At 62.0% G+C, this 57,671-nt stretch carries 53 protein-coding genes and 2 tRNA genes (1 of these 55 only partly in view); 23 read left to right on the plus strand and 32 right to left on the minus strand.

The features are described from left to right. Window positions 1-212 precede the first annotated feature (212 nt). Window positions 213-926, plus strand: a complete 714-nt coding sequence (locus KF757_14245) for a phosphopantothenoylcysteine decarboxylase (GenBank protein ID MBX3324136.1) — start codon at window positions 213-215, stop codon at window positions 924-926. After that, window positions 916-2,514, plus strand: a complete 1,599-nt coding sequence (locus tag KF757_14250) for a methyltransferase domain-containing protein (protein ID MBX3324137.1) — start codon at window positions 916-918, stop codon at window positions 2,512-2,514. Before KF757_14245 ends, KF757_14250 begins: the two co-directional genes overlap by 11 nt. On the opposite strand, the gene KF757_14255 is transcribed toward KF757_14250, so the two are convergent. Then, a complete protein-coding gene (locus KF757_14255; GenBank protein ID MBX3324138.1) occupies window positions 2,475-3,176 on the minus strand; it encodes an SDR family oxidoreductase in 702 nt (233 codons plus the stop codon). The genes KF757_14250 and KF757_14255 overlap by 40 nt on opposite strands. A gap of 70 nt (window positions 3,177-3,246) precedes the next feature. Between KF757_14255 and KF757_14260 the strand changes: the two genes are divergently transcribed. Beyond that, the gene (locus tag KF757_14260; protein MBX3324139.1) at window positions 3,247-4,950 is read left to right on the plus strand and encodes an extracellular solute-binding protein; all 1,704 of its coding nucleotides are present in this window, start codon (window positions 3,247-3,249) and stop codon (window positions 4,948-4,950) included. A 24-nt stretch (window positions 4,951-4,974) separates the two neighbouring features. Further along, complete coding sequence (gene pyk, locus KF757_14265; protein ID MBX3324140.1) at window positions 4,975-6,540, plus strand: pyruvate kinase; 1,566 nt, start codon at window positions 4,975-4,977, stop codon at window positions 6,538-6,540. 11 nt (window positions 6,541-6,551) lie between these two features. On the opposite strand, the gene KF757_14270 is transcribed toward pyk, so the two are convergent. The 3 genes from KF757_14270 to KF757_14280 all read right to left on the minus strand — a co-directional run bounded on the left by KF757_14270 (window position 6,552) and on the right by KF757_14280 (window position 11,020). After that, entirely contained in the window at window positions 6,552-9,029 is a 2,478-nt protein-coding gene (locus tag KF757_14270) for a hypothetical protein (GenBank protein ID MBX3324141.1), read from the minus strand. Between the two features lie 132 nt (window positions 9,030-9,161). After that, window positions 9,162-10,103, minus strand: coding sequence for a mechanosensitive ion channel (locus KF757_14275; protein ID MBX3324142.1), 942 nt, complete (start codon window positions 10,101-10,103; stop codon window positions 9,162-9,164). 26 nt (window positions 10,104-10,129) lie between these two features. Then, window positions 10,130-11,020: a DUF481 domain-containing protein gene (locus KF757_14280; protein MBX3324143.1), complete on the minus strand. Its 891-nt coding sequence runs from the start codon at window positions 11,018-11,020 to the stop codon at window positions 10,130-10,132. Between the two features lie 128 nt (window positions 11,021-11,148). On the opposite strand from KF757_14280, the gene KF757_14285 reads away from it, so the two are divergent. Then, on the plus strand, window positions 11,149-11,913 hold the full coding sequence (locus tag KF757_14285; protein ID MBX3324144.1) for an N-acetylmuramoyl-L-alanine amidase: 765 nt from the start codon (window positions 11,149-11,151) through the stop codon (window positions 11,911-11,913). Window positions 11,914-11,931: 18 nt separating this feature from the next. Here KF757_14285 and KF757_14290 read toward each other — a convergent pair whose 3' ends face one another. From KF757_14290 to acpP, 3 genes are all read right to left on the minus strand, one after another. Continuing rightward, window positions 11,932-12,246 carry a FliM/FliN family flagellar motor switch protein gene (locus KF757_14290; protein ID MBX3324145.1) on the minus strand — a complete coding sequence of 105 codons (315 nt, stop codon included), beginning with the start codon at window positions 12,244-12,246 and terminating at the stop codon, window positions 11,932-11,934. 76 nt (window positions 12,247-12,322) lie between these two features. Beyond that, entirely contained in the window at window positions 12,323-13,555 is a 1,233-nt protein-coding gene (fabF, locus tag KF757_14295) for a beta-ketoacyl-ACP synthase II (GenBank protein MBX3324146.1), read from the minus strand. Window positions 13,556-13,678: 123 nt separating this feature from the next. Further along, window positions 13,679-13,927 (minus strand): acyl carrier protein, encoded by a 249-nt coding sequence (acpP, locus tag KF757_14300; protein ID MBX3324147.1) that lies wholly within the window; start codon window positions 13,925-13,927, stop codon window positions 13,679-13,681. 351 nt (window positions 13,928-14,278) lie between these two features. Here acpP and KF757_14305 point away from each other — a divergent pair, with 351 nt between their 5' ends. Then, window positions 14,279-15,079, plus strand: coding sequence for a DUF1444 family protein (locus KF757_14305; GenBank protein MBX3324148.1), 801 nt, complete (start codon window positions 14,279-14,281; stop codon window positions 15,077-15,079). A 136-nt stretch (window positions 15,080-15,215) separates the two neighbouring features. Then, on the plus strand, window positions 15,216-15,860 hold the full coding sequence (locus KF757_14310; protein MBX3324149.1) for an aminodeoxychorismate/anthranilate synthase component II: 645 nt from the start codon (window positions 15,216-15,218) through the stop codon (window positions 15,858-15,860). A gap of 322 nt (window positions 15,861-16,182) precedes the next feature. On the opposite strand, the gene KF757_14315 is transcribed toward KF757_14310, so the two are convergent. From KF757_14315 to KF757_14325, 3 genes are all read right to left on the minus strand, one after another. Continuing rightward, window positions 16,183-17,394 carry a hypothetical protein gene (locus tag KF757_14315; GenBank protein MBX3324150.1) on the minus strand — a complete coding sequence of 404 codons (1,212 nt, stop codon included), beginning with the start codon at window positions 17,392-17,394 and terminating at the stop codon, window positions 16,183-16,185. 73 nt (window positions 17,395-17,467) lie between these two features. Next, window positions 17,468-17,749, minus strand: coding sequence for a hypothetical protein (locus KF757_14320; protein MBX3324151.1), 282 nt, complete (start codon window positions 17,747-17,749; stop codon window positions 17,468-17,470). 12 nt (window positions 17,750-17,761) lie between these two features. Beyond that, entirely contained in the window at window positions 17,762-18,769 is a 1,008-nt protein-coding gene (locus tag KF757_14325) for a prepilin-type N-terminal cleavage/methylation domain-containing protein (GenBank protein MBX3324152.1), read from the minus strand. 348 nt (window positions 18,770-19,117) lie between these two features. Here KF757_14325 and KF757_14330 point away from each other — a divergent pair, with 348 nt between their 5' ends. Next, window positions 19,118-21,121 carry a glycoside hydrolase family 15 protein gene (locus tag KF757_14330; protein MBX3324153.1) on the plus strand — a complete coding sequence of 668 codons (2,004 nt, stop codon included), beginning with the start codon at window positions 19,118-19,120 and terminating at the stop codon, window positions 21,119-21,121. On the opposite strand, the gene KF757_14335 is transcribed toward KF757_14330, so the two are convergent. From KF757_14335 to KF757_14345, 3 genes are all read right to left on the minus strand, one after another. After that, entirely contained in the window at window positions 21,118-22,419 is a 1,302-nt protein-coding gene (locus KF757_14335; GenBank protein MBX3324154.1) for a hypothetical protein, read from the minus strand. The two genes, KF757_14330 and KF757_14335, sit on opposite strands and share 4 nt — an antisense overlap. A gap of 184 nt (window positions 22,420-22,603) precedes the next feature. After that, a tRNA-Gly gene (locus KF757_14340) sits at window positions 22,604-22,675 on the minus strand. Between the two features lie 84 nt (window positions 22,676-22,759). Continuing rightward, on the minus strand, window positions 22,760-24,709 hold the full coding sequence (locus KF757_14345) for a thioredoxin family protein (protein ID MBX3324155.1): 1,950 nt from the start codon (window positions 24,707-24,709) through the stop codon (window positions 22,760-22,762). 174 nt (window positions 24,710-24,883) lie between these two features. On the opposite strand from KF757_14345, the gene KF757_14350 reads away from it, so the two are divergent. From KF757_14350 to KF757_14395, 10 genes are all read left to right on the plus strand, one after another. Then, window positions 24,884-25,864, plus strand: a complete 981-nt coding sequence (locus KF757_14350) for an N-acetylmuramic acid 6-phosphate etherase (protein MBX3324156.1) — start codon at window positions 24,884-24,886, stop codon at window positions 25,862-25,864. A 39-nt stretch (window positions 25,865-25,903) separates the two neighbouring features. Then, entirely contained in the window at window positions 25,904-27,970 is a 2,067-nt protein-coding gene (thrS, locus tag KF757_14355; GenBank protein ID MBX3324157.1) for a threonine--tRNA ligase, read from the plus strand. Further along, entirely contained in the window at window positions 27,967-29,130 is a 1,164-nt protein-coding gene (locus KF757_14360) for a hypothetical protein (protein ID MBX3324158.1), read from the plus strand. The genes thrS and KF757_14360 overlap by 4 nt, the downstream gene beginning before the upstream one ends. 562 nt (window positions 29,131-29,692) lie before the next feature. After that, window positions 29,693-31,141 (plus strand): hypothetical protein, encoded by a 1,449-nt coding sequence (locus tag KF757_14365; protein ID MBX3324159.1) that lies wholly within the window; start codon window positions 29,693-29,695, stop codon window positions 31,139-31,141. Between the two features lie 335 nt (window positions 31,142-31,476). Beyond that, complete coding sequence (locus KF757_14370; protein ID MBX3324160.1) at window positions 31,477-31,740, plus strand: DUF5076 domain-containing protein; 264 nt, start codon at window positions 31,477-31,479, stop codon at window positions 31,738-31,740. A 27-nt stretch (window positions 31,741-31,767) separates the two neighbouring features. After that, entirely contained in the window at window positions 31,768-31,938 is a 171-nt protein-coding gene (locus KF757_14375) for a hypothetical protein (protein ID MBX3324161.1), read from the plus strand. A gap of 36 nt (window positions 31,939-31,974) precedes the next feature. Then, window positions 31,975-33,828 (plus strand): hypothetical protein, encoded by a 1,854-nt coding sequence (locus KF757_14380; GenBank protein MBX3324162.1) that lies wholly within the window; start codon window positions 31,975-31,977, stop codon window positions 33,826-33,828. 208 nt (window positions 33,829-34,036) lie between these two features. Continuing rightward, window positions 34,037-35,389 carry an MFS transporter gene (locus KF757_14385; protein ID MBX3324163.1) on the plus strand — a complete coding sequence of 451 codons (1,353 nt, stop codon included), beginning with the start codon at window positions 34,037-34,039 and terminating at the stop codon, window positions 35,387-35,389. Between the two features lie 212 nt (window positions 35,390-35,601). Further along, a complete protein-coding gene (locus tag KF757_14390) occupies window positions 35,602-38,661 on the plus strand; it encodes a S8 family serine peptidase (protein ID MBX3324164.1) in 3,060 nt (1,019 codons plus the stop codon). A gap of 126 nt (window positions 38,662-38,787) precedes the next feature. Next, complete coding sequence (locus KF757_14395) at window positions 38,788-39,696, plus strand: NAD(P)H-hydrate dehydratase (GenBank protein ID MBX3324165.1); 909 nt, start codon at window positions 38,788-38,790, stop codon at window positions 39,694-39,696. Window positions 39,697-39,719: 23 nt separating this feature from the next. Here KF757_14395 and KF757_14400 read toward each other — a convergent pair whose 3' ends face one another. Then, window positions 39,720-39,893, minus strand: a complete 174-nt coding sequence (locus KF757_14400) for a YqaE/Pmp3 family membrane protein (GenBank protein MBX3324166.1) — start codon at window positions 39,891-39,893, stop codon at window positions 39,720-39,722. 110 nt (window positions 39,894-40,003) lie between these two features. On the opposite strand from KF757_14400, the gene KF757_14405 reads away from it, so the two are divergent. Further along, window positions 40,004-40,837 (plus strand): hypothetical protein, encoded by an 834-nt coding sequence (locus KF757_14405; GenBank protein ID MBX3324167.1) that lies wholly within the window; start codon window positions 40,004-40,006, stop codon window positions 40,835-40,837. Between the two features lie 25 nt (window positions 40,838-40,862). On the opposite strand, the gene KF757_14410 is transcribed toward KF757_14405, so the two are convergent. Together KF757_14410 and hflX are read right to left on the minus strand one after the other, a co-directional pair. Next, window positions 40,863-40,935, minus strand: a tRNA-Thr gene (locus KF757_14410). A 37-nt stretch (window positions 40,936-40,972) separates the two neighbouring features. After that, window positions 40,973-42,430 (minus strand): GTPase HflX, encoded by a 1,458-nt coding sequence (hflX, locus tag KF757_14415; GenBank protein ID MBX3324168.1) that lies wholly within the window; start codon window positions 42,428-42,430, stop codon window positions 40,973-40,975. Between the two features lie 97 nt (window positions 42,431-42,527). On the opposite strand from hflX, the gene KF757_14420 reads away from it, so the two are divergent. From KF757_14420 to KF757_14430, 3 genes are all read left to right on the plus strand, one after another. Next, entirely contained in the window at window positions 42,528-44,174 is a 1,647-nt protein-coding gene (locus tag KF757_14420) for a S41 family peptidase (protein MBX3324169.1), read from the plus strand. 1 nt (window position 44,175) lies between these two features. Further along, the gene (gene tsaD, locus KF757_14425; GenBank protein ID MBX3324170.1) at window positions 44,176-45,249 is read left to right on the plus strand and encodes a tRNA (adenosine(37)-N6)-threonylcarbamoyltransferase complex transferase subunit TsaD; all 1,074 of its coding nucleotides are present in this window, start codon (window positions 44,176-44,178) and stop codon (window positions 45,247-45,249) included. A 262-nt stretch (window positions 45,250-45,511) separates the two neighbouring features. Further along, the gene (locus KF757_14430) at window positions 45,512-45,757 is read left to right on the plus strand and encodes a hypothetical protein (protein ID MBX3324171.1); all 246 of its coding nucleotides are present in this window, start codon (window positions 45,512-45,514) and stop codon (window positions 45,755-45,757) included. A 10-nt stretch (window positions 45,758-45,767) separates the two neighbouring features. Here the strand turns inward: KF757_14430 and xth are convergent, their stop codons facing one another. Both xth and KF757_14440 read right to left on the minus strand, forming a co-directional pair. Beyond that, entirely contained in the window at window positions 45,768-46,565 is a 798-nt protein-coding gene (gene xth, locus KF757_14435; GenBank protein ID MBX3324172.1) for an exodeoxyribonuclease III, read from the minus strand. A gap of 106 nt (window positions 46,566-46,671) precedes the next feature. Continuing rightward, window positions 46,672-47,631, minus strand: coding sequence for a prepilin-type N-terminal cleavage/methylation domain-containing protein (locus tag KF757_14440; protein MBX3324173.1), 960 nt, complete (start codon window positions 47,629-47,631; stop codon window positions 46,672-46,674). Between the two features lie 451 nt (window positions 47,632-48,082). Between KF757_14440 and KF757_14445 the strand changes: the two genes are divergently transcribed. After that, on the plus strand, window positions 48,083-48,556 hold the full coding sequence (locus KF757_14445; protein ID MBX3324174.1) for a RidA family protein: 474 nt from the start codon (window positions 48,083-48,085) through the stop codon (window positions 48,554-48,556). A gap of 212 nt (window positions 48,557-48,768) precedes the next feature. On the opposite strand, the gene KF757_14450 is transcribed toward KF757_14445, so the two are convergent. From KF757_14450 to rplE, 14 genes are all read right to left on the minus strand, one after another. Further along, complete coding sequence (locus tag KF757_14450; GenBank protein MBX3324175.1) at window positions 48,769-49,638, minus strand: choice-of-anchor A family protein; 870 nt, start codon at window positions 49,636-49,638, stop codon at window positions 48,769-48,771. Between the two features lie 380 nt (window positions 49,639-50,018). Next, complete coding sequence (rplQ, locus tag KF757_14455) at window positions 50,019-50,651, minus strand: 50S ribosomal protein L17 (GenBank protein MBX3324176.1); 633 nt, start codon at window positions 50,649-50,651, stop codon at window positions 50,019-50,021. 59 nt (window positions 50,652-50,710) lie between these two features. Then, entirely contained in the window at window positions 50,711-51,718 is a 1,008-nt protein-coding gene (locus KF757_14460) for a DNA-directed RNA polymerase subunit alpha (GenBank protein ID MBX3324177.1), read from the minus strand. 199 nt (window positions 51,719-51,917) lie between these two features. Next, window positions 51,918-52,295, minus strand: coding sequence for a 30S ribosomal protein S11 (rpsK, locus tag KF757_14465; GenBank protein MBX3324178.1), 378 nt, complete (start codon window positions 52,293-52,295; stop codon window positions 51,918-51,920). Window positions 52,296-52,316: 21 nt separating this feature from the next. Continuing rightward, window positions 52,317-52,694: a 30S ribosomal protein S13 gene (gene rpsM / locus KF757_14470; GenBank protein ID MBX3324179.1), complete on the minus strand. Its 378-nt coding sequence runs from the start codon at window positions 52,692-52,694 to the stop codon at window positions 52,317-52,319. A gap of 12 nt (window positions 52,695-52,706) precedes the next feature. Beyond that, complete coding sequence (gene ykgO / locus KF757_14475; protein ID MBX3324180.1) at window positions 52,707-52,823, minus strand: type B 50S ribosomal protein L36; 117 nt, start codon at window positions 52,821-52,823, stop codon at window positions 52,707-52,709. 126 nt (window positions 52,824-52,949) lie between these two features. Beyond that, window positions 52,950-54,356: a preprotein translocase subunit SecY gene (gene secY / locus KF757_14480; protein ID MBX3324181.1), complete on the minus strand. Its 1,407-nt coding sequence runs from the start codon at window positions 54,354-54,356 to the stop codon at window positions 52,950-52,952. Window positions 54,357-54,412: 56 nt separating this feature from the next. After that, window positions 54,413-55,021 carry a 50S ribosomal protein L15 gene (rplO, locus tag KF757_14485; protein MBX3324182.1) on the minus strand — a complete coding sequence of 203 codons (609 nt, stop codon included), beginning with the start codon at window positions 55,019-55,021 and terminating at the stop codon, window positions 54,413-54,415. A 32-nt stretch (window positions 55,022-55,053) separates the two neighbouring features. Then, window positions 55,054-55,749, minus strand: coding sequence for a 30S ribosomal protein S5 (gene rpsE, locus KF757_14490; protein MBX3324183.1), 696 nt, complete (start codon window positions 55,747-55,749; stop codon window positions 55,054-55,056). 25 nt (window positions 55,750-55,774) lie between these two features. Then, window positions 55,775-56,146 (minus strand): 50S ribosomal protein L18, encoded by a 372-nt coding sequence (rplR, locus tag KF757_14495; GenBank protein ID MBX3324184.1) that lies wholly within the window; start codon window positions 56,144-56,146, stop codon window positions 55,775-55,777. Between the two features lie 30 nt (window positions 56,147-56,176). Further along, window positions 56,177-56,728 (minus strand): 50S ribosomal protein L6, encoded by a 552-nt coding sequence (gene rplF, locus KF757_14500; protein MBX3324185.1) that lies wholly within the window; start codon window positions 56,726-56,728, stop codon window positions 56,177-56,179. A gap of 70 nt (window positions 56,729-56,798) precedes the next feature. Next, on the minus strand, window positions 56,799-57,197 hold the full coding sequence (gene rpsH / locus KF757_14505) for a 30S ribosomal protein S8 (protein ID MBX3324186.1): 399 nt from the start codon (window positions 57,195-57,197) through the stop codon (window positions 56,799-56,801). Window positions 57,198-57,229: 32 nt separating this feature from the next. Next, complete coding sequence (locus tag KF757_14510; GenBank protein ID MBX3324187.1) at window positions 57,230-57,415, minus strand: type Z 30S ribosomal protein S14; 186 nt, start codon at window positions 57,413-57,415, stop codon at window positions 57,230-57,232. A 52-nt stretch (window positions 57,416-57,467) separates the two neighbouring features. After that, on the minus strand, window positions 57,468-57,671 hold the 3' portion of the coding sequence (gene rplE, locus KF757_14515; protein ID MBX3324188.1) for a 50S ribosomal protein L5. The gene runs 447 nt beyond the window's last position; 204 of the gene's 651 nt are visible here — the last part of the coding sequence; its start codon lies beyond the right edge, outside the window; its stop codon occupies window positions 57,468-57,470.

Below are 57,671 nucleotides of genomic sequence, written 5' to 3' on the forward strand. Positions count from 1 at the left end.
GGTGGTATCCCCTGCAAGCGCCGACAAGATCGGGCCACTGCATCGGCCCGAATGCAAAGCACAGCCGCATCCGCTCTGAATCCATCACGAGGGACGCGCTCCGACACTGTAGCGCCAAACCCCACCTCAAGGAGCGGGCCCCCAGTGTTGTGCCTTCCGCTCAGACTCGGCGCGCGGTTCCAAGTCTGCCTCGCCCTACCATCCTTCTAAACATGGCCGCAAACCCCTCGTACAGACATACGCCCCGCCTCCTCATCACCTCAGGCCCGACCTACGAGCCGATCGATGCCGTGCGCTTTATCGGGAACCGTTCTTCTGGCCGCCTTGGCGCGGCACTCGCCGACGCCGCCGACTCCCGCGACTGGCCCGTCACCGCACTGATCGGGTGTCAATCCCAAAAGCCCGCCCGATCCGGGGTCCGGGTTTGCCCATTCCGCACCACTGCCGACCTTGGTGAACTGCTGCTTCAGGAAGTCCCCAGCACCGACATCCTCATCATGGCGGCCGCAGTAGCAGACTTTCGCCCCAGACTCGCGCCAGGACAACTCGAATCCAAGATCCGCCGCAGTTCCGCAGGTCTCTCGCTTGAACTTGAACCCACGCCCGACCTGCTGGCCTCATGCGCTCCGCTGCGCCGCCCGAACCATCTCTTCGTGGGCTTTGCGCTCGAACCCAAGGCCGACCTCATCGCCTCGGCCCAAAGCAAACTCCAACGTAAAAAAATCGACCTCGTCGTCGCCAACCCTCTTGAAACCATGGACGCGCTGACGATTGAAGCGTTCCTCGTCGGACGCCCAGACTCCCCATTCGCTCAGCCCATCGCGACGCCGGGCCCCATGACCAAACCCGACTTTGCCGAGTGGCTGCTCGATCACCTCCAGACCATGCACGCCTCGATCGTTGCGGAGAGCACTCATGCCCGATGATCGCAGGCCCGACGGGCCAAACTCAAGAGTCCGCCGCACACGTCTGGGAGCACGCCCCAGTTCGCCCGATCGCGCTCCGCCCGGGCCGCGTATGCCCCGAGGCCCGCGCCCGCCAGGTCCGAGGCGCGAATCACGAGAGCCACGCGAGCCTCGAACGCTTCCCATTCTTCATCAGGACAAGTGGCTCGTCGCCATCAACAAGCCCGTCGGTCTGCCCGTGATCGGCCACGACGAAGAAGCAAGCGTTCTTTCGATCATCCGCCAGCAGATCCGTGTCCGCCGCCGCGATCAGGGGCCATGGACTTTGCATCAACTCGACCAATACGCCAGCGGCATCACGCTCCTGGCGCTCACTCCAACAGCACGCGAAAACATCATGCGCTCGCGCCGCTTCGAGCGGTTTTATCTCGTCCTGGTCGAAGGGCCGCCCGCTGCTGATTCAGCACCCGAAAACGGCACCGTCAGCACCGAGCAGAAGGGACGCGACACCGGCGTCGTCCGCCAACTCGTCACGCACTATCAGCGCCTCGCGGTGCGCGATGGACGCGCACTCCTCCGCCTGCGACCACGCACCGACGCGCCAGGGCAGATCGAGCGACACCTGCGACAGATCGGGGCTGTACCTGTCATCGGCCCAAAGGGGTTCGTAGGCCTGCATCTGGCCGAAATCACATTCTCCCATCCTGATTCATCTGAGCGCATGCGCCTTTCATGCCCCGCGCCCGCGTGGATGTACGACGCTGTCGGGCTCCCCGCGCCACAATCCGACACACCCGAAACTACCGAAGGCTGGGACGAAGTCGCGGACTGGTACGCCGGCATGCTCGGCTCTTCACGAAGCGACCTTCACACCGACCTCGTCCATCCCGGCGTCGATCGTTTGCTCTCGCTCACACCGGGCCAGCGCCTGCTCGATGTGGCTTGCGGCGAAGGAACGCTTGCAGCACGCTTTGATTCCCGAGAGGTTGCTGTCGTCGGTGTTGACGCCAGCCCAAGACTCATCGAACTCGCACAACAGCGCCATCTGAAACACGCGCGTTTTGAGCTCGGCGACGCCCGCACCATCGACCGCCTCTCGCTCGAACCCTTTGATGCTGCGTCATGCGTGCTGGCGCTCATGAATATCAATCCGCTCGAACCGGTTATGCGCGGCATCGCTGGCGCGCTCAAGCCCGGCGGGCGCTTCGTCGCTGTTGTGCTCCACCCCGCCTTTCGCACGCCCCGGCGCAGCAGCTGGGTCTGGATCGGTGCTACGCCTGAGACGCAGCAGCAACACCGCCGTGTCGATGCGTACCTCTCGATCGAGCCCATTGAGATTGTGATGAACCCCGGCGCGGTAGCCGCTGGCGAACCTCCGGTCACAACCGTCACCTACGCCCGCCCGCTTCAGTCCTACATACGCGCCATCACTTCGGCCGGCCTTCTCATCGACTCGATTGAGGAATGGTCCAGCCCGCGTCAGAGCGAACCCGGACCGCGCGCTCAAGAAGAAAACCGCGCACGCCGCGAGTTCCCGATGTTTCTTGCCATTCGTGCCATCAAACCCGCTCAGGGGCTTGGCATCGCGATCACCGATCCTGCGTCCTGATCGCGCTGGCCGATCGCGCACGCCACAATCACCCTCGCCACATCCGCCGGTGCGAGCGTCTTGTTCGTGGGCAATGCCGAACTCGGCACGATCGACCGCAGCATCTCCGTTTCTACCGCGCCTGGAGCAACGGTAAAACCGAGCACCCCACGCCCTTCATTCACGATCGCTCTGGCAAACAGGTTCAGCCCCGCCTTCGCAGCCGAGTACACACCAAGGCCCGCGAACGGATCGATCGTCGAATAACTCGACACATTCACAACCCGCCCCTTCGCATCAGCAAGGTTCCGCCACGCTTCGCGCGTCAGGCGGATCGCGCCAAGCACGTTGACCTCGAACACCCCTTGAATTTCGCTGTCGCTGAACTGATGAAACGGCTTCATCGGCGCATGCCCTGCGTTGTTCACCAGCGCATCAACGCGCCCGAACCGCTGTGTTGCCGCCGCGACGATCCTGCCCGCAGCCGCAGGCTCGCCCACATCCGCAGCGATGCACAACGTTCGTTCGCCCGAATCGATCTCGCGTGCAACCGCTTCGAGCTTGCCAAGCGTTCGCCCCACGAGCGCTACGCGCCAGCCCACGCCAGCCAGTTGCAGTGACACTTCGCGCCCGATCCCGCTCCCCGCGCCTGTCACAATCGCGACCCTGTTCACTTCAGCCATGCTTCGTTCTCCCATTCGCCTGCGCCCCGATACTCCACGCTGGCCACATTCACATCGTACACTTCAGCGCATGGCTGCACGCATCATCATCGTCACGCTTCTCGCGATCATCATCGGCGTCCCCTTCGCCATGAGCCTCTCGGCCCGTGATGAACGCCCCGACCCGAGCGCGCCCCTCCTCCTCATCGTCACGCCCCACGTCCCGCAGATTCGCCAGGAGTTCGCCGAAGCCTTTACCGCGTGGCACCTGCGCGAGTTCGGCTCACCTGTGCGTGTCGATATGCGCACACCCGGCGGTACCAGCGACATCTGGGCACAACTCGATGCCCAGTTCCGCAGCGAAATCAAAAAAGGAAACGTCACGCTTGCGCCCGACGGCCGCATCGTGCTCGCTCACGGTGCAAGCGCCTACGACCTCATGTTCGGAGGCGGCAGTTACGACCACGGCCGACTCAAGACCGGGATCCTGGTCGATCAGCCACTTTTTTCACGCACTCCACTCAACGCCGCACTCGGTCTGGCCGACATAACCCCCGCCAGTCTCCATGGCCACACCATCGACAATGCTTCCGTCGAACGCGTCCTCGGACGTCCCCTTCCCAAAGGCGTCCGCATCACTTCCAATCCCGACGGCTCACCCACGCTCACTGTTTCCGTGTCTCTCTCGGCTCCCGCAGGCTTCGATCCGGCGGAACTCCAGACCCTCTTCGGCGAGAACCGCATCGGCATCCAGCAACTCTACGACCCCGATCAATACTGGATCGGTACCGCGCTCTCGAGCTTTGGCATCGTCTTCAACCGCGATCTCTGCACCGAACTCGGTGTCGGCGAACCCACTTCATTCAAAACCCTCACCGACCCACGCCTGCGCAATCAGATCGCTCTCGCCGACCCCCGCCAATCCGGCTCCGTTACCACAACCTTCGACTCGATCCTCGGGTACTACGGCTGGGACGAAGGCTGGCGCATTCTCCGCGAAATGTCTGCCAACACTCGCTACTTCACCAACTCCTCCACCAAGCCCCCGATGGACGTCGCACAAGGCGAAGCCGCAATGGGACTCGCCATCGACTTCTATGGCCGCGGACAGGCCAACGCCGTCGGCGATGATCGTGTCGGATACACCGATCCCGTCGGCTCGGTCTACGTCGATGCCGATCCCGTCTCGCTTCTGAGCGGTTCAGCCAATCCCGAACTTGCCCGCCGCTTCATCGCCTTCACACTCACCGAAGAGGGCCAGGCGTTGTGGCAGTTCCGCGCCACCTCACGCAACGGCGCATCAAACCCGCCCGGGCCCGCAGGCCAGCCCATGGGGCCACGCCAATACGAACTCCGCCGCATGCCCGTCCGCCGCATCATGGCTGAAAAATACTTCGATCACTTCGCCGATCAGGTCGATCCCTTCGCCATCGCCTCCAACACCGCCAATCCCGGATGGCGTACTGGCGTCCAGATGATGATGGGCGCGTTCGCCATCACCACAGGCCCCGAAATCCGCGAAGCATGGAACGCCATCGCCATGGCCACCGAGACGCCAACCTTCCCCCCCGATGTCATCGCGTACATGCACGAACTTCTCCACGCCTTTCCCGAGCAGACCATGCCCGACGGTTCTGTGTTGGCCTTCAATGAACAGAACTATCGGGCCTTTCGCGATTCCTGGCGCGATCCTGTCGCTGCCAAACGCGCAGAAATTGCCTATGTCCGCTTTTTCCGCCATCAGTACGCCACAATCGTCGATCTCTATCACAAGCACAGACCTGCCTCGCGATAGTCGATGAACTCTGCGGAGATACCCGTGCGCGACCCGATGGCCCAACCTGAACTCGCCAGACCAACACACACCAAAGTCGTCGCCACTCTCGGCCCGGCATCCGAGCCTCCCGAGATGCTCGACAAACTCATCGCCGCAGGCGTCTCCATCTTCCGCCTCAACTTCTCCCACGGCGACCTCGAAGACCACGCAAAACGCCTTGCGAATGTTCGTCAAGCCGCACAGCGCTCAGGCCAACCCGTCGCTGTTCTTGGTGACCTTCAAGGCCCCAAACTCCGCGTCACCGGCGTCCCCGATCTCGCGCCAGATGGCGGCATCATCGTCGAAACCGGAAGTGACATCCTCTTCCGCCGCAACGTCTCCGAAGCCTACATTGACCCTGAAACCCGGCTCCCCGTCTTTGGCTCGACCTTCGACCCACTCTTTCACGATGTCCTCCCAGGCCAGCGCGTCCTTATCAATGATGGCGCAATCCGAATGCTCGCGGTCGACGCAATTCCAGGAATCGAACTCCGCTGCCGCGTCACCGTCGGCGGACGCATCACCTCACGCAAAGGCATCAACCTCCCCGAATCCGATCTTCACGTCCCTTCCATTACCGATCGCGATCTTCAGTGTGTCGAATGGGCCGTACGCCATGGTCTCGATTTCCTCGCTCTCTCCTTCGTGCGCACCGCCGCCGAAGTCATCGACCTCAAGCAACGCATCGCAGGCCTCTGCTCGACCGATCGCGCCATTCACGATCAATCCGCAGGCCTCGAAATCCCCGTCATCGCCAAGATCGAAAAGCCCCAGGCCATCGCCAACATCGAATCCATTGTGCAGGCTGTCGATGCCATCATGGTCGCGCGCGGCGACCTCGGCGTCGAGATGGACGTCGCCTACGTCCCCGTCGCCCAGCGCCTCATTATCAAAACCTGCCGCGAATACGGCAAGCCCGTCATCGTCGCCACGCAGATGCTCGAATCCATGATCGAGAGTGCCTCACCCACACGCGCTGAATCCAACGATGTCGCCGGCGCAGTCTTTCAAGGCGCCGATGCCGTCATGCTCTCGGGCGAGACTGCTGTCGGCAAGCATCCCGCTCTCGTCGTCGAAACCATGCGACGCATCATTGCGGTCACCGAATCGAGCATTGTCGATACCACCAGCGAGTTCGCGCCCGCGCCCAAACTCGAAGAGCTCCCATACCGCTCCGCAGCCCTGGCGCGCGGCGCATGGCACATCGCACGCGAAAGCAAAGCCACCGTCGTCGTTGTCTGGTCGCAGCAGGGCGGCATGGCACGCTATCTCAGCCGCAGCGCCTTCCGCATCCCCATCATCGCTTACTCCAGCAGCACCGTCGCTACGCGACAGATGACGCTCCTGGCCAACGTCAATCCTGTTCAGGCCGTGCCGCCGCCCTCGGGCACACTCGCTGAGTGGACTGAAATGGTCGAGGCCTATCTTCGCGAGCACGGCATCGCCAAAGATGGCGATGTCGCCGTCCTCATCGCCGGCAAGCCCCTGGGCGGCTCGCGCGCACAAGACCTTCTGGCCCTGCTCCGCATCGGTGATCGCAACAGCGGCTTCCGCGCGCACGATCACTGATCAAAACCCACTCAAGGGCATCCGCCCGAAAACGCCCCCAGAAACATCTGCACATCAAAAAAATCCAGCACCCCGTCGCCGTTCAGATCTCCCAGCGGGTCTCCACCCGCGAAGTACGACAGAAAAACCTGCACGTCGAAGAAGTCATACACGCCCCATGGCGCCGCCAGATCCGCAGGGCACGGGTCCGTCGCCGCCTCCAGCAGCAACTTCGACCACACCTTGGCCAGTTGCAGGTTCCCGCGCCGACTCAGGTGCGGCAGGTTCGAGCGATGCCCATCGCCCAACTGCTCCAGACTCGTCCCGATCCCCGGCCGATCAAACGCCACAACACCAACCACGCCTTCCGCTGCTGCGTTGTTCACGATGTACGTCGGCCATGCCAGCAACTGCCCCGATGGATGATCACCTTCGCCCGCCCAGACCACTTCGCATTGAGGCAGGGCAGCGCGAATCTCGGCCGTCCAGTCACGCATGTTCGACGTCACCGAGTTCTGCTGCGCCGGAACCACCAGCCACAAATCCGATTGCGACATCTCCATCCACGCGCGCCGCGCCGTCGCATCACCATACAACAACTGAGGCAGATATCCGTTCCCGCCCCACCCCGACATGCCGAACACAAATCCTCTCACATTCGGCCGCCACGCATTGAACGCAAACACTGCAAACCCATTTCCACCGCTCGCCTCGAGCCGAAGTCCGCGCCAATCGTTTTCGTCCCCAGCCTCTATCGCATCAAACTCGTGCCGCACCGTCTCGAAGCGCCAAGGCCCCACACGCATATCCGACCCCGTGCTCGGTGAACTCAGCATCGGCATCGTGAACTCGACGATCGCGCTGAAAATCCCCTGCGTCACGCGCGACACAATATGCAACTGCCCGGCCCCAGGCCCTGCCACGACGTAGATGGCATCGCCAGCCTCCACCAGCCCTGTCCAATCGCCATCAAGTCGGATCGCGGTCGGATTGATAATGCTGTCGCCCGGCCCCCACAAACGCCCATATCGCTGTGTGTTCAAGTCCAGCACCTGCGGCGGACCTGCTGCAATCCCGACATCGCCCTGCGAGCGACCGCGCGTCGCCTGCCACATCAACGTCGACGCGCCCGGGAACGCTATCACATGCGCTTCAACCACCAGAGGCTTGTCCGCCGTCATCAGACTCCCTGGCTCAGGCTTCGCTCGCATCTCATAGAAACCGCCATTCTCGACAAACAGCCCGGCCCCTGGTCCTTGGCTCGGCCCACGCGCACTTCCCGTCCACATCCGCGAAAAAGCACCGTACTTCCCGAACGTCGCATCGATCAACTGTGCGCGGTGCGATCGCGCCTCCTCCGTGCAATCAAGCCCGAACCAGGGTGCGAGCGACCCACGCGTTGCAGGACGAAAAAACACACCGGCCGTGTGCTCACGCTGTAAGTCAATGAACCCATGCGTGTAGTTTCCCGGCGAGAGATCCGTCCCATCTGATCGCGACACCGCGCGACTGTTCGAACTGATCATCACCCGCATCAGCCGATGAGGCTGCGTCGCTAGCCGACGCGCCAAAGGCGACGGCCCGCCAACACTCTCGAACGTAGCACTGAACGGCCCCGGATCGCGCACAAACCACTCTGACGCCTCGTCGTCGTACACACTCTCGTACACAAACCCGCTGACCTGAGCCGTCCCGCGCACTCGGTTGAACCGCTCGTATTCGCTCAGCCCCGCCACCTGCCGATCGAACACATGCACATTGTGCCGCCCAACGGCCTCTCCAACTACCGCCGCACGCTCGTGCCGCTCTCCGCCCGCATCAACATCCGTCGGCTGTGTCGTCATCGCATGATTCATCATCCACAGCGCGCCCGAAGGACCATTCATTGAGCCCGACGGTGCTGTATGCAGCACATACCCGCCAAAATAGCGCCGGTACTGATACATTGTCAGCACATCCACAGGCCCAACTGTGTGCGATCGCACACACACAAGCCCATACAACCCCACCAGCGCCGGCCGACCATCCGATCCACGACCCAGCCGAGCGCCTCCGCTTGCCGAGTTCATCAACGACGCAGGCAGGCCGAAAGTCGCCGAGTTCTCCCAACCACCCTCATGCGTACGCACATGCAGCGTGATCTCGCGCACGCCACCTCTGTACACCATCGCGATCAGTGTCCATTGGCCGCCTGCCACAACCCCATCCGCAACGACGCCAAACTCTTCCGTCCCGCCCTCTATCAACTTCATCACCGCAGACGCCTCGACACGCCCCTCAGCGTCAGTCCCGATCCGAAAGACCCCCGGCACTTCGAAGATGCTTCGAGCATCCGCAACCGTCTCATCCGCCCGAACCCACAGCAGGACCGAGAAGTCCGTCGGCAAATTCCCCAGCGAAAAGACTCCACCTGCAAGCTCAATGACCGAATCACCCGACGTGCTGCGCACCGCCGCCGGTGCCGACGAGCACATCAGAATCACCGTCAGAATTATCAAAAAATGACGCATCGCCTCCCCCTGGAGCGAACACCAGACTTCGCAGTCGGTCCCCGCTCAACTCATTGTGCGATTCTTTCTCGCCCCGTCAAGCCCATCTGACTCACGGTCAACAAGAAACCGCCCAGAATCCGCACAAACCGACTACTCGCTCTCACGCTGCACATGCACATCCATCTGCGGAAACGGAATCGAAATCGCCGCCTCATCAAGCGCAACCTTGATGCCGCGCGTCAGACGTTCCTTCACTGCCCAGAACTCCGAAGTCGCAGCCCACACACGCACCGACCACTGGATCGAAGAACTCCCCAACTCACTCAAATACACCACAACATCCCGGTCCGGCAGCCTGCCCTCCACGCCTTCCGCCGCACGCACAAGCACTTCGCGCGTCCGATCCAGATTCGCCGCATACGCCGTCCCCACCGCGACATCGACTCGCCTCGTCGCGTGAAACGTCACGTTCTCGATCGTGCTCCCATAGATCGAGCCATTGGGCACAATGATCCGCCGATTGTCAGGTGTATCAAAAACCGTCGTGAACAGCCCGATCTCATCAACCTTCCCCATAACTCCGCCCGCAGACACCACATCCCCGACCTTGAAAGGCCTGAACACCAGCAGCAGCACCCCCGCCGCCACATTGCTCAGCGTCCCCGAAAGCGACAAACCGATCGCAAAACCAACCGCAGCGATCACCGCCGCAAAACTCGTCGTCTTCACCCCGAAGGTATCCAGAATGACCAGCCCACCCAGCACCAGCACGCCATAGCGCACCAGGTTCCCAAAAAACCGCGCCAGCGTAATCTCGATCTTCGCTCGCTTCCCAATCCGTGTGGCAAACCGGCCAAGCCATCTCGCAATCACCAGCACCACCAAAATCAGCACGATCGCCTTGGCCAAAGGCCACCCGATCCCGCTCCACAGCGCCATCAAGTCCGACTGCGACAGATTCCCCTCCGAAATTGACTGAATCAACGAATCCGCTCTCTCCAGAATCGATACTTCTTCGCCATTCCCGGCCGCCGCATCTGCCGCAGGCTCAGCTCCGGTCGCATCAATCTCTTCCTGCATCAAAAGCCACATCTTCAATCACCTCATGTGCACGATACTCAGAACGACCACCCCATCGTGAGGAAGTAATCCAAATCGTTGTGCTTACGCCCCGTCCCAGGCTGACTGTCGTGCCGATGCTCCGCCCCAAGCCTCAGGAACAGATTCGTCTCCGGGTCCACCATCACTTCCCACGTCGCCCGATTGTTCCATCGGAACTCTCCCTGCTCCGAAAGATCCGGGTAATACTCCGTCGCAGCCGTGAGCCGCTGCCGATCCGTCAACTGCCGCGAATACTCCAACCCCGCCAATCCCTCGGGGTTGAACTCTTCGTCCTCGCCTCCGATTTTGTACGAGCCGCCAAGACCCACTCGACCCACCAGCAGCGTCTTCTCGTTCTTGATGAACTCATACGCAACACCAACAAACCCGCTGAGCCTGTGGTCCCAGTCCTGAAACTGATCCGACTCATACTTGCCCTGCGCAAAGATCCTCCACTTCGAATCCTTGAACAGCCAGTCATTGCGCAGATTCAACTCAAGCCGATTTGCACTCTCCTGGCCGTCCGATTTGGCATATTGATACGCCGCCCCGAACGACGTTTCATATCGCTCCGTTGTGCGCTTCGCGTTCACACTCGTCCGAAAACTGATCCGATCAGTATTTCCGCCCGAGCCCGTGAGCCCCGCTTCGACCGAGCCTTTCCACCCCTCAAGCCAACTCGGTGAATACGCAGCCTCAGGCTGAACCGCCGTATCAGTACCCGCCGACGATGCCAACTGCGACTCCGCCTCCGCCAGTGCCGCCTTCTCCGCCTCGATCGCCGCTTCCAAAGCCGCGATGCGATCCCGAGCCGCCTGCGCCCGTGCCGCAGCATCCTCCGCTTGCCCAACACTCATCCCCGCCGCCAACCCGAGCACGCTCAGAACCATGGCCATCCTCGAACGCATGCACAACTCCCCAAAAAAAGTACATTCACATCCCGCCGAAGACTCGCCCAAACACCCGTTTAAGCCGCCTCTTCACCCGCGGACCTTGAACGTAGGGCCACTATTTACACGCCACCACAATCCGCTCAATGAAAATCTCCCGTTCGGCCGATATGATGGACGCCGTGGATAACTTCAATCGTCGCCAATGGATCGCCCACGCCATCGCGTGCGGCACGCTCACCTCTCTCTCCGCCATTCTCGGAGCCTGTGGCTCCACCAACGCACGCAGGGGCACCACCGCCAGCCAGATCGGTAAGCCCATTCCCGCTAATCCCGTCCCCGCTTCAGGGGCCGCAGGCTCGTCCTCCGTCGCGCTCGGTTCGGCCGGATCTATTCCCTCAGGCGTTCTCCCACGCTCACGCTGGACTCGCGTCGGACCCGATCCCCGCCTCGCCGACCCCATGCGAGGCATCTCACACATCACCGTCCATCATGACGGAATGCCCCCGGTCGCACTCAACTCCATGGCGGCCTGCGCAAGTCGCATCGAAACCATCCGCAACGGCCACCGCAGCAAGGGATGGGCAGACATCGGTTATCACTACGTCATCGATCCCGAAGGCCGAGTCTGGGAAGGCCGCACCACCACCCTTCAGGGCGCACACGTCAAGGACCAGAACCCCGGAAATCTCGGCATCCTGGTCCTCGGAAACTTCGAACAGCAGCAACCCACCCCGCGCGCATTGACTGCGCTCGATCAGTTCCTCATCGCCCAATCACGCCAGTATCGGATCCCCGCTTCACGCATCTACACCCATCAGGAACTCGCGCCAACCGCCTGCCCCGGACGCAATCTCCAGCGATACATGGACCAGACCCGCTCTCGCGGCGGCCGTGTCGCGTCCGCTTGATTTCCCTGCGATTCCCACTCACTGCGGCTGCTGCATTGCACCCGCAGCATCCTCCGCGCCTTCTCCCGCTCCCAGTGCATTGATGCGCAGCAGCGAATCGCCGATTTGCGTGACTTCGACGCCGTAGTTCTCACCGACCTTCATCGCAACACCGTGCCCGATCCGCCGGTTATTCACCAGCAGATCAAGATCCTGATCCACCGTCTTGCCCAGTTCAATAATCGACCCGGGCACCAGCGACATCACCTCGCCCATCGCGATCGCTCGCTCGGCAAGCAACACAACGATCGGCACCTCAAGGCGCAGAATCGACGAAAGTTCAGTTCCCATCATTCTCTTGATCGATCCGATAAGGGTCAGACTTCAATCATGCACGCTCAGGCTGCCAACGCAACCCGCGTGCCGACCCTCACCCCTGATAACGCCCGATGATCAGCGTCACGTTGTGCCCGCCGAAACCGAACGTGTTATTCATCGCGTACCGCACCGGCCTCTCCCGCGCATCATGTGCTACCAGATCAATATCAAACCCCTCATCCGGGTGGTCTAAATTGATTGTCGGAGGCACAATACCATCGCGCACCGCGTGCAGACACCCTATCAACTCCACCGCCCCCGACGCTCCCAGGCAATGCCCGTGCATCGACTTGGTCGAACTCATCAGCAGCGTCCCGTCCGCACTCCGCCTCGCATGATTCCCAAACACCGAGAACACCGCAGCAATTTCTGCGCGATCGCCCAGAGGCGTCGATGTTCCGTGCGCATTGATGTAGTCAATCTGCTCGGGCCTAAGCCCCGCATCGTGTAAGGCCCACAACATCGATCGCGCCGCACCACGACCCTCAGGATCCGGAGCCGTGATATGACCCGCGTCCGAACTGTTGGCACACCCCACCAACTCGCCATAGATCCTCGCGCCGCGTGCCAGTGCGTGCTCCAGACTCTCGAGCACGAACACCGCCCCGCCCTCAGCCAGCACAAACCCATCACGCCCCGAGTCAAAAGGCCTGCTCGCCCGCTCCGGATCATCGTTGCGCGTGCTCAACGCCTTCATCGTGCTGAACGCGCTCAGGCACAAGGGCGTAATCGCTGCCTCCGCCCCGCCAGCCAGCATCACGTCCGCCTGACCGCGACGGATATACCACATCGCATCCGAAAAAGCATGCCCCGAACTCGCGCACGCCGTCGCATGTGCCGATGCCGGACCTTGCAGGTTGAAGCGGATCGAGATATTCCCCGTCACCGCGTTGACCATCAGTCGCGGCACCGTAAACGGGCTCACCCGATCCGAGCCGCGCGTACTGAGCGTCTGCATGCCTTCTTCGATCGTCTGAATCCCGCCGATTCCCGACCCCATCACCACGCCGCGGCGGGTCGGGTCGCCCTGCGAGAAATCCATCCCCGAATCGCGCACCGCCTCGATCGCCGACCCGACCCCGATGATCGTGCAACGGTCCAGCCGCCGCGCCTCGCGGGGCTCCATGAACCGGCTGGCGTCAAGATTGCGGATCTGCCCGCCGATCGTGACGTCCCATTCGTTCGGGTACCGCTTGAACTCTTCGCTCTCAATTGCAGCCACCCCGCTGACCCCGGCGCGCATGGCAGCCCAGGTTGACGGCGCGTCAAGACCGAGGTTCGTCATCGCGCCCATCCCGGTCACCACGACCCGGTGGTACCGACGAGACGAGCCAATGGTAAGGTCATTTTCAGCCATGGAGCAACACACAATCGAGCCTACCCGATCATCACCCCCGTGACAACCGGCTCACTCAACCCCGTGGGCCTGCTTGATAAACATGATCGCTTCGCCGACAGTACGGATCTTCTCCGCCTGGTCATCCGGAATCGACGTCTCGAACTCGTCCTCAAACTCCATGACGAGTTCTACCGTGTCCAGACTGTCCGCATTCAAGTCATCCACGAAGCTTGTATCCCGCGTGATGGTCGACTTATCGGCTCCCAGCTGGTTGGCAACGATGTCGATCACCTTCGCTTCGATTTCTTGCTCGGTCACGCTTCAGTCTCCACAACGGTCGGATGAGGCCGAGACCCACGCTGGCCCGGGCGGGGACCACCCCACGCTCACCCCAGTAGCCGCGATTCTAGCAACTCCACCGCCGACCCGCCAAGCATCCCACTTTCCCACCCACATTTCCAGTCCCCCGCGCCGATTTCCATACCGCGCAACCCGGTCCGGTTATGCCGCCCACGCCCACGATTCTCCTCTTTGACCTTCTTCACACCCTCTATCACCCCCTCAATCACGCCGATGCACCAGAGCAACAGGTTCCTGACACCCGCGTCCGGACCCCGTCGCCACAATCCCGTTCGGATCGTGTTCAGAGCAGCACGGAGGTCGATTGACATGGCCCACATGCCCCAGGAACCCGAGGCCTTTGCAGAACAGGTCGCCATCCTTCTCAAACGCCTCCAGCCCGAATACGACGTCGACCTCGTCGGGCCACGCGAACTCATCGTCAATGGCCGACGCCTCGACCTCGAAAACCTCTTCCGCATGGTCGCCCACGAACCGAACCGCGGAACCGAAATCGTCGAGCACTTCCTCGAACAACTCTTCTCCTCCGACGCCCTCTCACTGGCCGACCTCAACTTTGATCTCGCACGCCCGCGCATCATGCCGCGCATTCAACCCGAATCCATCTTCGAACACCTCAGCCGCGACCTGGTCGCCCATGTCCCGTTCGTCAATGGCACCGTCATCGTCTTCGTCCTCGACATGCCACAGATGACCGTCAGCCTCACCACCGAGCAGACCGTCCGCTGGAATGTCAGCATGGAAGACCTCGACACCATCGCACGCGAAAATCTTGAGGCCTACGCACCCGAGTTTGACCTTCAGGTCATCGAAAGCCGCGAGGGTGGCAAAGCCATCATCGTCGCCGAACAGGACGGCTACGACGCCGCACGCCTCCTCATTTCAAGCCTCTACAACAAACTCGCCTCACACCTCGGAGGCGACTTCTACGTCGCAACCCCCGCACGCGACATGTTCCTCGCACTGTCGCTCAAGCCCAAAGAGTTCTGCGACCGACTCCAGGCCCGCGTCGAAGAAGACTACCGACGCCTCCCATACCCCATCTGCAGCGAACTGTTCTACGTCACCCGCGACGGCGTCGCCGGCACCCGCGGCAAACTCGCCGCATAACCAGACCCTTGCATTCGGACGCCGGTTCTTTGGGCGCACTCCTGCTTCCAATCCGCCCATCGCTTCGACGCCCAAAGATCCGGGTCAGAGACTCGCTCGATTCCAACTGCACCAACGCTGCCCTAAACTCGCTCCTGTGATTCTGCTCATCGACAACTACGACAGTTTCACGTGGAATCTCGTCCAGAGACTCGGGGAAATCGACCCCTCGCTCGAGCCCGGACGCGACCTGGTCGTCGTCCGCGCTGACAAACTCGCCCCACAAGACGCCGACGCTCTCGACCACGGGCGCGGCCCCACACACCTTATCATCTCACCCGGACCCTGCACCCCCAAAGAAGCCGGCAACTCACCCGCCATGATCGCCCATTTCGCGGGACGCATCCCCATCCTCGGCGTCTGCCTCGGGCACCAGTGCATGGCCGACCTGAACGGCATGGATGTCGTCCGCCACACCATCCAGATGCACGGCAAGACCAGCCCCATCTCCCACGACGGACGCGGAGTGTTTGCGGGTTTGCCGAATCCATTTATCGCGACTCGATACCACTCTCTCGTCGTCAGGCCCGAGTCGATCGCGCCCGATGGCGACTGGGAAGTTTCAGCCTGGTGCGAGGACACATTGCCCGACGGAAGGCGCGAGCGGGTGGTCATGGGGTTGCGCCGGGTGTGGCAGGATGCGGGCAAGGCGCCGGTCGAGGGGGTGCAGTTTCACCCCGAGAGTTTCCTGACGCTCGATGGGCCACAGTTGCTTACAAATTTCCTGAACATGGGACGCTAAAACTGGACGCCGTAAATCTGGACGCTCTATCTGGACGCCGGAGGTTTGCACCGACAGGTGCACAGCTCCGGGTACGGAAGTGTGCGGGATCACCTGCGGTTTTTGGACGCCGGAGGTTTGCACCGACAGGTGCACACCTCCGGGTACGGAAGTGCGCAGGCGCTCGCGTGCGAATGTCGCGTGACCCGGACCTTTGGGCGAGTACGAGCAAGGTCCATCGGGCGCAAGAGTGTGCCCAAAGATCCGGCGTCCAAAAGTCCGAATTCCAAATCCCGAAGTCCTAAGTCCAGGAAAGATGCGACGACCCGCGCATGATCTACCGTCACTTGCAACCGACGGCGTAAGACGCAAGGAACATCTGGACATCGAAGAAATCAATGACCGTGTCGTAGTTCATATCGGCCTCAATATCCATGTTGGAGTATGCCGCGAGGAATGCCTGCGTATCAAAGTAGTCCACAGTTCCATCACAGTTGAAGTCAGCAGAGCATGGCATTTTGTTGAATAAGTCCAGATCGTCGGCATCGACAATGTTGTCCCGGTTGAAGTCAACGCGAGGATCAAAGCCGGGGTCTCCCAATTCAAGATTGAAAGTGGATCGCATCAACTCGCGGGCTTCCTGACAGCGATACCCAGTTGTCGAAATTACTCCGTCGCGGCGGCCGAGTTCAACGTATCGGACAGTAAGGCCGGCATAACGAGCCCCAGTTGGAATCGAGGACCCCAATTCAGTCGTTCCAGAAAGCTCGAGTCGGTCTTTTTGAGGCTCAAGGGTGAAGTCTTCGCTATCAAAAAAACCGCCGACATTGATGTCGTCGATTCCATCACTGTCGATATAGCCCTGATGTGCCCACTCTCCCAATGATTCACCCAAAGAGTCCTTTGCCCACCCTTCGATGGCGATGAAACTTCCTGACCTTCCCATACCTTGAGGAGTGACCGGCGGGCCGCACGGCACCAAAAACGAGTTTACAAGGCCAGCTTGTGGGACCTCCACTTCAAAAGCGATGGGAACAGACTGTCCAAGGCTGGAGTAGAACTCCCATGTAACTGTCGAGGAAGCCGATACAATTCCCAGATTGAGAGTTAAACAGTCGTACAACTCTTCACACTCAATCGTCAGAATAGTCTGTTTGTAGGCTGCAGATCGAGATGAAACTTGCACTTGTCCAGAAGTCTTCGTGGCATGCGCAGTCGCTCCCACACCGGTCCCGATGCTCGAATCACAGCCAAGACAGCCGGTAACCGCAGCGCTTGCGCCGATTGCCTCTTCCTTGCAAAGATCCGCAGACATCCCGTCCGCATCGGAGTCAAGGGGCGTGCATGCACTGTCACACTCTTTACCCACTTCCAAAGCTGTCATCGCGGCGGAAGTGAGCACGATGCCTGGTGCGATTTCCTTAATGGGAAGTTCTTCCACCTCCCATCGGACCTGAAGATCCATATACCAGCATACCAACTCATTGTTGATTGCTTTGATCTGTGCGGTTGCCATCGTTGAAACGATGGCCAAGAAAAAGATTGCTGCACGCATGTGAATCTCCTTTACACCCTATAACGGAGATTCGGTCGCCGGTTGCACACCTTTTCAAGCAATCGCACCTAAATCAATCCTGAATCGCCTGCCGCGCCGACCCCGCTTCGCCCCGCGGCGGATTGGCTTCTTCTCGAAGTTTCATCAGGTATCGCGCATACTCCTCGTTGGTCATGTCGCCTTGAGGCGGCAGATTCGTGCCCGCAGGCATCTGCACCACCGGCCTCTCAAGCAACTGCTTTTGCCGCTCGGTCAGCTCCGGCGCAGCAGGCCCCATGAGTGTGCGAACGATCATCACTGCCGCAGCCACAAAGAGCACGCCCGCGACAATCCCAAGTATGTGTTGTTTCTTCATGGTGTGCTGTACTCACCGTGCCAGATCGCGTCCCTTGATGCCGTTGCGTGTTGCCCAGAAGTGTGCGGGATAGCTGCCCGGGTTGAGCGAATCGCCGTTTTCGAGGTTGTCCTTATCCATGCCGTAGGGGCGAAGCACCGTGTTGGCGATCGGGTTCCAGACGTCAGTCGGGATGAAATCGCGCGCCCGCACAGGATCGGGATCAGCAGCACGTTCGTAGAGATCGGCCATATCAACACGGCTCACGCTGCCGTCGGCTGTAGTGACCTGAGGCAGGGCAAGCGGGTTGTTCCAGTTCGGGCTGAATGGCTGGCGGGGGAAGGCGAAAGTCTGCGGAAAGCCTGGAATGATGGCCGAAGGAATGCGCGAGCGCTGCGTGGTGTCAAAACGTTCCCAGATGATGACCTTTGCACTCGGGTACGTCACATGGTCGATGCGGTTGCGCCGCACTTTGGATGCTATCGCATCTGCGGGGACATTGTTGCCGCGAGGCGTGGTTGAGTACCGCTCAGGCGCATACCAGGTTGTCGGACTGAGAATGTAGGATGTATCCCAGATCCAGCTGCTGAAGTTGCCGTTGCCATAGACGATGAGATCGAGGTAACGCTGTTTTGGCATCGGGTCAAGAGGAGCGAACTGGATGTCAGACGCCCAGTCATTCTCGCTCAGGTCGGCTGCAACGAGGCTGTACCAGTGAAAGGCGTACATTTCGCTGTACCACACGCCGGGCGAGTTGAAGATATAGGTACCGCCGAAACCGGGCTTACGCACGCGCGCCCACCCGCCAAATCCTCCAGCCGTCGTTTCGTTGAACGGATTGATGAGCGAGCCATTGTTGTCACTTTGATACATCGCGGAGATCTGGCTCAGGCTCCGCAGGTTCATGGAACTGACCAGATTCTGCCCGGCCCGACGTGCCTCGCTCAGCGCTGGCAGCAGAATGCCGATGAGCAGCGCGATGATCGCAATGACAACCAACAACTCGATCAGCGTGAATGCGCGGCGTCCGTATGATCGCATGACTTTCCCCTTCTCAACCGAGGCCCCCCCTCGGATACTGAACATTTCTGGCATCAGGGTGAATTCCCTGATGTGTGGCGACCCCGGAATCGGGCCGATGTGAACAGTCTACCCGAAGATCGTCGGGCGTGCTAGAGATTGTTCGGCGGGTTTGTGGTTACAGATCCCATTTTGGGGGTTTGTGACTTATTTCCGACCTGAGAGGGCGGAAGCGGAGGCCATCGGCGGGTGTTGGGTCGGGCGTTGAATTGACCGATGATCTGGGGGGCCGACGGGCCGTTATGGTCTTGATGATGCTGCGGGCGATGAGGCCCGCGGCCTTGAGCGAAGATATACCCTGGAGAGCCGATGCCTCGCGACTTGCCGGTCGGAAATGGGAGCCTGTTGATCGCTTTTGACAGGCATTATCGCCTGCGCGATTTGTATTACCCGAATGTCGGGCGACACCATCACACAGCCGGGCACCCGCAGAAGTTCGGTGTCTGGGCGGATGGGGAGTTTGCATGGATCGATGAGGCCGGGTGGGAGCGGGAACTGCGGTATCGGACCGACACGCTGGTGACCGAGGTTCGGCTTGTCCACAAGGGACTGGGCCTGGAACTGACGTGCAACGACGCGGTGGATTTTCACGAGGCGGTGTACTTCCGGCGGTGCGTGGTGCGCGACCTCAAGGGAAAACCCCGCGATGTCCGCGTCTTCTACCACATCGACCTGTCGATCAAGGGATCGGCGGTCGGGGACACGGCCAACTACGACCCGCAGACCAACTCGGTGGTGTTGTATAAGGAAGACGCGTACTTCCTGATCAATGCGTGCGACCAGCACAAGTGCGGGATCGACCATTGGGCGATCGGGACCAAGCGCATCGGCGACGCTGAGGGGACGTGGCGCGACGCTGAGGACGGGCAACTGGGGCGCAACGCGATCAGCCAGGGAAGCGTTGACGCGACGGTCGGGTTCAACCTTCAGATTCAGCCCAACGACGAGGCGTATGTGATCAGTTGGATCGCGTGCGGCGAGACGTATGACGATGTGAAGAGACTCAACAAGCGGATCTGGGAGAAAAGCCCGGACAGGCTGGTGGCGCGGACGGAGGCGTATTGGAGGTTGTGGGCGCGGAAGGAGCCGCTGAACACGACGCCGCTGCCCGAGAACATCCGCGATGCGTTCTATAGAAGCCAGTTGATCATGCGGACGCAGATCGACAACGGGGGCGCGATCGTTGCGGCCAACGACAGCGACATCACGCAGTTCGGGGGCGATCATTACAGTTATTGCTGGATGCGCGATGGGGCGTTGGTGGCGTATGCGCTGGTGCTTGCGGGGCAGAGCGAACTGAGCCGGAGTTTTTTCAGGTTTGCAGCCAGGTGTGTGCGTGAGGATGGGTTCTTTCTGCACAAGTACACGCCGCAGGGGAAACTGGCGTCGAGTTGGCATCCGTGGATGCTTGGCGGGCAGCGGGTGCTGCCGATTCAGCAGGATGAGACGGCATTGGTGACGTGGGCACTGCGGCGACACTTCGAGACGTTCCGCGATGTAGAGTTCATCAAGCCGTTGTATACGCCGCTGGTTGCCAAGCCGGCCGAGTGGATGCTGGAATATCGCGATCACAACGGGCTGCCGCAGCCGAGTTGGGATTTGTGGGAAGAACGGCGTGGCGTGCACACGTTCACGGTGGCATCGACGATCGGGGCGCTGGAGGCTGCGAGCCTGTTTGCGGCGGATTTCGGGGAGATGGATCGGGCAGCGAAGTTCAAGGAGGGTGCGGAGCGAATGCGGGCGGCACTGCGCAAGCACCTGTGGCACGAAGGGCACGGGTGCTTTGCGCGCATGGCGGTGCCGCTGGCCGATGGTGGTTATCGGCTTGATCTGACGGCCGACTCGGCGAACTTTTCGCTGTTTGCGTTTGCCGGTCTGGATGCGGACGATCCGATGGTGGTTGCGGAGATGGGACGGATCCGCGAGCGGCTCTGGGTCAAGACAGAGGTCGGGGGCATCGCGCGCTATGAGCACGACTATTACCATCAGGTCGAAGCGAGCGACATCGAGCGTGTGCCGGGAAATCCGTGGGTGATCTGTACGCTGTGGCAGGCGCAGTATGTGATCGCGCGGGCCAGGACGCCGGCGGAGTTGCGGCAGGCGCTGCCGCTCATGGAGTGGGCGGTGTCGCGGGCGTTTGAGTCGGGAGTTCTGGCCGAGCAGTATCACCCGTACACGGGCGCGCCGATGAGCGTGAGCCCGCTGACGTGGAGTCACTCGACGTTCGTTGTGGCGTGCGTCGAGTACCTGCGCAAACACGAGGCACTGGCAGCAGCAGCGCGGGACCGGCAGTGGGAAGATCGGGCGATTTAGGACACTTTGCGCCAACCGCACTCCGCGCAGCCATCACCAAGCCGCCCTCGCAGATCGTGGGCGCAGTGCGGACATTGGCCTCGCAGCATCCGGCGTCGCTGGCGAAAACCTGCGAACATTATCATCAAAAGAAACCAAGCGATCGCAAAGAAAAGTGTGTTGATGAACAATCCCCGCCAAATCGGAAGGTATGGAATTGCTGGATTCTGACCAGTTCCGGTAATGTGTGACGGAAGTGCGAGTACCTCCGGCAAAGGCACGCCGCCTATGAATTGTTCGCCCGGATTGTTGTTTTCCCATCGACAATGCATCGCGAGCATGGGCCAACCCCACGCGCGTTCCTGCATCTGGAATACACCTTCATCACTGAAGGCACGCGACAATTCCGGCTGATTCAGACCCCACTGTGGCTCCTGGAATTCATTCAGCACGCCGGTTGTGAATGAGTTCAACCCAAAACTGAGCCTGCTGTATCTCTGATTCTCTTCCATCGATCTGACTTGGCCACCCCACAGGAGGTGGTGCTGCACAGCAATTGCATTCGACGATGAATTCGTGATTGGAACGCTGATGGATTGCACAAAACGTGATGGCAGCAAAAGACCAGACGTTGCAGCGAAAACCCATGCGGATACAACTGTCGTGAAAGCGCCAAGAGTCAGATATTTTGCAGCAAGTCGTCGAAACTTTGCCCGCGATTCTGACTTGACGAGCAGCGCAAGGTAACCGATCCCCGCGAAAAGACAGGCGAAGAAAAGCGTGTTCAAAAGCACCCCGCTCCAGATCGGAATGAATGGCAGAGCGCCCGGATACTCGACACCTGTGTTTGAAAGTCTTGCAAAAGTCTTTGGCAACCGAACCCCTCCAATGAAGTTCGGCATGCCGCCTTGCTCATCCCATACATACCACAAGGCTTTCTTCGGCCAGCCCCACGCTGATTCCTGTGTTGTGCCTGGGTGCCACAGAGAGAGGGAAATGGTCCAGAGATCTTCGCCGCTGATGCCCCAGGTTGATCCGACCTCAGTTGAAGGCGCAAGGTCCAGGTAGTTTTGAAATTCCTCATGCGACAGTCGTGCAGCCGCATTCCAATGAAAGGATCGCTGTACTGCACCGAGTCGTTCACGCTGACGAATCAATACCGGCCCACTGACAGGGAATGCGTGGATCCGTGATTGCTCTGACCATCCATGCGGCGAAGAAGAAGCCATGGCAGCAAGGCCCCATGCTGACAGCCATGTTGCAACCAAGCCTGCCATGAGGCACCAGAACAGGCGTCGGAGATGGCGGCGATAGTGCATGGAGCGTTCCCGGTGCACAACAGGGAGAGACTGACCAGATCACCGTTCGCACCGTTAGCGTGAGGTGTTCTCAGCATATAGCGTGAGCGCCGGGAATGCTGTGATGCGTTAACCCCCTCTGAGCGCCGACATAACGCTCGGCTGATGCCGAGCATCGGGACGATGTGCGCGCTGAAGGGGAAAAAGCGGGTGATCGGATTCGAACCGACGACTTTCACGTTGGCAACGTGACGCTCTACCGCTGAGCTACACCCGCTTACGGTGCCTCTGCCGGACTGTCTATCGGCTGTCCGGGAGGGGAAATGAAGGTAGGGCGGGTCTGCGACTGAGTCAATTGTAATCAGCGCCCTCGTGCGGCGGCGATGGCCTCCATGACCTGGGCGGGGGTGTAGGCGTTGGCCTGCCAGGGCGAAGCGAGGCCCGGGCCGTCGATGACCAGCAGCGGGATGCCGGTCTGGCCGAGGCTTTCGAGCCGGGCCCAGCCGGGGGCGTTGCGGCTGGTGAGGTCGGCAATCATGGGCACGACGCCGCTGCCCGCCAGTTCGCCCTTGACGGGCTGGCGGTCGAGGACGGTGGCCTTGAGCACCTGGCAGTTGAGGCACCAGTCGGCGGTGAAATCGAGCACGACGACTTCGCCGCGCGCTCGCGCCGCCGCGAGGTTCTCGGGGCTGTACGGGATCCAGATGTCGTCCATGGCCTTGTGCGTGCGGCCGAGGGCGAACTGCACGCTGGTGGCCGCGATGACGAGCCCGACAAGCGAGAACGCCGCGCGGTTGGCGGGTTTTTTCGTGATGGCGAACGTCCGCACCGCCAGCCAGAGCCCGGCGCCCGCGGCCAGGAGCGCGATGACCCACCACGAGGCGACCTTGGCCGCGACCGGCAGAGACGCAGCCCGCACCGGGTCGGCCTTGACCAGGGCCATGACGCCCGCGCCCGCGAAGTAGGCCGCGGCGGCCAGCAGCAGCAGGCCCATGACCTGCTTGACGAGGGTGCTGGCCGGACCGGTTCTCGGGATCTTGGCGACCCACTGCGGCCGAGCCGCGAGCACGAGATAGGGAGCCGCCATGCCCACGCCGATCCCCGCGAAGATCGCGATGATGTCAAAGGCGGGCATGGTCGCCAGCCCGACCAGCAGCGCCCCGGCCACGAACCCGAAACAGGGCAACCCGAGCACGGCGGTCATGATCCCGAAAACGAACGAGCCGCCGAACGAATCGGCCGACGCATTTACGCGGTAGGCGGCTTGGGGCAGGCGGATCTCAAAGAGGCCCATGATGCCCAGCCCCATCGCCGCGATGACCAGCCCGATGCCCAGCGTGACCCACCAGATGCCAAAGAGGGCCGACGGGTCGCCGAACGCCTCGCGAAACAGCGCGACGGGCAGGCCCACGCCGATCCAGAACGCGACGACCCCGGCTGCCATCGCGGCCCCGAGCGACAGGGCTTTGGCGGGCGTGGCGGCGTGTTTGGACAACGCCATGACCTTGAGCGGGATGACGGGCAGGACGCAGGGCGTCAGGTTGAGTACAAAGCCCCCGACGATCGCCAGCAGCACCAGCGCGATCAGCCCGCGGGGCACGGTCAAGCCGAAGAAGGTCGAGCCGCCCGCGGCGGTTTCGCGCGCGTCGGGCTGGTTGGCTCCTTCCCACGAGCGCTCGAAGACGGTGCGATCGAAGGCAGCGAAATCGCCGGTCCATGTTGGCGCTGCCGCAGCGTCTGCATCGCTTTGGTCCGCGATAGGAATGACAATCTCCCGGTCATCGAACACGGGGGCCTCGCACAGGCGATCATCGCACGCCTGGTAGATCAGTTGGAAGGTCAGACGGATTTCGCTCGCCCCCGCTTCGGGCATGAGCGGCACATAGATCGCCGCGCGGCCCTCGTAGACGGGGTAATCCATCGGTCCGTCACCGGTGAAATCGACCTTGATGGTCTTGCTGGCCGGCCACTGGATCGGGCCGACGGCGGCGCCGGTTCCTTTCAGACCGGCCAGTTCGGTGGCGACGGCGGTGAAGCTGGGGATGGGCGGCGGGCGGTGGGTGTGGCTGTGCCAGCCGGGGATGTGGTCGAGGATGACGGCCAGGGCGAAGGGCTCGCCGGGGCGTGCGGCCGGGGCGGCGGAGACAATTTCGACTTCGACGACGGGGCCATAGGCGGCGCCGAAGGGGTCGAACCCGGGCTGGGAATTCGCTGGCGCGGCAGGGAGGCTCAGGGCCAACATGGCCACCAGCAACCCCAGCGCAGCGCGCAGCGGGCGAGACAGGGCAGAGAGCGTGATCGGGCTGTGCATCGGGTCGGGCTCCAGGTTCGGAGGGATGAACGCCTCCGGTGGCGGGATTGTTCGCAGGCCGGATGGTCGGTGCGCGGAGGAGGGTGTTTGCCCCTGATGGCCGGCTGACCTGCCCGCCCAAGCCCACTTGCGGGCCGGATCAGCACTTTTCCTACGGTGCAGGCCCCCGCCGCCGTGACGGCCGCCGCGCCGAATCGCTATTGTAAAGGGATGCATCCCACGCCGCCTGACCGGGGAAAGGTCGCGACGGAATCCCCCAATCCCGCTACCGGGGGGCTGGGGGACATGGATATCGCCGACTGCGTGGCAGCCCTGATGGCCGTCGATGCCGAGATCATCGCTGCGATGGCCGCCGCCCGGCCCGCCCTGACCGCACTGATCGAGCGGGCCGCGCCCGGTTTCGCCGCGGGAGGGAGGGTGATTACCGTAGGGGCGGGGACCAGCGGCCGCCTGGCGGTCCTCGACGCTGCCGAACTGGGGCCCACGTTCTGCCTCGAGCCCGGGCGGTTCATCGCCCTGATCGCCGGGGGCGACGCGGCTCTGCGCACCAGCAGCGAGGGACGCGAAGACGACCCGGCCGAGTTTGCCCCCGCCCTGGGGGCGCTGAACCTGGGTCCGCACGACACCGTCATCGGCCTCAGCGCGGGCGGGACCACGCCTTGCGTGCTCGGGGCGCTCACGCTCGCGCGAGCGGCCGGCGCGGGCACGGGGCTGATCGCGTGCAGCCCGACCGCGGCTGCCAACGCCGCCGACCTGGTCGTCATCATCCCCACCGGCCCCGAAGCCATCGCAGGCTCGACGCGCCTCAAGGCGGGCACCGCGACCAAGATGGCGCTCAACCTCATCAGCACCGCGCTGATGATCGCCGACGGCCGGGTGCATGAGAACCTCATGGTCGATGTCCGTCCCGCCAACGCCAAACTCATCGACCGGGCCGCGCGCATCATCACCCGACTCACGGGCGCTGAGCGCGACGCGGCGCTGGCGCTGCTCGAGCGCGCGGGCGGGAGCGTCAAGGTCGCGGTGCTCATGCACGAGCGGGCGCTCGAGCGCGCCGAGGCCGAGGCCGCGCTGGCCGCCGCCCGCGGCAGGCTGCACGCAGCTCTGACCAGCACGGCCGCGATCGCGCCAGCGCCCCGCACCGGGTCGCTATGATCGAGCCACACGGCGCACAACGCGCCCGAAGGATCGCTCATGCCCCGCATTACTCTGCCCGATGGTTCCGTTCGTGAGTTCGCCGCGCCCGTGACGGCGCGGGCCGTGGCCGAGGCCATCGGCAAGCGCCTGGCCGCCGACGCTGTCGGAGCCGAAGTCGATGGAACCGTCGTCGATCTGTCCGCCGTCATCGCCGATGATGCGCGCGTCGCCATCATCACGCCGAGCACGCGCGACGGCAAGGCCGACCCCCGCGCCCTCATGCTGCTGCGCCACTCGACCGCCCACGTCATGGCCGAAGCCATCCAGAGGCTCGTGCCCGAAGCCATGCTCGTCTACGGCCCGCCGCTCGAGACCGGGTTCTACTACGACATCGCCTTCCCCGAAGGCCGGCCCCTGCGCGAAGGCGACTTCGAGGCGATCGAAGCCGAGATGGGCAAGATCGTCGCCGAGGACCGCGCGTTCACCCGCTACGAGGTGACGCATGACGCGGGCATGACCAAACTCAAGAGCGAGGGAAGCAAGTACAAGATCGACAACGCCCTTCGTGCCCACGAGGCGGGCAGCCCGACGCTGACGTTCTACGCCACCGGCGAACCGGGCAGGAACTGGGAAGACCTGTGCCGCGGCCCGCACATCCCCTCGACCGGACGCATCGGGGCGTTCAAGATCACAAGCCTGGCGTCGAGCTACTGGCACGGCGACGAGAACAGCGACCGCCTCACGCGGGTCTATGGCACCGCGTTCTTTTCCGCAAAGGACCTCGATGAGCACGTCACACGTCTCGATGAGGCCAAGAAGCGCGACCACCGGGTCATCGGCCGCGCCCTGCGGCTGTTTCATATCGACGACATGGTCGGGCAGGGCCTGATCCTGTGGACCCCGGCCGGGGGCGTGGTGCGTGATGAGTTGCAACGGTTCATCTCGGACGAACTCAAGAAGCAAGGCTACCACCAGGTGTTCACGCCGCACATCGGCAAGCTCGATCTGTACCGCACGAGCGGGCACTTTCCGTACTACGCCGACAGCCAGTTCCCGCCGCTGGTCGAACGCGACGAGATGGACAGCCTCATCGCCGAAGGCTGCTCGTGCGCGGACCTGGCCAACCGCATGAAGACCGGCAACATCGAAGGCTTCATGCTCAAGCCGATGAACTGCCCCCACCACATCCGCATCTTCGCCAGCCAGCCGCACTCATACCGCGACCTGCCGGTGCGCCTGGCCGAGTTCGGGACGGTGTACCGCTGGGAGCAGAGCGGCGAACTCAACGGGCTGACGCGGGTGCGCGGCTTCACGCAGGATGACGCCCACCTTTTTTGCACCGAAGACCAGGTGGGGGCCGAAGTGACCGGCTGCCTCGAACTGGTCAAGGTGATCTTCAAAACGCTGGGCATGACGGATTACCGCGTGCGCGTGGGGCTGCGCGACCCCGACAGCGGCAAGTACGTCGGCAAGGCCGAGGTATGGGACAAGGCCGAACGCGCGTGTCGCGAGGCCGCGGCCTCGCTGGGCGTGCCCTTCAGCGAGGAACCGGGAGAGGCGGCGTTTTACGGCCCCAAGATCGACTTCGTCGTCAAGGACGTGATCGGGCGCGAGTGGCAGCTGGGCACGGTGCAGGTCGATTACAACCTGCCCGAACGCTTCGACCTTTCGTACATCGGGCCCGACAACCGGCCCCACCGGCCCGTCATGATCCATCGCGCGCCGTTCGGGTCGATGGAACGCTTCTGCGGCGTGCTCATCGAACACTTCGCCGGGGCCTTCCCGACGTGGCTCGCACCCGAACAGGTCCGCGTGCTGCCCATCAGCGAGAAGAGCGCGGCGTATGGCCAGCGCGTGACGGCGGCGCTGCGGGCGCGCGGCGTGCGCGCCAGCATCGATGACGGCAACGAGCGCGTGCAGGCCAAGATCAAGCACGGCTCGGAGATGAAGATCCCGTACCTGCTGGTCGTCGGACCACGCGATGAAGAGAACGCGACGGTGAGCGTGCGCGCGCTGGGCATCGAGAAGGATCTGGGAGCCATGGGGCTCGAAGCGTTCGTCGAGGCGATTGGAGAGGAGATCGCGGGGCGGGGAGAGAGCACGGTACGGGAGCGACTCCAATGAGCGAAAAAATCTTCGACTTCGACTCTCTTGTCAAGACTCCCGAGGCAAAATCGAAGCCAGCGAAGAAATGGCACAGACTGCCGCTCTGGGCATGGGTCATCGCGCTCCCGTGTTGGCTGATCTTCTTTGTTCTTAAAATGCTCGATAGTGCAACAATCGTGAGTGATGCACCCGACAAGTTCGAGGCCGCACGCGGCGTGGGCATCGTGCTAGGCAGTTTTCTCACGTTGGCAATCTGCTGGGGGATCGCGCTAGGCATCGGTCTGGTCTCAAGGTCCAAACGCACTTCATACGCCAGTGTCTTCGTGGTACTGTCGTGTTTCATAGCGTTCGGACAAGTCTGGGGTCATCTGCAGGAAACACTTCGGCAGTACGGCACGTCACCGCAGGACAAGTCGGTCGCGGAGCTTCAAGCGTACCAGGCCGAGGTTCAGGACCGACGTCGCGCACAGATCGAGAGCGGCGATTACTCGATCGACACCAACACGCTCGATGAAACTGCCGAGCGGCTGAGGGCCGCGGGTGCCGCCAGCGGAACAATGCAGGACAGGGTCATCGCCGAAGTGTCCGCCGCATTGGTCGAGCGTGTGCGCGATGCCTCCGCCGCGTACACCGCCGCGGTCAACGCGCTGGCGGATCCCTCGGCGTTTGATCTGGTTTGGATCGAAGACAGGGAGGACCTCGACGACATTCGGCGGCGCGTGGCGCAGTTCCGTGTCGCGAACGAAGGCCTGCGGTCCGCCACATCCCCCACGCTCGAATATTTTGAAACCGAGTTCGCCAAGCGGGGCATCGCGGATCCCTTTCACGCTGCGGACTTTTTCCAGACCGTGCGCAACCACTCGAAACACGCGATCGTGCTCCAGTTGCGAGACTTGGACGCGGAGTTTTGCGATCTGGGCGACCGGGCGGTGGCGCTGCTCGATAAAAATTGGAAGGAGTGGAGCTTTGATCCCGAGACCGGTGAACTGTTCCTGCACAACGACGAGTTGTTCGAGGGCTGGAACGCGATCACCGACCGGGTGAACGCGATCGCAGCCGAGCAGACGAGACTGATCCACGAGATCGCGGGCCTTGCTCCCGAAGTTGAACCGGAGTCCGAGACAAGTGATAAGCGCCCTACGACGGAAGCACCCACATCGGACGACGACGGAGATTGACGTCGGGTGACTCCGCCTCGGCTTTGCGCGGCGAGGCGGGGTACGCTGTGGACGGAGCTGGGCCATTGATCGTGGCCATGCAGAGCCATGACCACGGCACCCGGCGGTAGCGTCGGCGTCGCCCGAGACGTGGTATGCTCCTGACAGCCGAGCGAATCGCGACCCGCATCACCTTCCACACGCACTCGTCCATGCTTACCTCCTTGTGATCCTGGCAGACCAAGGGGTAAGCATGGCATGCGCACACACTTCATGCAAGTTCGTACGCACTTCGCGAAATCCTCCACGGGTGGAGCGCAACCCGTGAACACATCCTCCCCCTCCTCTCGCCCAGACAGGGGCGAAGGAGTTGCCGCCGGACGCCGTGGCTGGTGCTCGATTCGAGGAAGTTTCCGTGTGGTCTTCTGCGGTCTCGGCTGTACAATTGGACATGACGACGTGCGGATCGGTTCGAAGCCAGATTCGGGTGAGGTGTTCCCGTATCGGTGCAGCGGATCGCGGGTTTGCCTGGAGGGTGGCCGGGCTCGTCGCCCGGTTCGCCTGATGGGAAGGAGGAATCACAATGTGTATTCTGAAACGACCGAAGGTGAACGGTGTTCGAGTCTTGGCGACCGGGCTGAGGTGGGTGGTGTCGGCGTGCGTGCTCGGCGGCTTGCTGGGACCGACCGCGCGGGCGGACGACGATTGCATACCGCTGTGGTCGGCACTGGCCGGTCCGAACGCCGTGGGCTTGAGCGGTGGGAGTTTTGCGAAAGTGGGATCCCTGACGGTGTTCGACGACGGCACGGGCCCGGCCCTCTACGCCGGGGGCTCCTTCATCACCGCCGGGGGTGTGACGGTCAACAACATCGCGCGATGGGACGGCCACGAGTGGTCAGCGCTGGTCAGCCCGGAGCGTGTGGGCATCGACGACGAGGTCGAGGCCCTGACGGTGTTCGACGACGGCTCGGGCCCGGCCCTGTATGTCGGGGGCTGGTTCCTCGTTTACCTCGAGCGATGGGACGGTGAGGAGTGGTCGGTGCCCTCAAACACGCCCTATCTGGCCGTGAACGGCGAGGTGTTTGCCCTCAAGGTGTACGATGATGGTTCCGGCCCGTCCCTGTACGCCGGGGGCTCCTTTTTCGCCGCCGGGGGGAGGGTTGCCAACGGCATCGCGTCTTGGAACGGTTCCGAATGGTCGGTGTTGGCCGGCCCGTCCGGCGTGGGATTGCAGTACCGCTTCGGAGGCCTGGCCGCGGTCTTTGACATGGCGGGGTTCGACGACGGCACCGGTCCAGCCTTGTATGTCGCAGGCGAATTTGAGATCGCCGGCGGCGTGCCGGCCGACGGCATCGCACGCTGGGACGGACACGCGTGGTCGGACTTGGAATCCTCGGGAGTCATGCGCGCGATCGCAATCTATTGCCTGGCCGCGTTTGATGACGGCTCGGGCCCCGCTCTGTATGCCGGCGGCTACTTCAGAACCGCCGGGGGGGTGACCGTCATTGGCGTCGCACGCTGGGACGGCCATGACTGGTCGCTTGTCGGCGGCGAGGTTGGCAGCGTCAGGGCTCTGACGGTATTCGACGACGGCTCGGGCCCGGCCCTGTACGCCGGGGGCTCCTTTTTCACCGCCGGGGGGGTGACCGTCAATGGCGTCGCACGCTGGGACGGCCACGATTGGTCGGCGCTGGCAGGGCCGGACGGGGTGGGCGTGGACGGCCCGACTTTTCCGGGCGTCTACGCCCTGAAGGCGTTCGACGACGGCTCGGGCCCGGCCCTGTACGCCGGGGGGCGTTTCACCACCGCAGGGGGGGTGACGGTCAACAGAATCGCCCGGTGGCAGAGCTGCGCGACGCCGCCGTGCGTCGTGGACTTCAACAACGACGGCGTGCTCGACATCTTCGATGTGCAGATATTCCTCGGACTGTACGCTTCGGGCAGTTACCGCGCCGACTTCACGGAAGATGGCGTGCTGAACTTCTTCGATGTGCAACGCTTCCTGAACCTCTTCGCGACCGGCTGCCCGTAGCCTCGTGCGAGAACCGCTACGACTCGACAACACGATCCCGACCGGCACGAGCGCGAGGATCGACGCGATTTCTCACGCTGAAGATATCGACCTGGGGCCGGGTGCCATGTCCATGGCTTTGCATGGCCATGACGGATGCTCACTGGGCCGAGTCCCGATGCTTCGGCTTTGCGCAGCGAGGCGGGGTACGCTGTGGACGGAGCTGGGCCACTGATCGTGGCCATGCAGAGCCATGGGCACGGCACACCGGCTCGGCAGTCTCCAAATGTGTCAAATAAGAAAGATCCCATCGGCCCAAAGAGGCAGCACCTTCTTGACGATCAGTGAGGCTCAACATGAAAGAACTTCCTATTCCACCAGAAGCAACGGCGGACCCATATGCAAGAGAACTTGTTCGCGTGTGGGCTGCTGAAGGTTGTCAGCATGTCTCATTGGCCGGCGGGCTTTGGTCTGACCCTGCTGCTTGGGGCTTGCTCCTTGTGGATCTCGCAAGGCATGTGGCTTCTCATTACGAACATAAGGAAGGACGAAATCCATCTGAAGTACTAAATCGTATCAGAGAAGCCTTTGATGCTGAATGGGAGTCTCCGACTGACTAATTCGAGCGAAGAATGGAGCCAGGTGCCGTGGCCATGGCACTGCATGGCCATGACGGATGCACACTGGGCCAAGTCGATGCTTGGGATTTGCGCAGCGAGGCGGGGTACGCTGTGGACGGAGCTGGGCCATTGATCGTGGCCATGCAGAGACATGACCACGCCGCCCTCATTGACCCATCGCACCTCACTGTTCTGTAGAGCAACCGCGCCGCTGCCGACTGGTATAGTGCTCTGATGTCAGACTTCAGCGACATGATTGCGGGAATCGGGCTCATCATCGGCGCGAGTGGGATCCTGCTGATCCTGCTTGTCTGGGGGGCGAGCGTGCTCTACCGCGGGCTTGATGGCGATCGCTTTCTGGTGCGCGGGCGGGTCGAAGGGCGGTGGGTTAATCCGGTCAACTGGCGGCTGATCATTCTCGGGGCGGGGTCGATCGGGCTGGGGTGGTTTATTGTGGGCGTTGGGACCTTTGCAGCCCGGCCCGAGACCGGGCCGGCGTGGTTTGTCTGGTCGCTGGCGCTGAGCGGGGCGCTGGCGCTGACGCCCGCGGCTTTTGCGTGGGCGTGGGTAGGCCGGCGGGCGGCAGGGAAGCCGCGCTGCCCGAAGTGCCTGTACAACGTCGCGGGTATCAAGGACCTGACGTGTCCGGAGTGCGGGTTCGCAGCCCAGACCGAGGCCTTCTGGTTCAAGCCGCGCAAGCGCAAGCGGGGCTTTGTGTTCGCGGCACTCATGCCGCTGGCGGCGGCGGTGCTGATCGCGCTGCCTTTTGTCGATCGTGTGCCCTGGCGCGCAGCGATCCCGACGGGCGTGCTGATCGGCCGCGTTGAGAGCCTCTCCGACACGATGCTGGGGCTGGACTATGACGGGTACTCTTCTCGCTTCACACCCAGGCAGGGCTCGCTCCTTGATCGCCTGATGAAAGGCACCCTGAGTCTGGATGAACTCGATGCGCTCGGGCTGCGCATCGAGGAGCTTGCCACGAGAACGCGCGATCCCAGGCAGTTGCTGCGGCTGCTCACAATCTCGACCTCGGCGGGCATCCATGTCACCATCGCGCCCGATGAGGGCGACTTTGCCGCCTGGGTTGCCGGAGCGCTCGAACCCGATGCCGGAGAACACCTGTATTGGTTCTCGCAAAACTGGCATCACCTGATCTCGATCAAGGTACCCCCTGCCCTGCCGCGCGCAGAACGGGCCGACATGATCGAGCGCCTACTCGCGGCGATGGCGGTCGGTCAGGTGGACTACCTGCACAACATGGTGCGAACGTTGACGGCTTGTGTACTGGCGGGTGATGATCAGGGGCTGCTGGATGCAATCGTTGAGGCAATGGGTGAGGGTCTCACAGCGAATCTGTTCGATGGCCAGGATGTCAATCGGGTCTCTCGCCTGACCGTGTTGCCCAGGGTCATGGCTCATGCGCAGCCTGAGCGGGCACCAGAGCGTGCGTGGGCGCGATGGTTCGAGGCTGCGGATGCCGATGAGCGGGCTGTCTGGTCGGCGGCGATCGTATGGTTCAGCGTCACGCTGGGCGAATCGAACCCGTGGAGCGGTGTGCAACAGTCTGCGTCAGAGCGCGCCAGGGCCGTCCCGCTGACCCCTGCGCAAAGAAAGGATGCGCTCGATCGGGTGCTGGCCGACATTGCCTCGCACCCGCAACTGCTGGCCGAAGCGGGAAGCTGGCAATCCCGCAGCGTCGAGGCCCTGCGCAATCTGGCCTTCGTGCTGCTGGCGCACTCTGACGCCGAGGCGCTTCTGCTCGAAGCGCTGGCCCAGCCCGCGGCGATCGATCGGGCGGTCGCGCTGGCGACGCTCGAAGGATCGACCCGAACTCCGCTGTTTCGGCTTGAGACGCTGCTGGAGTTGGCACATCACGAACACCCGCCCCTGCGGGCGGCGGCGGTGTGGTCACTGCGTCAGGAATTGGAATGGTCAGATTCCAATCGCGACCTCTACGCTGAGCAGGTGCTGGCCTTGCCCAAGTATCCAGAGAACGTCGCGCTCATCGCGCTCATGCGCTATTGGATGGGCCAGGAAGTCCCCGATGACGACGACGCAGCGGGCGATGCGGCGGGCGAGTCGCCCTGAGGAGGCGGGTGTCCTTACCACGGCTTTGCCACTGATCGTGGCCATGCAGAGCCATGGTCACGGCACCCGGCCGAGAAAGTGGGCGGGGAGTGAGCCTGCTGCGGGTGCATGCACCAAAACGGGGCTGAAGACTGCCGATCTCGACTCGGCGGGCCCATAACGCAGCCCGTGCCCGCCTACCCTCGCCTTTTCCAGCCAGACCCCCGCCATGACCACTCCGCCCACCCGCCGATACCTCGGTTTCTCGACCGCCGACGCCTTCCTCTTCGCGATCATGGTCGGCTGCGGGGAGGCGTACTTCGGGGCGTTCGGGCTGGCGGTGGGCATGAGCGAGATTCAGGTGGGCTTGCTGGCGTCGGTGCCGCTGCTGATGGGAGCGGCCATTCAACTCATGAGCCCGACGATGGTGCGGCTGCTCGACTCGCACAAGAAGTGGGTCATCATCTGCACCGCGCTGCAGTCGATCGCGTTCGTGCCGATGATCGTGATGGCGGCGATGGGCAAGGGGTCGGCGTTTTTCGTGTTTGCAGCGGCGGCGATGTACTGGGGGGCCAACCTGGCGACGGGCCCGGCGTGGAACACATGGATCGGCACCGTCGTGCCGCGCCCGATCCGCTCGCGCTATTTCGCGTCGCGCGGGCGCGTGGCGCAGGTGGGCATCGTGCTGGGGCTGGTCGCGACCGGGCTGCTGATCCGTCAGAGCGAGACCGAGCGCAGCCCCGCGATCTTTCTCGTGCCGTTCATCATCGCCATGATCGCGCGCTTCGCGTGCATGTGGCTGCACGGGGCGATCGCCGAGCCGAGGCCCATCCCGCAGACCGAGCAGCGCCTGCCGATCCGCGAGCTGGTCTTCGGCAAGTTTTCGGCCTCGGGCGGGCGGCTGCTGCTGTACATGCTCTGCGTGCAGGTGTGCGTGCAGATCTCGGGGCCGTACTTCACGCCATTCATGCTCGGACAGCTCGAGTTCAGTTACACGACCTTCACGTTGATTCTCATCGCGTCGTTCGTGGGCAAGATCATCGCGCTGCCGTTCCTCGGGCGCATCGCCAAGGTCATCGGCGAGCGTGCGCTGCTGTGGATGGGGGGCATCGCGATCATCCCGCTGGCGGCGGTGTGGGCGGTGACGGACCATCCGGTGGCGCTCATCGGGCTGCAGTTCGCCGCGGGCTTTGCGTGGGCGTGCTACGAACTGGCGACGACGCTGATGCTCTTTGAGTCGATCCCCGCGGCCAAGCGTACGGCGATGCTGACGCTGTACAACTTTCTCAACGCGGTGTGCGTGGTCGTCGGGGCGATGATCGGGGCGGCGATTCTCAAGACGCTGGGCAGCGACCGCGAGGCGTACCTGATGCTGTTCATCATCAGTTCGATCGTGCGCGTGCTGACGCTGCCGCTGCTGACGTGGATCCATGTGCCCGCGTTCGTGCCGAGGCTGCTGCCGTTGCGGACCTTGAGCGTGCGGCCCAACGCGGGCTCGGCCGAGAGGCCGGTGCTGGCCGCCGATGACGACGCGCCGGGCCCGGAAGTAGAAGAGGAAGAGGTCAAGAGCGGGGCGTCGTAAGACGGTGGCGTCCGGGCGAGGCGTAACGCGGCGCGGGAGGGCATTGGTGTCCTGCGGTGTTCGCACAAAGTTCGCATCGGGGGCCAATCGGGGGGAGGTCTTAGGCATTTTTCTCACCCGCGGGTCCCGAAATCTGCTACCTTGGGATGTCGGCCTTGGCGCGAGGGGCGCCAAGGTCTGGGACATCTCACACGCAGGTTCAGGGGAGCAGCATGTCGAAGACTCGGAATCGAACAGTGGCGATCGCGCTGGCAGCCGTCGCCGGATTGGCTTTTTCATCTCACGCGCAGGTGCAGTGGCGTTCATCACCCGACGGGATCCTTGCCGTCCAGACCCCCGCCACGGTTCAGCAGTCGCTGGCCACGCTGGCGGCGCGCGAGAACCAGAAACGCGTGGTCATCGAGTTTTCGCGGGCGCTCTCGCAGAGCGAACGCGAACGGATGGCGACGGCGGGGGTGAACGTGCTCGCGCCGATCGGAGGCGGAGCGTACTTCGCCTCGCTGGGGGGCGCGAACTTCGACGCGGCACGCGCGATCACCCTGAGCGGCATCGCGCGAGTGCGCGCGATCGACACGAACTGGAAACTGCACGAACTGTTCACCACCGGCCAGCGCACAGAGTGGGCGGAAGTCGGAGGCACGCCGGAGAACCCGGTCGTCGGCGTGTATGTGCAGTTCCATCAGGACGCAATGCTCGATCTGGCAGCGGAAAAACTTATCGAGCAGTTCGGCGGGACCGTACGCGACTTGATGGTCAGCGCCAATGCCTATGTCGTCGAGATGCCGCGCGACAAGGTCGAGGCGCTGGCAGCGATGGACGCGATCCAATGGATCGAACCGGCCCTGCCACAGATGAGCGAACTCGCACTCAAGCGCAACAACGAAAACCGCGCGCTCACGGCCGTCGATACGGTGCAGAGCGTCTACGGGCTCGACGGCACGGGCGTGAAGGCGCTGATCTATGACGGCGGGCGCGCTCGCCTCACACACTCGTTCTACGCCGGACGCATCACCTCGATCGATTCGGCAAGCATCATCTCGCACGCCACGCACGTCGCAGCAACGGTCGGAGGCTCGGGCGCTGTCGGCACGGGAAATCACCGCGGCATGGCACCCAACGCCACGCTGTTCACGGCCGGGTTCCAGACCGATGGCTCCGGGACATTCCTCTATACCAACCCCGGCGACATCGAACTGGACTACGGCAACGCGATCAACAACCACGGCGTGGTGCTGATGAACAACTCGATCGGCACCAACACCGAGACCAATGGCTTCCCCTGCTCTATTCAGGGGGATTACGGCATCACCGATGTCGTGATCGACAGCATCGCACGAGGATCGATCGGGCCCGCGCCGATCATCGTCTGGGCAGCCGGCAATGAACGCCAGGGAACGCGCTGCAATGTCGAGGGTTACGGCTCGTACTACTCCTCCGCCCCGCCCGCTGGCGCCAAGAACCACCTGTGCATCGGTGCGGTCAACGCCAACAACGACTCGATGACGTCGTTCAGTTCGTGGGGCCCCACCGACGACGGACGCCTCAAGCCCGACTTTGTCGCGCCCGGGTGCCAGTCCAACGGTGACGGAGGCGTCACGAGCGCCTCATCATCGAGCGACACCGCCACGAGCGTCTCGTGCGGCACCTCGATGGCATCGCCCACGGCCTGCGGCATCGTCGCGCTCATGCTTCAGGACTATCGCATTCAGTTCCCCGGCCGCAACGATCCGCTCTCCTCGACTGTCAAGGCGCTGCTCGCGCACACCGCGGTCGATCTGGGCAACCCCGGGCCTGACTATCAGTTCGGCTACGGCTCGATCCGCGCGACCAGCGCGATCGACCACATGCGGCTCGACTCGCATCAGGAAGTCGACATCGAGAACGGCGAGGTGCGTTCGTTCTTCTTTACGGTCAATCCGGGAGAGACTTCGGTCAAGGTCACCGCGGCATGGCCTGATGTTCCTGCAGCCGCGAACGCGACAGTCGCACTGATCAACGATGTGGATATCCGCCTGGTCTCGCCAAGCGGTGTGGTGTTCCAGCCTTGGACACTCAACCCGCTCAATCCATCGGCGGCTGCGGTGCGCACGACGCCCAACCGCCGCGACAACATCGAGCAGGTGCTCGTGGACAATCCGGAACCCGGGCAGTGGCGGTGCGAGGTCGTCGGGCACTCGATCCCGAGCGGGCCTCAGGTCGTGTCGCTCGTCGGGCCTGGCGGCATGATGGAGCGCGGCGTGCGTATTCTCGTCTCGACCGTACCGTCGCTGGTCGATCCGGGCACGACGCTCACGGCCGACGTCACGATTCTCGTGGTCGAAGACGCGCTCGTTCCAAACTCCGCGATGCTGCACGCACGCAACAGCGGCGGCTCGTTCATCTCGACGCCTTTGAGCAGTCTTGGCGGTAACGCCTACTCGGGCCAGTTGCCTATGGCACTGTGCGAGAATCCGATGGAGTTCTTCGTGACGGCCGAAGGCGTCACGGCGGGCATTGTGTCAGCGCCGGCCGGCGGCGAGAACAACCCGTTCAGCGTGACCGCAGGCAACTTCAACGTCGCCTTTGCCGACAACTTCAACACCAATCTCGGCTGGACCGTGACCAACTCGGGCGGCCTGACCGACGGAGCCTGGGAACGCGCGATTCCTGTCACCGGCGATGCATGGGCTTCGCCGACCAGCGACTACGACGGCTCGGGGTGGTGCTATGTCACCGCCAACCGCAACGGCAACTCCGACGTGGACAACGGCTCCACCACGCTCACCAGCCCCGTCTTTGACGCCACCGGTGGCGATGCCTATCTCTCATACGCACGCTGGTTCCACAACACCTACGGCGCCAACCCCGGCATCGATGTGTTCGTCGTCGAAATCTCGAACAACGACGGCGCGTCGTGGCAGAATCTCGAAACCGTCGGGCCGACCGGGTCGCAAAGTTCGGGCGGGTGGTTCCATGTGAGTCATCGCGTGGCCGATGTCATCACGCCCACCAGCACGATGCGCGTGCGGTTCGTTGCGTCGGATCTTGGGCCCCAGGCGTATGTCGAGGCTGCGGTCGATGCGTTTGCGATCACCAGTTTCGATTGTGAGAATCCGATCAGCAAGTGTGATGTGGATCTGACCGGAGACGGCATGCTCGACTTCTTTGACGTGCAGGCATTCCTCGCGCTGTTCGCAGCCGAGGATCCGGCGGCTGATTTCAACAACGATGGCGAGTTCAACTTCTTCGATGTGCAGGGCTTCCTCGCGGCATTCAGCAAGGGTTGCCCGTAAGTCAGGCCTGAGATGATTCAGGCTTTTGTGTAGAGGGAACCGGGGTGGATGGGCCAAAGGGCTTGTCCACCCCGGCTTTCGTTGTGAGGGCCGGCGTGCGGGCTTGCAAGCGATATCATCCGAGTTATGGAGCGCATCTCATCACTCCCGTTGCTGCCGCCGAGGCCTGCGACGGGCCACAAGGGAACCTTCGGCACAGTCCTGATCGTCGGCGGATCGGCGGGCGATGTGCGCATGATCGGTGCGCCGGCTCTCGCAGCCTGTGGTGCGGCCCGTGCGGGCGCTGGGCTTGTACAGATACTTGCTCCTGCACCGATCATTGATGCCGTCATCGGGGCTGCGCTCTTTGCGATCGGCGTTGCGGTTCCGGTTGCGTCGGGTGACCTGATGGATCCACAGGCGGCTGTGCTTTCATTCGATCGCAATGCTGCAACCGCATCATCGATTGTGATCGGCCCGGGCCTTGGTGCGGGTCCGGCTGTCTCGACGCTGGCGCTGCGCGCGATCACTCAGGATGCTGTGCCGGTGGTCATTGACGCCGATGCGATCAATGAACTGGCAACACATCCGGAGATCTGGAAGGACCTTCGCGCCCCGGCTGTGCTCACGCCTCACCCCGGTGAGTTCGTTCGTCTCGAACGAGCGGTTAAGTCGAACAGCAACGGATCAATTCCCGCGACCGATGACGAGCGCGAAGAGCGCTGCGCCGCGCTGGCACAACGTCTCGGGGCTGTGGTTGTGCTCAAGGGGGCGGGAACGATCGTCAGCGACGGGACCCGCGTATGGCGATGCGACGCGGGGCACCCATGTCTGGCTACGGGCGGCACGGGCGATGTGCTCGCGGGTGTCATCGGCGGATTGATCGCTGCTACGGGCAGCCCATGCGATTGCTTTATACTCGCAGCAATCGCAGTCATGGCGCACGCCCGGGCTGGCGAGACATGGGCACGCACGCGCGGGGCATCGGCGGGGATGCTTGCCACCGAACTTGCGGAGCTGATCCCGGCTGAACTCGAATGTCTGCGTCAGGCCTGATCGCCCACCCCGAGCACGCGGTGCTACTTGAGCACAACGATCAGCGCGTGGATGAGACCTGGGATGTAGAACAGGAAACACAGAATGATGTTCACAATCAGCGCCAGGCCGATGCCTTTGACCAGCCCCACCGCCAGAGGCGGGAGCAGAATCGCGATGATAACCATAAGCAGCTTGTTGGTTGTGATGTCGCTCATAAATCCCCCTTCGCCTCTTGGGCGTGGTTGCAACTCTGCGAGAGTCTAACCATATCGCAGCAAACCTGCAACCTTGTGTATAAATGGCCCCCGCGGTTCTATCGTGTTCAATGATCGATCCGGCACACATTGCACAACTCGAAGAATGTCGACAGGCCCTCGGTGTGGCCGAGATTGCCGATCTGGCCGAACCCATCATGGGCGGGATGATGTCATTCACAGCCCCCGGTTCGTGGACGAATCAAGCCTGCGGCATGGCGATCGATGGACCCGTGACCGACGCGGATCTCGATCGCCTTGTCGAGTTCTATGTCTCGCGCGGGTGCGCCCCGCGCGTCGAGCTCTGTCCGTTTGCGGACAAAACCCTCATCGAGGGCCTCGCGGCTCGCGGGTTTGTGCTGGCCGACTTCGAGACAGTTCTTGCCCGTTCAATCAACCTTGGTGCAGGCGACCTGGCGCTCGCGTGTCGCCCGCCGGAAGGCATCGAAATCCGCCGTATTGATCCAGGCGATCCGGCGCAGGTTGATCAGTGGATCCGTGTGTCCAGTTCCGGGTTTATTCAGCCCGATAGCGCGGGATTTGCAACTTTCTATGAAGCCTCTCGCCGCGTGGCGGTTCACCCGCGCATGGCGTGCTTCATCGCGGTGCAGAGCGCTCAGGTGGTTGGAGCCGGCGGGGTCGAAGTTGCGTCGCCTCTGGGCACGGATTCGATCGCGTGTCTCGTTGCGACATCCGTCCTGCCCGACTTTCGTCGCCGGGGTGTGCAGCAGGCACTGATCTCGGCCAGACTCGCACATGCCCGCGAGCAGGGGGCGATCTGGGCGACGATTCAATCCAAACCGCGGATCTCGACCGAGCGCAACGCCCGCCGCCTTGGATTCGAAACGGCGTATACGAAGTGCGTGCTTGTGCTCCGCAGGCCTGATCTGATCGAATCACCCTAGAAACGGGGATGGGGCATGCGCAGAAAGCCACCTACTGGACTCGAACCAGCGACCTGAGCTTTACGAAAGCTCCGCTCTACCAACTGAGCTAAGGTGGCAAACCCCGACTGTCCGAGGCCCCGAAGTATCGGCGCATCAACCCGGCAAGTCCAACGCCGGTGCTGCCTGGGCATCGGTTTGCCCGGCCACCGCTTCGTCACGGAGTACTTCAATGCCGGCCCCCATCGCCACGACCCGCGACAACTGCCTTGCGCCGATCCGCACGCGCAGCCGAACCCGCTCATCTTCGTACATCCGTTCGAGCACCACGCCGCGACTTTCGAGCGTGTGGACAGCGCGGCTGAGCGACATTGGTACACGAACCTCGACCTCGCGCATCGGCCCGCGGACCTGTTCGAGAACGAACTGCCGCAACTCCTCGTGCCCGATGCGCCTCGGATCCGATTGAGCATCGAGCGCACAGATCGCGATCGACCCGGGCCGCTTGGCCTGCCAGACGAGCATGTCGCGGTTGTCGGAGAGTCGATCGACCTTATTCAGCAGCACAAGACGCTGGGGCCTCTGCCAGACACGCGCGATCCCAGCCCCATCGCGCACCAGTGCGCGATGCTGACGTCGCTCGTGCTCCTCGACCTCGTCGAACAGATCGTCGAGCGTCTGGTTCACCGTTTCGAGTTGCATTTCCGCTGCCGGGTCCGAGATATCAAGCACGATCAGGAGCAGATCGGCGTGTGTCGCCTCTTCGAGCGTCGCGCGAAACGACGCCACCAACTGGTGCGGAAGATCGCGCACAAACCCGACCGTATCCGACAGCAGCACCGTCTCGCCGCCGCCAAGATCCCACTGGCGCGTGCGTGTCATCAAGGTCGCGAACAGGCGATCGTCAGCGTACGCGCCCCCGGTCGTCAGAGTGTTGAACAGCGTGCTCTTGCCCGCGTTGGTGTATCCGACCAGTCCGACAGTGAAGTTCTCGATGTTGCGCTGCGAGACTGCGCGGCGCTTGCGTTCCTGGATGACCCGAAGTTCGGCCTGCAACTGGTTCTTGCGCTGTTGCACGAGTCTTCGGTCGATTTCAAGCTGCTGCTCGCCAGGCCCGCGCGTGCCCACGCCGCCAATTCCGCCCGAACCCACAATACGCTCGAGGTGGTCCCACATCGCCCGCAGCCTCGGATATGTGTACTCGAGCTGCGCGATCTCAACCTGCAACTTGGCCTCGTGCGTCGTCGCGCGGCTGGCGAAAATGTCAAGGATCAACTCTGACCGATCGAGCACCTTCCGCTCGGTGATCTTCTCGATCGACGCGATCTGCTTGGGCGACAGGTCATGATCGAAGATAATCGTCTGGGCTTTGAGTTCCTCGCAGAGCGCCTTGAGTTCCTCGACTTTACCCTTGCCCATGTATGTCCCGGCTTCGGGGCGCTCACGCCGTTGCTCGAGCGTGCCGACGACGACGGCCCCGGCCTGCTTGGCCAGTTCTGCAAGTTCGCCGAACGGGTCAGCAAATTCGTACCTGTCTGTAGGCAATCGCACCGCTGCCAGAACGGCGCGTTCTGATTCAACCTTGATGGACGATCGTTCCTTTGATGGGGGCATACCAGAGACTGTAGGTCGCCGCAATGACCGCGCCCCTTCGAACAAGTGCGATCCTCCATACGATACACGATCAGTCCCACGCTTTCGGAGCCGAACCATGACCAGACGCACTCGCGAGCTCTCGCTTTTCTCACTCCTCGGGGTGGCCGTTGTCGGCTCGACCCTGGCAATCGTGCAGAGCCAGAGCGACTACGCCTTCTTTGACCCAATGATCGACGTCAAGGCCATGATCGACCGCCTGTATGTGCATGACGTTGACAGCGACGCACTCCAGACGGCTGCGATTCAGGGCCTCATCGACGCACTCGACGACCCGCACACCATCTACATCCCCCCCGCCGACGCAAGCGAGTTCAACAAATCCCTGAGCGGCGAATACGTCGGCATCGGGTCCGAAGTCAGTCTCCGCGATGGCTGGCTCACCATCATGAATCCGATGGACGATTCGCCCTCACTCGCAGCCGGCCTGCGCCCCGACGATCAGGTCCGCGCCATCGACGGCCAATCAACACAGGGGCTCAGCGTCGAGAATTGCATCGCCCTCCTTCAGGGCAAGCCCAACACGCCTGTTGTGCTGACGATTCAACGCGCAGGCGAAACGCTCGATGTCACCGTCATTCGCGATCACATCAAAACACGCGATGTCCAAGGCTTCGCACGCAATCTGGCTGGCGACGGTCGATGGCGATTCCTCATCGACCCACAGCACGCCATCGCCTATGTACGCATCGCTCGCTTCACCGATCGCATCACCGACGAGGTCAAGGCTGCTCTTGACGAAGCGAAGATCGAAGCCAACCGCGATCTGGCTGGCGTCATCCTCGACATGCGCGACGATCCGGGCGGCAGACTCGACGAAGCGATTCGATTGGCCGATCTCTTTCTCGAAAGTGGCATCATCGTCTCGACCCGAGGCCGCCAGCAACCCGAAGCCGTCGCCCACGCAACACCCGGCGACTCATACGAGCGTGTGCCGCTTGCTGTCCTCATCAACGCCCGCAGTGCATCAGCCAGCGAGATCGTCGCCGGCGCGCTCGCCGACAACGATCGCGCCATCATCGTCGGCACACGCAGTTTCGGCAAGGGCAGCGTCCAGAGCGTTCGACCAATCCCCACCAAGCCCGGAGCCTTTCTCAAAATCACCGAACAACTCTACTACCTCCCGTCTGGCCGATGCCTCGATCGCACACCCGACGCGACAGTCTGGGGCGTCGATCCAACGCCGGGCTACTTCGTTCCGATCGACGATGCGCAGGACTTTGAACGTCGAATCGTGCGCCGCCAGCGCGAGATCATCCGCCTGGGAACCAACGCCGACACAGTAACCGACGATTGGGCTTCGCCCCAGTGGATCGCTGAAGCGATCAAGGATCCGCAACTGTCAATGGCGATGCAGGCAACTCAATCTCACGCCGCAACTGGTTCCTGGCCCGAAGTCGATGCCTCACGCGTCGCCCCCGACGCCATCCAAGCCGACGAGATCGCACGACTCATGCTCCGCCGCGATCGCATCGAACGCGAGCTCGATCGTGTACTGCGGCAACTCAGTGCTCTCGATGCCGGGATCAATCACTCGACTGCCCCGCGCGACCTGTGGGACGACGAACTCAGCGTCGCTGGCGGCACACTCATCGTCAAAGATGCCCGCGGCGAGCCCGTGGCCACCCTGCGCATCAACAACCCGAATCTCGAACTGTGGCTCCTCGAGGCCGGCGTCGAGCCAATCACCGACGGAGACTCCTGACGTGATCGTTCTCGGCATCGAGTCTTCGTGCGATGAAACCGCAGCAGCAATCGTAGTGGACGGCGTGCAGGTTCGCTCCAATGTCATCGCATCGCAGTTTGATCTGCATGCCGAGTATGGCGGCGTCGTGCCCGAGATTGCAAGCCGCGCGCATGCCGAGCGCATTCGCGCCGTCATTCGCAGCGCGCTGAACAGCGCTAACGTCACATTGCGCGACGTTGATCTTGTCGCCGTCGGCCACCGTCCGGGACTCATCGGCTCGCTGCTCGTGGGCGTCGCCGCGGCCAAATCGCTCGCATGGGCACTTGGTCGTCCGCTTGTCGGCGTCGATCATCTGCACGCTCACCTCTACGCCGCCGCCATGACTGCGCCCGATCCACTGGCTGCCTACCCGGCGCTTGGGCTTGTCGTCAGCGGCGGACACACCTCCCTTTTCTGGTGCACTTCACCAACTTCGCTCGTTCGCCTCGGCAGCACGCGTGATGACGCCATCGGCGAAGCATTCGACAAGGTCGCAAGTATCCTCGACCTGCCTCAGCCAGGTGGACCCGCGATCGACCGCCTCGCACACGCACCAGATGCCAACGATCGCGCGTTCGACTTTCCGATCGCACGCCTCGAACACGACTCGCTCGATTTCTCGTTCAGTGGGCTCAAGACCGCTGTGCTCTATGCTGTGCGAGGGACACCGCGTCGCGATGTTCCGGGCGGCTTTGCCCGTGAAACGCCCGCGATGCTCGATGATGCGCGAAAGCGCAATCTCGCAGCATCATTTCAGCGTGCCGCAGTTCACGCCATTGTCATCAAACTACGCCGCGCGATCGACGCTGTGGGCGAGCCTCCACGTTCGCTCCTTGTCGGTGGAGGTGTGTCCGCAAACTCGCGCTTAAGGCGGGAACTTATGGAATTCGCTCGTACAAACGGACTTTCGCTGCATTTGCCGCCGGTGGATATGTGTGTGGATAACGCAGCCATGATCGCGGCCCTCGGTGCGCGCGTGCTGGTCGATCGGGGGCCTGACGACCTGACGCTTACCGCATCACCCAGCGCCACGAGCGATGCTGAGTCCGTATAACGCCAGGACTTTTACGTTTGACATGTCGTGCGTGCGGATTGCGCAGATTTTGCGCTTCAGTTTTGTGCCCGCTCATGGCTGGTTGATTCATCCGTGCCGTAGCAGAATGCCGATACTGACTCGCCGGAGGGAGAGAGACCCCCCCGAAAGAGCAGATCGTGCGTTCCCAATGAACCATCGCCGTGCGGTAAGATGTCAGCAACATCGCTCCCATGACGGCGTTCTGCTGGTCAAGCATCTTTGATTTCTGGAGTGATTTTTCATGTCTGAGCGTCTGCCCGGTCAACCTGCCGCTGCCAACAAGCCGGTGAGGGTCTGCCCGCAGTGCATGCACCCGACGCGAAAGTTGTACCGCATCAAGCACCAGGCGCTGGGCGATTGGGATTTCGCGTGCGCCGTATGTCACGCGCGATTGATCGAGGACAACCCGCACTACGTCTATGGCGGGGCAATCTCGGGCACCCCGCGCCGTCGCCGCGCAAAGATGCCGCGCACGACTGAGTCCTGAACCGCACCAATCAGGTCTGCACTTCAATGAGTACGGGCGCGTGATCGGACACTTCCAGACCGCCTTGCCGATCAATCCATGTGCGCTCGACTCGCTTCTCCGCAGCCTTGTTTCCGATCAGGTAGTCAATGCGCCACCCACGATCGAGCGCTCGCGCATTGCCACGATTCGACCACCACGAGTACGGCCCATCCACATCGCCATGCGCCGCACGCACGAAGTCACGCCACCCGCCATCGAGAAACTGGCTGAACCACGCGCGCTCATGCGGCAGAAATCCTGATGTGCCTTCGTTGGCTTTGGCATAGAAGATGTCACGCGCGGTGTGCGCGATGTTGAAGTCTCCGCCAAGAATCGTCGGCACGCGCGAACTGAGAAACTGCTGCGCCCAAGGCATGAACGCCTTGAGCCAGCGGTCCTTCTCAGCCTGCCGATGCTCGCCCGAAGAGCCTGAAGGCAGATACACACTGGCAACGCGCATCGGCCCGATACGCGCAACGATCAGTCGGCCCTCGTCGTCGGATGCTGCGCCCGCCAGCCCGATGCTCTCGATGGTCATCGGCTGGCGCGACAGCACCGCCGTACCCGAGTACCCAGGCTTGACTGCGGGATGCCAATGTACGTGCCAGTCGCTGCACAGCCCGAGCGACGCGATGGCCTGCTCAGGGGAAGCACGCACTTCCTGAAGAAGCAACACATCGGGCGCAAGTCGCGCGATATGCTCGACCAAGCCCTTGCGCGAAGCGGCTCGAATCCCGTTCACATTCCAGGTCGCGATTCGCATATCAATGGCAGTGTAGATGGCCACGACGCGGGTTGGAAACAGCCCGGATTTGATCGCGGCCAAAAAAGACGAGGTCCGCGACACAGTGCCGCGGACCTCGCAAAGATTCTGGTCAATCTGTCCAGCAGGATCAGTCGACGAAGATCGTGATGGTCAGGTTGGTACCCGCACCAGAGATGTTCGACACCTGGCGGAGCCACGCGTTGCGCTGCTCGAAGGCAAGGTTGGCCGCGGTCACGATCGTGCGGTCGAGGTCGTTCTCGTTGACGAAGATGTTGTCCGGCTGAGTGCGGTTCGCTTCAGCCAGGCCCGAGAACGTGAAGATCAGCTTCTCGGGGTTCGGCTCGGTCGAGAACTCGACGTGAGCGTCGTTGAACCCGATGAGGCCTTCCCACTTGGTGCGGCTGCCGTGGATCAGCAGCGTGTTCGACAGCGTGCCGGTGGGCCCGGTCACGAGTTCCCACGCGGCCGTGGCGCCGCCGCCGGTGTATTCCGGACCGCGGTTGCTGAGCATGGCTTCAGTCGCGCTGAACGTGTTGGAGAACTGCGCCTTGCGCTTGCCGAACGGCATCGAGTGAGCGTACGAGAAGTTGCCGATGGTCTGCTGGCCCGCGACTGCAGTCGTCGAGCTCTGGCACATCGGTGTGGCCGAGAACTTCGGATCCCACAGTGCGAATGCCGGCTCGGCCGCCCCGGTCGGGCTGGTCAGCTGGTATTCCTTGTACTGATCGTACTGGCCGTTCGGCTCGGTCGTGCCCTTGCACATTTCCGTCGGGATCGAACCATCGAACACCAGGATCGAGAAGATGTTGCGGGTGGTGTCCTTGAGTGCCGGATTCGCGACTGTCGCGCCAGCAATGGTCTTGTTGTTCCTGTCCAGACGGCTGGGCAGGGGGTACGAGTCGCGGTTGCTGTTGGCAAAGACCGCCATCGACTGCAGAATGTTGCGAATCTGAGTCGAGTCCTTGAGCTGCTGGGCCGTACGACGAGCCTTGCTCAATGCCGGCAGAAGGATGCCGATGAGCAGGGCGATGATCGCGATCACGACCAGCAGTTCGATCAACGTGAAACCACTACGAGACTTTTTCATGACTATTTCTCCACATGACTTGTGTCGGGCACATGACAGGTGCCACGACGATTCCCTGAACAACACTCGCCGATGACAGGAGTTCGATTCAGGTGCCGCTCTGCCGGGACAATCCCGAACAGACGCACCGCCACTGAATACGAATCTTGCTCCGGCACGATTCCGGGTCCATCCCTCGAAGGTAGAGTGACACCAAGCGTCACCATACGCCTCTTAAGCCGACGATCATCCTCAGCGAAAAACCCGGTTTCGCGCCGAGGGCCAACTTGTCGGCCGCATGTGGAGGAAAAATCCGGTGGATGACACCACCAAATCAGGGCATTGCGATCAAAACTCATGCCCACATGCTGCCAGTCTGTGCACAGACCCTTGATACAATACACGATCCGGACGTTTGGCTCAACCGGTTGCATCCGTTCGTTCACAAAACTTGATCAGGAACACACAATTCATGAAAACACCCTATGATCCAGAGAGCTCTCTGGCCTCGCTCGGGCTCACCCTGCCTGCCGCGCCCAAACCGGTCGCTGCCTATATCCCATGGGTGCGCAGCGGTAATCTCCTGTATGTTTCTGGGCAGATCCCGTTTGTGGACGGTTCGCTCCTCCTCACGGGACCATTGCCCGATGCGGGATCTCTTGAACAGGCTCAGGCAGCTGCCAGACAGTGCGGGCTGAATGCCCTCGCGGTGGCGAAGTCGGCGCTGGAGTCCCTTGATCGGGTGTCGCGGGTCGTGCGACTGGCGGTGTTCGTGGCTAGTTCACCCCACTATCCGGATCACCCCAAGGTTGCCAACGGCGCGAGTGAGTTAATGGTCGCGGTGTTTGGCGAGCGAGGGCGACATGCACGGGCTGCGGTTGGGTGCTCGTCCCTCCCTCTCAACGCGACAGTCGAAGTCGAGGTGCTCTTCGAGATCGCATCCTGACCCACCCAACACGGGGACAAGACGACAAGACTTGCACCCATACCCCCGTCGACCCGGCTTACACCTGTAAAAAGTAAAAGTCTCCGGCCTGACAGGCCGAAGACTGGGATGATTGTTCGGGACGATTTTTGGTAGTTGCATTGGGGCGCGGAGCGCAATACCTTGCCGCGCCCAAATGCAATTCTAAAGGCTGATTCGTTGCCCGCTCGGCGTCAGCGCAGACGTCGACGGCGACACGCACACAGGCCCGCTCCGACGAGCAACGCGAGTGTGCCGGGCGTCGGCACATACCCCTCATAGCCGGGCAGGTGGACTTCGCCATTCTGGGTGAACGAGCCGCCGATGAACACTGAGCCTTCGATGGCGGTGTTGTTGGTCAGCGAGGCGTTGGGCGCGAGAATCGCACCGTTGATCTGCCGCTGCAGGTCGATCGAGGTCGCGTCGACGAAGTTCCAGATGGTCGTCGCCCGAACGTTCTGAGCATGCCATGCGCCGACGAAGTTGCCGGTGTTGTATACGACGTTGTTGCCGTAGACGTTGATGACAATGCTCGATGCGCCATTGGCGTTGAGGTTAATCTGCTGCACCATGCCATTCGAGAAAAGATCTGAAGCATTGATGCTGAACACCGCCAGGTTGCTCGGTCCGCCTGGGTTGGCGTTGAACGTCGCGGCCGAGGGCTGCTGCCCCGGGAGTGAGACGGTGCTGTTGGTCGTTAGCGAGGCAAGGTGCGACGAGATGTTTGACAGAGTCGCGCTGTACGGAGCGACAAGCCCAGCCACCGCTGCATCAACCGACTCAGTACCGCCGCCATTCATGTTCATATTGCCGAACCGTGCACCGGAGCGGCGGACGTTGCCGGCGTTAACGTTGACGTTGCCCGCGGTGATGTTGCCGCCGACGAGCAGTGTGTCGATGAGAAGGTGAGCCTGAGGGTTGAGCTGCGTGGCATAGTTGGATGCCGGGCCGCCCAGATTGCCGCCGACGAAGGTACGGCCTTCGACTTCGGAAGTGCTGGTCAGGTTGCCCATGACCATCAGGTTGTATTGATTCAGCACGCTGGCCGATGCACTTCCTGCCATCGACGCCAACACGACTAGCCCCCCCGCAAGCGCGGGCCTAACGAAACGATCAACGATCAACGATCATGGCGTGTCCTTTCTCTCCAGTTTCTTGCTGTACTGAGGTGTAACGAAGCCTCAGGGTGTTCGCGGCTCCTACCCCGCGTACACGCCGCACTGTACGACTCTTGAGACCCCATGGACTCGGGTTTGCGTTTGAATTTCGCCATATTTTGGAGAATTAACTGCATCGGATTGAAGATGAGACGATCCGATTAATTGTTCTCGGGCTTCAAGCCGAGGCAGCAACGAGTGATGGAGTTCGTAGCTTGCGTTGATCGTGTGCGCATGAAAAAGGCCGATCCGAAGATCGGCCTTGATTCTGAAGTTTCGTACTTTACTCAGGCGGATTCACTGGCTGTGGTCTTGGCAGCCTTGCGCAGTTTCGCGGCATAGGCGGTGCGACGATCGGCCTGGCGGCGGCGCGTACTCGGGCGGCCACCGATCTCGGGGCCATCCTCATTGCCGACGAACTGAATCACAACCAGCGGAGCAGCGTCGCCGAGACGATGCTGCCCCAGTTTGATGATGCGGGTATATCCACCGGCGCGATCCTCGAAGCGAGGTGCCACGTTCGTGAAGATGTGATTGATGAGTTTGGGAGCCTTGCGCAGTTCGCCGTAGCGATTGCGTTCGACCTTGTCACTGGCCGGAATGTCGAAGAACCCTTCGACGAAATCCCGCTTCTCCTCGACAGCCTCGCGGTCCGCGTCCGACGCGTTCTTGGCCAGATAACTCCAGGCGAAGGCGTTACGATCGCCACCGAGCATCGATTCGACCAGTCGGCGCGAGTGAAGATCGTTCTTCCTGGCGCGTGTGACGATTTTTTCGACGAACGGCTGAAGGGCCTTGGCTTTGGGCAGCGTCGTGGTGATCTGCCCGTGTTCGAAGAGACTGGCAGCCATGTTGCGCAGCATCGCCTGACGGTGCGCAGTGGTGCGATTGAGTTTCAGACCGGCCTTGCGGTGACGCATGACAAACTCCCTGCAACTGAAGACCCGACCGTGTCGGGCCTCGATTGTAGCCTTCCCGATCAGCCGATCGAGTGGCTCTGATACCCCTCGGGCAGATCCATGCCCAGATCCAGACCGATATCCAGCAATTTCCGCTTGACCTCGCGCAGGCTCGTTCGCCCGAACGAACGCAGTTTGAGCAGTTCCTGTTCGGACTGCTGGACGAGCTGTGCAACCGTGTCGATCCGGGCGGATTCGAGGCAGTTGCTTGCCCGCACCGAAAGATCAAGGTCGGAGATCGGCATATTCAACTTGCGGATGAGGACCTCGTCGACGCCCGCTGCTGCCGCCGCCTCTTCGCTGACGCGTTCGTCGCCAAGATCAAAGTACTGGACGAACGGGTTGAGATGTTTGCGAAGAATCTTGCCGGCTTCAACGATGGCCATTTCGGGCGTAATCGTGCCGTCGGTCCAGACTTCGAGGGTCAGCTTGTCATAGTTCGTGCGCTGACCGACGCGGGTGTCCTCGACCTTGTACCGAACACGCTGGACGGGCGTGTAGATCGCATCGACCGGGATCAGCGAGATTTCCTGCTCGTCGCCGCGAGCGTACTGCTCGGAGCCGGGAACGTACCCACGGCCCTTGCCGACGCGGAACTCCATCTCCAGCGTCACTTCGCTGGTGAGCGTCGCGAGCACCAGGTCCGGATTGCGGATGGTGATGGCGGTGTCGGCTTCGATGAGGTCGGCAGTGACTTCGCCAGGCCCCTGAGCCGCGAGTCGCATGGTCTTGGGCTCATCGCCCTCCATCTGCACCACGAGGTTTTTGACGTTCAGAACGATGTCGGTAACGTCTTCGAGAATGCCCGGCAGAGTGGTGAACTCGTGCTCGGCGCCTTTGATTTTGACAGCAGTGACGGCTGCCCCTTCGAGCGAGCCGAGCAGCACGCGGCGCATGGCATTGCCGATGGTTGTGCCGAACCCACGCTCAAACGGTTCAATCACGAACCGCCCGAAGGTGTCAGTTCTGAATTTGGGGTCGCTGACGACCTTGGTGGGAAGTTCGAATCCTCTCCAGCGAACGCGCATTGGGTTATCCTCGCCACAGAGTTCTACTCGAGAGAACCTTCCGCGTTGCACTTCTCGTCGAGTTCGATCTGTGGCTCTCGAACCTGACTTCTGTGTGCAGGCGGGTCAGACGCTTGATGTCGCCCGGCATCACACCGAGCAGGCTGCAAAAGGGCGAGAACACGGGGAGTGTCGGCCGATTCGCAGGGGAAAACATGAATCAGACGCGGCGACGCTTTGGCGGGCGGCAACCGTTGTGAGGAACCGGAGTGTGGTCCTCGATCGCGGTGACGCGCAGCCCGGTCGAGACAAGGCCCTGAACGGCAGATTCGCGCCCGGCACCGGTGCCAGTGATGCGGACCTCGACTTCACTCATGCCCATCTTGCGGACTTTGTGTCCGACCTGCTCGCCAGCGCGAGTGGCTGCAAAGGGAGTCGCCTTGCGGGCACCCTTGAAGCCGATCGTTCCAGCAGAATCCCATGCCAGGGCTTCGCCATTGACGTCGGTGACGGTGACGATCGTGTTGTTCTGGGTCGCCTTGACGTGGGCGATTCCGCGAATGACGTTCTTGCGGACTTTCTTAATCTTCTTGGCCATCGTTCTTCGCTCCAGAGAGAATCAGCCCTTGACGCCCTTCTTGCCGGCGACAGTCTTCTTGCGGCCCTTGCGTGTGCGGGCGTTGCAGCGGGTGCGCTGCCCATGCACGGGGAGGCCTCGACGATGGCGATCGCCGCGATAGCAGCGGATGTCGCGCAGACGCTGAATGTTCTGACTGACCTGACGACGCAGCGCACCCTCGACGAGATACGTCGCATCGATGATCCCGTTGATGTGGGCGATCTGCTGTTCGGTCAGTTCATTGGCGCGCACGTCACCGCTGATCTGGGCTTCCGCGAGAATCTCCGCGGCAAACTTCGGCCCAATTCCATGGATGTACTGCAACGCGAAAAGTATTTTCTTCCGTTCGGGAACGTCGTTCCCCGCGATACGTGGCACGGCGGTCGCTCCTCAGCCCTGACGCTGCTTGAACCTGGGGTTCTTCTTGTTGATGACAAACACTTTGCCTTTTCGTCGGACGATCTGGCAGTCCTTTGTCCTGCGTTTGACACTTGATTTGACTTTCATCGTCCTCATCCTTCGGGCCGAGCCCGTTTTTCGTTCGTCTGTTGGCCGGATCGACTGGGCTTTTGGCTCCGAATCGAACCCGGTCTAGATACTAGGTCAGGCGCGGCCTGACGTCACCTGCCACCGTCAGAACCCTCCGGCACCCGCCGGACCACGCAGTTTCGGACCCCGGGCATCATCCTGCCCGCCGCCGAGGAACCCGGCATAGTTGCGCATGAGGAGGGCGGCTTCGACTCGCTGGAGGAAGTCGAGCGCGACCGACACCACGATCAACAGCCCAGTTCCGCCGAGGAACTGCGTCACTACAAAGTCGATGTTCAGACTGCGATTCACAACCATCGGCAACACCGCAATGACCGCCAGGAAGGCTGCTCCGACATATGTGATGCGCTCCATCACGGCTTCGAGATACTCGGCTGTGCGAGGCCCAGGTCTCAAGCCAGGAATGAATGAGCCGTGATCGCGCAATTGCTTGGACATTTCTTCGGGGTTGAACTGGACCGTGATCCAGAAATAACTGAAGAAGTAGACCATGAAGATGTAGAGGAGAACATAAGGGAACTCGCCCATCATGAAGTTGTCGCTCAGCCATCCGGTCAGCAGGGGCCAGAACCCGCCGGCGCCGCTGCTCTGTACAGTCGAGTGCAGGCTGCTGAACAACACCGACGGGAGCATCATCAATGAACTGGCGAAGATGATCGGCATGACGCCGCCGTGGTTGACGCGCAACGGAAGGAAACTCCGCTGCCCGCCGAAGACCTTGCGGCCGCGCGTATGCTTGGCCTGTTGCACGGGAATGCGCCGCTGCGCGACGGTGATGACAACCGACCCCGCGACAACAAGCACGAAGCCGGCTGCAAGCAGAATCAGCCCGAGCCACCCCATCTTTTCAGAGTCCGCCGGATCAAAGTTGCGATAGACAGCCATCACGGCATTGGGCATGCCCGTGAGAATCCCGGCCATGATGATCAGCGACATGCCGTTGCCGATGCCGAAACGGTCGATCTGCTCACCGAGCCACATGAGGAACACGGTGCCCGCAGTCAGCGCCATGACGGCCATCATCCACCACAATGGATTGGCCGCCCAGTTCGGATACACCAATCCCGAGCGCGTCATAAACGCAAGCCAGCCGATGCCCTGCATGATGCAAAGCCCGACCGTGGCGTAGCGTGTCCATTCCTGGATTTTCTGCTGTCCGGTTGGGCCTTCGTCCTTGAGTGCCTTGAGTGCCGGCACGACCCCGCCGAGCAACTGAAAGATGATGGCAGCCGAAATGTATGGCATGATCCCCAGGCCGAAGATCGTGCTCTGTGCGAACGATCCGCCGGAGAAAATCGCGACATACTCCGCCACCCGAGTCGCGGCACTATTCTCGGCTGCTGAACGCTGAAAGAACTCGCTCAACTGCGATTGATTCACGCCGGGAAGCGGAATCCAGAACCCAATGCGATAGACCACGAGCATGCCAAGCGTGAACAGAATCTTGTTCCGCAGCTCGTCGATCTTGAAGACGTTAGTGATGGTCTGAATCAGCATTCGGTGTCAATCGATTCATGCCTGCACGGGCTTGTGCCTGAGCAAGGCTTTCAGTTCTTCTTGAGGACTTCGCCCTTTGCGGCAGCCTCGGCCTTGGCTCGCTGGAACTTGCGCCGCTTGGCCTTCTTGGTCTGGTTCTTGGGTGAGTGGTCATCTGAGTTGCGATCCACGCCGCGAACTCGGTCACGCCGCGTCCCGGTCTCATCGACCGAGCCGCCCGCGCCCGTGACGTGCGTACGCACGGATGCCGACACGCGATGGGCAGTGACATTGAGTTTCACGCCGACCTTCTGACCCTCTGCAAGGTTGCCCAGGATCTTGAGGTCGCGACTTTCATCGCGGATGAGCCCGGCCTTGATGAGGGTCTGCGCGTTGACATCGCCACCCTTGGCAAAGTCGGAATGCTGAAGGATGTCGCCGAGGTTGACGATCCAGAACTGAGTCCGGAACTCGACGTTGTTGAAGCCCATCTTCGGGAGGCGACGGAAGAATGGCATCTGGCCGCCTTCAAAACTGAAGCGGGTCGAATGTCCGGAGCGCGCGCCAGCACCCTTCTGTCCACGACCTGAGCGTTTGCCCGTGCCGCTGCCCTTGCCGCGCCCGATGCGCTTCCTGGCCTTGTACTTGCCCGCCTGGGCGGTAATCTCGTGAATCATCATGTCCGGTTTCTCCGGTCAGGAAAGTCCTGTGTTCAGTTTCCGCTCGATCCGGCTTCGGTCGATCCCGAAGCGTCCTGCTCTGCGCCGCGACGCCGCCCACCGCCGCCGCCGCCACGTCCGCCACGCCCGCCGCCACCGCGCCGTTCCTGCCCGACGGTGTTGACAGGGCCTTGCATTTTCTGCCCCGATGTCTTGGGCATGAAACGCTGTCCCTTTTCAACGCGCTGCTCGATATCAGTGGTTGTGATTTCGACGCCACGCAGCGAGGCGATGTCCTGTCTGAGTTGGAGTTGCTCGATACCTGCGAACACGGCCTTGACCACGTTGAGCTTGTTCGTCGAGCCGTAGCACTTGGTCAGGCAATCCGTAATACCCGCCATTTCGAGGACCGTGCGCACCGTGCCGCCCGCAACAACGCCTGTCCCCGGCGAAGCGGGAATCAGACGGACGCGCGACGCACCAAAGCGGCCTTCGACCTCGTGCGGAATGGTCTTCCCGGTCATCGGAACCAACGCCAAAACACGGCGAGCGTGCTTCTGCGCCTTTTCGATGGCAGCGGGAACTTCCTTCGACTTGGCATACCCATAGCCAACCTTCCCGCGGTGATCGCCAACGACCACGAGCGCGCCGAAACTGAATCGGCGACCGCCCTTGACCGTAGCGGCTGTGCGGTAGATGTTGACTGTGGATGCCTCTAGATGACTGGCTTCGTCCAGAACTTCTGCCATGACGTTTCTCTTCCTGATGAACTGGTTAGAACTGCAATCCGCCCTGGCGGGCAGCGTCTGCCAGCGCCTTGATCCGACCGTGATACCTGAATCCGCCGCGATCGAATGTGACCTGCGTCACACCCGAAGCCTTGGCCCGCTCGGCCACTTTGGTGCCGACGACCTTCGCAGCGTCAACGTTGCCGCCGCCGCTGGTCTTGATGTCCTTGTCGCGTGTCGACGCCGAGCAGAGCGTGCGCCCGCTGAGATCGTCGATGATCTGCACATAGATGTGCGCCAGTGAGCGATAGACCGCCATGCGAGGCCTGTCGGGAGTACCGATGACCCGCTTGCGGATGCCCGTCCGGCGTCGCGTGCGTCGAACTGTCTTTTTCTGTTGCCTGTCCATAATCGCCATCCCTTGGTCGTACAACCCATCGTTTCAGCATCAACTGCCGAACTGCTTGCCCTGCTTGCGCTGAATGACTTCTTCCGCGTACTTGATGCCCTTGCCGTTGTAAGGCTCGGGCGGGCGCTTCGACCGCACCTTCGCGGCGAACTGCCCCACTGCCTGCTTGTCCGGGCCATTGATCGTGATCAACTGCTTCTCGACCAAAACATTCACGCCGGTCGGAATGTCAACCATCACCGGACTTGCAAAGCCGACGCTGAGCTTGAGCGTCTTGCCCGCAATGGCAGCGTTCCAACCCACGCCCACGACGTCAAGCTTCTTCTCGTAACCTTTGGTGACGCCCACCACCATGTTCGCGAAGATCGCGCGCGTGGTGCCCCACAGTGCCTTGGTCAGGCGATCGTCAGCCTTCGACTCGTCGATCGAGACATTGATCGACTTGTTGCTGTCATCGACCGAGACCTTCACCTCGGGGCGATGCTCGAACTCGAGCTTGCCCTTCGGGCCTTCGATGTGCACAGTGCGACCCGCGAGCGAGACTTTCACGCCCGATGGGACTGCGACTGGTTTTTTTCCGATCCTCGACATGGTTCTATCCTCTTCTTCCGTCAGGATTCTGGCCCGACGAAATGCTTCTGCTTCCTGAGCCGCTCCTGCGTCAGATCACCGTGCACAGCAACTCGCCGCCGACCTTCTGGTCGCGACACTGACGATCGCTCAACACCCCGCTGCTCGTCGAGATGATCGAAATGCCCAGACCCTGGCGGATGTGGTGCAGGTCGTCGACCTTGCGATACACGCGGCAACCCGGGGTGCTCTCCCGCTTGATTTCGTGGAGAATCGTCTCTCCCCGAGGCCCATAGCGGAGCTTGATGTTGATCTTGCCCTGTCGCCCGTCATCGACGAGCTCGAAGTCTGTGATGTAGCCTTCGCCCTTGAGCGCTTCGGCGATGCCGCGACAGACCTTGGTGTTCAAGCACACAACGGTCTTCTTGCGGTTCCGGGCCGCGTTGCGGACTCGGGTGAGCATATCAGCGATTGGATCATTCAGAGACATTCTGCGTCCTCAGTGGTTCTTCGAGCCGCTTCTTACCACGATGCCTTGCGCATCCCCGGGATCTTGCCTTCCAAGGCCAGTTTCCTCAGCATGATGCGACTGATGCGGAACTTGCGATACACGCCCCGCGCACGGCCGGTCAGTTCGCATCGGCGAACAATGCGCGATGAATACTTCGGGGTACGCTTGCTCTTGGCGACTTGTGCCTTCGTGGTCATGAGTTCTTTGCCTTCTTCACTCTGCTGGTGTCTTTCTGAGAGAGGTCAACAATCACCTCGACTTGCCGTCTTCGGGCTTGCGGAACGGCATCCCCAGTTCCGCCAGCACGAACCGACTCATCTCCGGAGTCGAATTCTTGAAACAGACGTTGATGTTCATCCCGTGCGTGAATGTCACTTCCGCCATGTTGATCTCGGGGAACACGCCCTGCTCGTTGAGACCCATCGAGTAACTTCCCTGCCGGTCGAACGCCTT

This window comes from Phycisphaeraceae bacterium, from assembly GCA_019636795.1.
In the GTDB taxonomy this organism is placed as follows: Bacteria; Planctomycetota; Phycisphaerae; order Phycisphaerales; family UBA1924; genus JAHBWW01.

Bases quoted from the DNA above. Each gene is read 5' to 3' on its own strand.
- KF757_14345 (MBX3324155.1), bottom strand. From the start codon at position 24,709: ATGCACAGCCCGATCACGCTCTCTGCCCTGTCTCGCCCGCTGCGCGCT.
- KF757_14275 (MBX3324142.1), bottom strand. From the start codon at position 10,103: ATGTGGCTTTTGATGCAGGAAGAGATTGATGCGACCGGAGCTGAGCCT.
- rplO (MBX3324182.1), bottom strand. From the start codon at position 55,021: ATGATGATTCACGAGATTACCGCCCAGGCGGGCAAGTACAAGGCCAGG.
- KF757_14290 (MBX3324145.1), bottom strand. From the start codon at position 12,246: ATGATGGGAACTGAACTTTCGTCGATTCTGCGCCTTGAGGTGCCGATC.
- KF757_14460 (MBX3324177.1), bottom strand. From the start codon at position 51,718: ATGCGCGTTCGCTGGAGAGGATTCGAACTTCCCACCAAGGTCGTCAGC.
- KF757_14325 (MBX3324152.1), bottom strand. From the start codon at position 18,769: ATGCGATCATACGGACGCCGCGCATTCACGCTGATCGAGTTGTTGGTT.
- KF757_14365 (MBX3324159.1), top strand. From the start codon at position 29,693: ATGTGTATTCTGAAACGACCGAAGGTGAACGGTGTTCGAGTCTTGGCG.
- KF757_14255 (MBX3324138.1), bottom strand. From the start codon at position 3,176: ATGGCTGAAGTGAACAGGGTCGCGATTGTGACAGGCGCGGGGAGCGGG.
- ykgO (MBX3324180.1), bottom strand. From the start codon at position 52,823: ATGAAAGTCAAATCAAGTGTCAAACGCAGGACAAAGGACTGCCAGATC.
- rplQ (MBX3324176.1), bottom strand. From the start codon at position 50,651: ATGCGTCACCGCAAGGCCGGTCTGAAACTCAATCGCACCACTGCGCAC.
- rpsE (MBX3324183.1), bottom strand. From the start codon at position 55,749: ATGGCAGAAGTTCTGGACGAAGCCAGTCATCTAGAGGCATCCACAGTC.
- KF757_14430 (MBX3324171.1), top strand. From the start codon at position 45,512: ATGTCTGAGCGTCTGCCCGGTCAACCTGCCGCTGCCAACAAGCCGGTG.
- KF757_14370 (MBX3324160.1), top strand. From the start codon at position 31,477: ATGAAAGAACTTCCTATTCCACCAGAAGCAACGGCGGACCCATATGCA.
- rpsH (MBX3324186.1), bottom strand. From the start codon at position 57,197: ATGTCTCTGAATGATCCAATCGCTGATATGCTCACCCGAGTCCGCAAC.
- KF757_14285 (MBX3324144.1), top strand. From the start codon at position 11,149: ATGAAAATCTCCCGTTCGGCCGATATGATGGACGCCGTGGATAACTTC.
- rplR (MBX3324184.1), bottom strand. From the start codon at position 56,146: ATGGCGATTATGGACAGGCAACAGAAAAAGACAGTTCGACGCACGCGA.
- rplF (MBX3324185.1), bottom strand. From the start codon at position 56,728: ATGTCGAGGATCGGAAAAAAACCAGTCGCAGTCCCATCGGGCGTGAAA.
- KF757_14440 (MBX3324173.1), bottom strand. From the start codon at position 47,631: ATGAAAAAGTCTCGTAGTGGTTTCACGTTGATCGAACTGCTGGTCGTG.
- KF757_14385 (MBX3324163.1), top strand. From the start codon at position 34,037: ATGACCACTCCGCCCACCCGCCGATACCTCGGTTTCTCGACCGCCGAC.
- KF757_14390 (MBX3324164.1), top strand. From the start codon at position 35,602: ATGTCGAAGACTCGGAATCGAACAGTGGCGATCGCGCTGGCAGCCGTC.
- rpsK (MBX3324178.1), bottom strand. From the start codon at position 52,295: ATGGCCAAGAAGATTAAGAAAGTCCGCAAGAACGTCATTCGCGGAATC.
- KF757_14250 (MBX3324137.1), top strand. From the start codon at position 916: ATGCCCGATGATCGCAGGCCCGACGGGCCAAACTCAAGAGTCCGCCGC.
- KF757_14305 (MBX3324148.1), top strand. From the start codon at position 14,279: ATGGCCCACATGCCCCAGGAACCCGAGGCCTTTGCAGAACAGGTCGCC.
- KF757_14380 (MBX3324162.1), top strand. From the start codon at position 31,975: ATGTCAGACTTCAGCGACATGATTGCGGGAATCGGGCTCATCATCGGC.
- thrS (MBX3324157.1), top strand. From the start codon at position 25,904: ATGCCCCGCATTACTCTGCCCGATGGTTCCGTTCGTGAGTTCGCCGCG.
- KF757_14445 (MBX3324174.1), top strand. From the start codon at position 48,083: ATGAAAACACCCTATGATCCAGAGAGCTCTCTGGCCTCGCTCGGGCTC.
- KF757_14335 (MBX3324154.1), bottom strand. From the start codon at position 22,419: ATGCACTATCGCCGCCATCTCCGACGCCTGTTCTGGTGCCTCATGGCA.
- KF757_14420 (MBX3324169.1), top strand. From the start codon at position 42,528: ATGACCAGACGCACTCGCGAGCTCTCGCTTTTCTCACTCCTCGGGGTG.
- KF757_14405 (MBX3324167.1), top strand. From the start codon at position 40,004: ATGATCGATCCGGCACACATTGCACAACTCGAAGAATGTCGACAGGCC.
- KF757_14360 (MBX3324158.1), top strand. From the start codon at position 27,967: ATGAGCGAAAAAATCTTCGACTTCGACTCTCTTGTCAAGACTCCCGAG.
- KF757_14450 (MBX3324175.1), bottom strand. From the start codon at position 49,638: ATGGCAGGAAGTGCATCGGCCAGCGTGCTGAATCAATACAACCTGATG.
- KF757_14395 (MBX3324165.1), top strand. From the start codon at position 38,788: ATGGAGCGCATCTCATCACTCCCGTTGCTGCCGCCGAGGCCTGCGACG.
- KF757_14320 (MBX3324151.1), bottom strand. From the start codon at position 17,749: ATGAAGAAACAACACATACTTGGGATTGTCGCGGGCGTGCTCTTTGTG.
- KF757_14270 (MBX3324141.1), bottom strand. From the start codon at position 9,029: ATGCGTCATTTTTTGATAATTCTGACGGTGATTCTGATGTGCTCGTCG.
- KF757_14280 (MBX3324143.1), bottom strand. From the start codon at position 11,020: ATGCGTTCGAGGATGGCCATGGTTCTGAGCGTGCTCGGGTTGGCGGCG.
- fabF (MBX3324146.1), bottom strand. From the start codon at position 13,555: ATGACGAACCTCGGTCTTGACGCGCCGTCAACCTGGGCTGCCATGCGC.
- KF757_14400 (MBX3324166.1), bottom strand. From the start codon at position 39,893: ATGAGCGACATCACAACCAACAAGCTGCTTATGGTTATCATCGCGATT.
- hflX (MBX3324168.1), bottom strand. From the start codon at position 42,430: ATGCCCCCATCAAAGGAACGATCGTCCATCAAGGTTGAATCAGAACGC.
- KF757_14260 (MBX3324139.1), top strand. From the start codon at position 3,247: ATGGCTGCACGCATCATCATCGTCACGCTTCTCGCGATCATCATCGGC.
- KF757_14245 (MBX3324136.1), top strand. From the start codon at position 213: ATGGCCGCAAACCCCTCGTACAGACATACGCCCCGCCTCCTCATCACC.
- KF757_14315 (MBX3324150.1), bottom strand. From the start codon at position 17,394: ATGCGTGCAGCAATCTTTTTCTTGGCCATCGTTTCAACGATGGCAACC.
- KF757_14330 (MBX3324153.1), top strand. From the start codon at position 19,118: ATGCCTCGCGACTTGCCGGTCGGAAATGGGAGCCTGTTGATCGCTTTT.
- KF757_14510 (MBX3324187.1), bottom strand. From the start codon at position 57,415: ATGACCACGAAGGCACAAGTCGCCAAGAGCAAGCGTACCCCGAAGTAT.